A 43,965-nucleotide genomic window follows, 5' to 3' on the forward strand; every position below is an offset into this window, starting at 1 on the left:
CCTCCCCTGACCGCCCCCTCGCCCTGACAGTCCACCCAGGCCGGGGTCGGGGCGCGCGGCGGTATGGTCCCGGTCGTGACGCCTTCACTGGATCGGCGCCGTTTCGCCGCCGTCGCAGACGTGGTCGCCGGCGAGGTCGGCACGGAGACCGTCTTCACGTACCACGAGCACGACGGCGTCGTGTGGGCCGACTACACGGGTGGGTCCATCCGGCGCGGGCACCTCGTCGGCACCCGGGACGGTGACCGGCTGGACTTCCGGTACGTGCAGCTCAACAACGACGGACGGACGTCCTCGGGGCACTGCGTCTCGGAGATCTCCGTGCTGCCCGACGGCCGGCTCCGGCTGCACGAGACCTGGTCGTGGGAGTCGCGGCCGGGCAGTGGCGTCAGCGTCGTCGAGGAACTGCCCGGCGTCACCGACCCCGGGTACGGGTCACGGTGACGCCGGGGACTGACCTGTCATCCGGAGGCGGTGGGCATCAGCTGCCGCAGCAGCCGTCGGAGTCGGCGGGGCTGCTGGCGCAGACGCCGGTCTCGGGCAGGTCGAGTCGGACCTCACGGGCCGCCTCCCAGTCGCCGGCAAGCGCCGCGACCACGGAGCGGACCTGCTCGTAGCCGGTGGCCATGAGGAAGGTCGGGGCACGTCCGTAGCTCTTCACGCCGACGGCGTGGTAGCCGGCCTCGGGGTGGGTGAGCTCGTCGACGCCGTGCGGCGGGACGGTGCCGCAGGAGTGCTCGTTGGGGTCGATCAGCGGGGCGAGGGCGCGGGTGGCACCCATGACCGGGTCGAGGTCCAGGCGCAGCTCGGCGGTGATGGAGTGGTCGGGGCGGAAACCGGTCGCCCCGACGACCCGGTCCACCTCGACCTGCTCGTGGGCGCCGTCGTCGTCGCCGACGGTCACCGCGATTCGGCCGCCGGTCGGGGCGAGGGCGGACACGGAGCAGCCGGTGAGCAGTCGGATGCGGCCGGCGTCGACGTGTTCGCGCAGCCGGGAGCCGAGGGCACCGCGTGCCGGGAGGGCGTCGGCGTCGCCGCCGCCGTAGGCGCGGGCCGGGCTCGCGCCGCGGATCGCCCAGGTCGCCCGCGTGCCAGGGGCGTCGGCGGCGAGTTCGGCCAGGGAGAGCAGGGTGTTGGCGGCGGAGTGTCCGGCGCCGACGACCAGGGTGTGCCGTCCGGCGAAGCGGTCCCGGTCGGCACCGAGGACGTCCGGCAGCGCCCGCTCCAGGAACGGGCCGGCTGTGCGCTCGCCGTGGGCGGGCAGGCCGGAGGCGCCGAGCACGTTCGGGGTACGCCAGGTGCCGGAGGCGTCGATGACGGCGCGGGCGAGAATCTCCTCGCCGCCGTCGAGGCGGATCAGGAACGGGGTCCGCTCCCGACCGGCGGTGCGCAGCCGGTCCAGGTTGAGGCGGCTCATCGCCTCCACCCACACCCCGTAGCGCAGGTGTGGCTTGAGCGCGGGCAGGTCCGCGAGCGGTTGGAGGTAGCCGGCCACGAGGTCGGTGCCGGTGGGCAGGGCGTCGAGGTCGGGGGCGACCCAGCCCGCGTCGTCCAGCAGGCGGCGGGCTGCCGGGTCGATGTCGTACCGCCACGGGGAGAACAGCCGGACGTGGCCCCATTCGCGGATGGCGGCACCGGCGGTGTCACCGGCTTCCAGGACGACGAAGGGCAGGCCACGCTCGTGCAGGTGGGCGGCGGCGGCCAGGCCGACCGGGCCGGCGCCGATCACGGCGACGGGCAGCTCGTTCGGAACGCTCATCAGGTGACTCCTGGGTAGAGGTCTGTCGAGTCGGAGGGCGGTGGTGCCGCCGGCAGGCGGAACCGACGCGGTCAGACGACGAGCCGGCTGCGGCGTTCCAGGAGGACGACGTCGCGCCAGCGGCCGTGGTGGCGGCCGACGCGTTCGCGGGTGCCGACGACCCGGAAGCCGGCCCGCTGGTGCAGGACGAGGCTGGCGACGTTCTCGGGGAAGACGCCCGACTGGACGGTCCAGATGCCGGCGGCCTCGGTCGAGGCGATCAGCGCGTCCAGCAGCAGCCCGCCGGCACCGCGGCCCTGGGCGGCGGGGTCGACGTAGACGGAGTGCTCGACCACCCCGGCGTAGACCGCCCGGGTGGAGGTCGGTGACACGGCGATCCAGGCGACGACGTTCCCGTCGCCGTCGACCGCGACGAATCGGTGGTCGGGCAGCCGGGTGGCGTCGAACGCCGCCCAGGTGGGAGCGGTCGTCTCGAAGCTGGCCTGCCCGCCGTCGAGCCCGGCCTGGTAGATGGCCAGGACCCGGTCGGCGTCGTCGGCCGTCATCGGTCGGACGGCGAGGTCGGTCATCAGCAACTCCTCCGGGTAGGTCGGCCATGACGGCGGCGGGAAGGCCACCGACGCGGGCACCGTCGGTGCGGTCGTGACACCGCCTGCCTCGACGCCCGTCGAAGCAAACAGTTGCACGCTGATTAGAGGAATGTCAACCTAGATGCATGTCGAATCAACCCGCCCCACCGTCGGTGCTCGATCTGAACACCGACACGCCGTGCTGCCCACCGCTGACCCGACGGCGGGTGTCGGCCGAGACCGCCGCGATCCTCGCGCCCGCACTCAAGGCCCTCGGGGATCCGGTACGGCTGCAACTGATGTCGATGATCGCTTCCGCCGAGGGCGGCGAAGCCTGCGTCTGCGACCTGACCCCCGCGTTCGACCTGACCGGTCCGACCATCTCGCACCACCTCAGGACGCTGCGCGAGGCGGGCCTGGTGGATGCCGAGCGACGCGGCACCTGGGTCTACTACCGGGCACGCCCGGGCACCCTGCGCCACCTGGCGGCCCTGCTCGCCGTCGAGTCCGGCGGCGGAGCGTGGCGCGACGACCAGCGCCCCGTCCGCTCACCGCACCCGCCGCGACCAGCCCCGCGCCCGCTCCGCGGTTGACAAGCGCAAGGAACCTCAACAATCATTGAGTCAATGGACGCTGAGAATGTCTCCCTCGCCGGACGGGCACGGATCCACGCCGCCCTCGGCGACCCGGCCCGTCTGGCGATCGTGGACGCGCTCACTCTCGGCGACGCCTCCCCCGGCGAGATCGCCCGCGCCCTCGACATGCCGACCAATCTGGTCGCCCACCACGTCAAGGTGCTCACCGACGCCGGCCTGGTGACGAAGGGCCGCTCCGAGGGGGACCGGCGGCGCACCTACCTGCGACTGCGGCCGGCCGCCCTGGTCGCCCTCACGCCCCCGCCCCTGGCCGGGGTCGACCGGGTGGTCTTCGTCTGCACCCACAACTCCGCCCGGTCGCCGCTGGCCGCCGCGCTCTGGAAGCGGCGTACCCACGGTGCCGCCGCCTCGGCCGGGACGAAGCCGGCGGCCCGGGTGCACCCCCGCGCGGTGGCCGTCGCCCGCCGGCACGACCTCGACCTCGACCCGACAGGAACCGCGCACGTCGATGACGTCGTACGGGCCGACGACCTCGTGGTCGCCGTCTGCGACAACGCCCACGAGGACCTGACCGGGCCGGCCCGCCCCCACCTGCACTGGTCGGTCCCCGACCCGGCCCGGATCGACACCGACGAGGCGTTCGAGGCCACCTACGCCGAACTCGCCGACCGGGTCGACCGTCTCGCTCCCACCGTCGCGCCAGGAGGCACCCGATGACCACCGCACTCCCGCGGCGCCTCCTGGCCGAGTTCGCCGGCACCGCCCTGCTGGTCACCGCCGTGGTGGGCTCCGGCATCATGGCCGCCACCCTCTCCCCCGGCGACGTCGGGCTTCAGCTGATGCAGAACTCGGTGGCCACCGCGTTCGCCCTGGGCGCACTCATCCTGATCTTCGGTCCGGTCTCGGGGGCGCATCTCAATCCGGTGGTGTCCGCCGCGGACTGGTTCCTCGGCCGCCGGGCCGGCACCGGCCTCACCGGCCGCGACCTCGCGGGCTACACCGCCGCCCAGGTTCTCGGCGCGATCGGCGGGTCGGTCCTGGCCAATCTCATGTTCGACCTCGCCGCCGTCGACTTCTCCGGCCGGCAACGGTCCGCGGGCAACCTCTGGCTCGGGGAGGTCGTCGCCACCGCCGGCCTGATCCTGCTGGTCTTCGCGCTGGCCCGTTCGGGCCGCGCTCCGGTGGCCCCGGCGGCCGTCGGGGCGTACATCGGGGCCGCCTACTGGTTCACCTCGTCGACCTCGTTCGCCAACCCAGCGGTGACGATCGGCCGGGCGTTCACCGACACCTTCGCCGGCATCGCTCCCGCCTCCGTACCGGGCTTCGTCCTCGCCCAACTCGTCGGCCTCACCGTCGGCGCCGGGCTGCTGCTGGCGCTCTACCCCGACGCCGGGCAGGCCGCCGACCAGGTCGTCGTACCCCCCGACGACGCCACCGTCGCACACGCCCATGACCGGCGACCGCGAACGTCCCGCCAGAAAGGCTCGTGATGCCTGACCGACCCAGCGTCCTGTTCGTCTGCGTGCACAACGCCGGCCGCTCCCAGATGGCCGCGGGCTGGCTGCGTCACCTCGCCGGTGACACCGTCGAGGTCCGCTCCGCCGGCTCCGCCCCCGCCGAGACCGTCAATCCCGCCGCCGTCGAGGCCATGCGCGAGGTCGGCATCGACATCACCGACCAGACCCCCACGCTCCTCGACCACGCCACCGCCGAGTCCTCCGACGTCATCGTCACCATGGGCTGCGGCGACGCCTGCCCCGTCTTCCCCGGCAAGCGCTACGAGGACTGGCAGCTCGCCGATCCGGCCGGCAGGGGCGTCGAGGCCGTCCGCCCGATCCGCGACGAGATCCGCACCCGGGTCGAGCGGCTCCTCAACGAGCTGCGGCCCGGGGCATCCGCCGGTTCCGGGCGGTGACCGCGGCCGCTCACCCGTGCGGCCCACCGGCTCAGGCGACGAAGAGACAGAACGGATGGCCGGCCGGGTCGGCGTACACCCGAAGCGGCTCCTCGGGGTCGTCGATGCGGTCGCGCAGCAGCCGGCCGCCGAGGCGCAGGACGCGTTCGTGCTGCACGCGCAACTCCTCGACCGACGCCACGGTCAGGTCCAGGTGCAGTTGCTGCGGCACCGGACCCTGCGGCCACGTCGCCGCCGGCAGCTGGTCGACCTGCTGGAAGGCGAGTTGACGGAGGCCGTCCGGGGTCCTCAGCACCAGCCAGTCGCGGCCACGCTCGTCCACCGCGCCCGCTTCCGGCGGCTCGTCACCGGGCCGGTAGACCAGGCCCAGCAGCGACCGGTAGAACTCCGCCAGGGATCGGGCGTCGGTGCAGTCCAGCACCACCTGACACCACCTGGGCACGCTTTCCCCGTCGACCACGTCGATCACCTCCGGGAGACATTCTGCGCCGACCGCGCGACGCACGCAGGGCGGCGGAACCCACCATCATCGCCCAATGGCGCTATCATCGCCGCATGGCGATTGATTGTTCTCCCGGCCTGCATCCGGCCGTGGCACTGTTCCGGTCCCTCGGCGATCCGGCCCGGTTGGCGATCCTGCGGCGACTGGCGTCCGGTGCGGCGCGGGTGGTGGACCTGACCGGCGAGCTGGGACTGGCGCAGTCGACCGTGTCGAAGCACCTGGCGTGCCTGCGTGACTGCGGGCTGGTCGACTTCCGGGTCGAGGGTCGCCAGTCGTTCTACGCGCTCACCCGGCCGGAGTTGCTGGACCTGCTGCGCTCGGCGGAGCAGGTCCTCGCCGCCACGGGCGAGGCGGTCGCCCTGTGCCCGGTCTACGGGAACCCGGTCGGGTCCACGGTGGAGGTGGGCGGATGAGCCCGACGCCGCAGCGGCGCGAGGTGTTGTCCCGACGCAGTTTGTGGTTGGCGTACGCCACCGCCGGCTACAACCTGCTGGAAGGTCTGGTCGCGATCGCCGCGGGCGCGGCGGCCTCCTCCACTGCGCTGATCGGCTTCGGCCTGGACTCGTTCGTCGAGGTGTCCAGCGCCGCCGTGCTGATCTGGCAGTTCCGCTCCCGGGTGCCCGAGGAGCGGGAGCGGCGGGCACTGCGCCTGATCGGCGTCTCCTTCTTCGCCCTCGCCGCCTGGGTGACCGTTGACGCCGGGCGTTCCCTGCTGGCGGGCGGGGACGCCGACTCCAGCCCGGTCGGCATCGGCCTGGCTGTCGCGTCGCTGATCGTGATGCCACTGCTCGTCCGGGCCAAGCGGCGCACCGGCCGGGAACTCGGCTCGGCGACCGTCATGGCCGACTCGACCCAGACCATGCTGTGCACCTACCTGTCCGCGGTGCTCCTCGTCGGCCTGGTCCTCAACGCCACCTGGGGATGGTCGTGGGCGGACCCGCTCGCCGCGCTCGTCATCGCCGGGGTCGCGGTCAGGGAGGGCCTGTCGGCCTGGCGTGGCGAGCACTGCGACGACTGCGCGCCCGTCCCGCTGGACGGCGCCGCCGTCGGCGCCGTCCCGGGCTGCGCGGACGGCTGCTGCGCCGACCGGGGCGCGTGACCGGGGCGAGGCCCGCGTCGACCTCCACCCGCCACTCGTCACCGGCGAGGCCACCGCGACCACCGGTGTTGCCGCGCCACTCCCACCTATGTAACCTCTAGGTATCATCCAGATACCTCGGCAACCCGTCATGGGGTGCTGAGGTTACCTCGAGGGGGTTGTGATGCCCGGTTCCGCAGCGCGGACAACCCGGTCGGGTCGGTCGTTCGTACGGCTACTCGACGCGGTGACGTTTCTCTGGGGGGTGGCCGGAGCGACCGCTCTGGTGTTCAAGGGAGCGCACGACGCGGGCGGGCAGGGCAGCTGGCCGCGCTGGTGGGAGCTGACCTACGTGACCGCTGTCGCGCTGGCGTTGGCGGCCCTGGCTGTCGCGGGATGGGCGAAGTGGCGGGCCCGCCGGGCCGGCGCGGTGCTGGGCGACGAGCGGACCGTCGCGACGCACCTGCGGGCGACGGCCGCCGCGTTGATCGTGGTGCTGGCCGCGCAGGTGCCGTACTTCTTCCGGGTCGACGTGCCGTCGATCGCTCAGGCGCAGTTCACCGTCGCGGCGGCGCTGGCGGCGTACGGGGCGGCACGGCTGTGGTGCAACCGGGACACGTGATGGGCCAACCGGAGAGCAGCCATCCGCTGCGCAACCACCTCAGGGTCGAGCGGGCCCGTCACCAGCTGACCCAGCAGCAGCTCGCCGACCTGGTCGGGGTCACCCGCAAGACCATCACCACGGTGGAGACCGGACGGTTCATCCCGTCGACGGTGCTCGCCCTCAAGCTCGCCAAGGCTCTGCGCACCCGGGTCGACGAGCTGTTCTACCTGGCCGACGAGCACTGACCGACAGAGAAGGGGCAGCATGGGCTCTCCACCATCGCGGGCCGGCGTCGCCGTGGCCGTCACGGCCACGCTGACCGCGGGCCTGCTGACCATCGGCGCGACGCCCGGCCGGGCCCAGCCCTCGAGCGGGCCGTTGGCTTGGGGCTCCTGTCCGGCGGGCGTGTCCGATCATCCGGCGCTGCGGTGCGCCACCCTGTCCGTGCCGCTGGACTACCGTCACCCGCAGGGCCGGCACATCACCGTCACCGTCTCCCGGATCCCCGCCGGTGACCCGGCCCGAAGGCTGGGCACCCTGGTGCTGAGCCCCGGTGGTCCCGGGATCGGCGGCCTGCAGATGCCCGCCCAGCTACACGGCCCCGGGCAGCCGCCACAGCTGCGGCAACGCTACGACCTGGTCGGCTTCGACGCTCGCGGGGTACGCCACAGCAGCCCGGTCAGCTGCGCGCTGCCGGTGGCCGACCGCGCCGTGCGCTACCCGACCCCCGACGGGTCCATCGCGCACAGCGTCGCGTACGCCCGGACCACCGCCGAGGCCTGCCAGCGCGCGGCCGCCGACGTGCTGCCGCACATCACCACCGCGAACACCGCCCGCGACCTCGACCGGCTCCGCGCGACGCTGGGCGAGGAACGGATCTCGTTCTTCGGGCTGTCCTACGGCACCTACCTCGGGGCCGTCTACGCCACCCGCCACCCGCACCGCACCGACCGGGTCGTGCTCGACAGCGCCCTGGACCCGAACCGGATCTGGTACGACCTGGTCCGCCTCGGTGGGCTCGGCCTGACCCAACGGCTGCCCGACCTCACCGGCTGGATCGCCGGCCGGGACCACACGTACCACCTCGGACGCACCGCCGACGACGTCCATCGCCGTTACCGCGCCCTGGTCAGTCACCTCGACCGCCACCCGGTCACCTACCCAGGCCTCGTCGTCGACGGCAACTGGCTACGCGACTTCACCCGCGACAACCTCGAACAACCCGACGCCAGCCAGTTCCCCCTGGTCGCCGCCGTCTGGCAGGAACTGGCCGCCGCCGGCCCGGAGCCGACCCGCACCGCCGCGACCGTCTCCACCCCCTCGGTCCCGGTCACACCGGTCCCGGGCGACAACGCCCAGACCGTCGGCTACGCGGTGCGGTGCGGCGACGCCGCCTGGCCCCGCCAACCCCAGCGCTACGCCACCGCCGTACACCTGCACCGGGCCCTGTTCCCCGACGACGCCGGCCGGTCCGCCAACATCACCCCGTGCGCCTTCTGGCCCGCCCCGGTCGAAGCACCACCCCGGGTAGGCGGGCACGGACCGCGCAACATCCTGATCCTGCACAACCGCCGCGACCCGACGACCCCGTGGCGCAGTGGTCACGGCATGCACCGGGCGCTGCGGCACCGGTCCACCCTGGTCACCGCCGACACCGGGGGGCACGGCGTCATCGGCGCCAACGACTGCGCCACCGCACTCGCGCTGCGCTACCTCACCGACGACCGGCCGCACCTGCCCGCCAGCCGAACCTGCCCCGGCGACGGATAGGACGACCGTGACCGGCGCGTGATCCGCCCCGTCCCGGCTGCGGAGCCGGGACGGGGCGGACCGCTGCGCGGCGGATCGGCGGTCACGAGACCCCGGCGGTGCCCGGCCGTGGGACCGGAACCGGCCGGGCGAGGCCCGTGTCCGTCACCCCACGGGGATCGGCGGGGTCAGACGTAGAGGGTGTTGGGTTCGAGACCGCAGAGCACCCGGCCGTAGAGCTCGGCGTTCGTGTCCGGATGCATGAGGGCGTGCATGTTCACGGCCTGCACGTCGCGGGCGATGCGCTGGATCGGCACGTCGGAGTAGATGGACGAACCGCCGCTGGCCCGGGCGTAGATGTCCACCGCCTCCCGGGCCAGCCGGCACACCTCGCCGAGGTCGGCGCGGGCCTGCGCCCGCTCCAGCAGCGTCCATGGCGTACCGTCGACGCACTTGCCGTCGACCAGGCCGGCGAGCCGGTGGGCGTGGAAGTCCGCCTGGTCGGCCCGCAGGGCCGCCTCGGCCACCTTGAGGTGGGTCACCGGCGCCTCGCGCTGGCTGTCGTACCCGGTGTAGGTGATCTTGCGGTGGGGCAACCGCTCGAAGAAGGTCTCCCGGGCCGCACGCGCCAGGCCGAGCACCGTCCCCACCGACGAGGCCGAGGCCACCGGCAGCAGCGGCGCCCGGTACATGGTGACGTCGGCGCCGGCGGCGCCGGACAGGACCACGGGCAACGGGAGCACCCGCTCGGCGGGGACGAAGACGTCCTCGGCGATCGTGGTGACGCTGCCCGTGCCGCGCATCCCGGAGGTGTGCCAGTCGTCGACGAGGTGCAGGTCCGACAACGGGACCAGGGCCACGACCGGGATCGGCTGGCCGTCCGGGCCGGGCTGGATGGCAATGATCTCCTGCCAGTGGCTGTGGTGGGCGCCCGTGATGAACCGCCACCTGCCGTTGACCCGGACGCCGCCGTCAACCGGCGACGCGGTGCCGCCCGGGCTCAGGGTGCCGCACACCCGTACGTCGGGGGTGTCGAACACCTCCTGCTGCACCGGCTCCGGGAACAGGCCCACCATCCAGGACGGGATCCAGTACACCGAGGCCGTCCAAGCCAGCGAACCATCGGCCCGGGCCAGCTCGGCGGCCACGTCCACCAGGGTCGTCGTGTCCGCCTCGTACCCGCCGTGACGGGCCGGGATCCTCAGCCGGAACACGCCCGCCGCTGCCAGCGCCTCGATCTGCTCGTTGTGCAGCCGGCGGTGCTCCTCCGCCCAGCCGGCGTGCCTGCCCAGCGTTGGCACCAGGTCGGCTACCCGCCGGACAACGTCCTGGCGGGCGGGTACGTCCGCAGTCAACACCACTTGCCTCCCGTAACGACACTCGGAGTTCGTCTGGTCAGACCGTCGCGCCCGGGTCCGGTCGGCGCATCGCCCAGACTGTCGTGTTCGGACCCTGGACCTGGCCGCCACGCTGGCGGGGGTCGGCGCACCGGCGACGCTGCCGGATCGGTCATTGTCGCAGGCTGCGGGCGAAAGCGCGCACGTCTGCGGTGAACAGGTCCGGCTCCTCCAGCGCGGCGAAGTGACCGCCCCGGTCGAAGTCGGTCCAGCGCACGATGTCGGCCAGGTAGTGGTGGGCCAGGCGGCGCAGCGGCTGGAAGGGATCATGCGGGAACACCGCCACGGCGGCGGGCACCCGCACCGGGTCGGGCCGCAGGCCGACGGCCGCGGCGCGCATGCCGGCGGCGCCCTCGTAGTAGAGCGCGGCGGAACTGCCGGCCGTCGCGGTGAACCAGTAGATGGACACGATCGTCAGCAGCCGGTCCCGGTCGACGGCGTCCTCCGGCGCCTTCTCGGCGTCCGTCCACTCCTTGAAGCGCTCCACGATCCAGGCCAGCTGGCCGACGGGTGAGTCGGTGAGCGCGTACGCCAGTGTCTGCGGCCGGGTGGCCTGGAGTTTCATGTAGCCGGACAGTTCGGCCTCGAACCTGCCCATGAGCGCCAGCCGGGACCGGTCCGTCTCGCTCAGGTCGGCCAGTTCGGCGGGATCGCCCGAGGGGAACGTCATGAGCATGTTGACGTGCACCCCGGCGACGTGGTCCGGGGCGATGCGGGCCAGTTCCTGCGAGATGACCGCGCCGGCGTCGCCGCCCTGCGCGAGGTAACGGTCGTAGCCCAACCGGCGCATCAACTCCGCCCAGGCCGGGGCGATCCGCCCGGCGTGCCAACCGGGGCCGGCCGGCCCCGAGAAGCCGAACCCGGGCGGGCTGGGAATGACCAGGTGGAAGGCGTCGGCCGGGTCGCCGCCGTGCGCCCTCGGGTCGGTCAGCGGCCCGATCACGTCGAGGAACTCGGCGACCGCGCCCGGCCACCCGTGCGTGACGATCATCGGTTGGGCGTCCGGCTCCGGCGAGCGGACGTGCAGGAAGTGCACGGTGGCGCCGTCGATCTCCGTGACGAACTGGGGATGACGGTTCAGTTCCGCCTCGGCGGCCCGCCAGTCGTACCCGGTGCGCCAGTACTCGGCCAGGTCACGCAGGTAGCCCACGGGCACCCCACGGTCCCAGCCGCCCTCGCCCAGCGGCGCCGGCCACCGCGTGTTCGCCAGCCGGCGCGTCAGGTCGTCGAGATCGGCCTGCGGGATGTCGATCGAGTACGGTCGCATGGTTGGCCTCCCTGCACAGCTCGGATCGGGTCAGATCGACGCGGTGACGCGACCGGTGGGCGCCCCGGTGGCACGCCTCGACCTCATGTCCCGCGACAGCCGGAGCACCCGGCGCACCAGGCCCGGACGCAGCAACGTGCCCGGCGGGTCGACCAGACCGGCGACGCGCATGAAGGCGGCCGTGACCGCCGGGTCCCGGGTGGCCGCGTACTGCACCCGGGCCATGTACGCGTTGCCGATCCGGACGCTCGCCGGCCGGTTGCCGGACACCTGCGGGAATTCGAGGTCGCCGCTGGTGGAGATCTGCCAGGGCACGTCGACGATGCGGCCGACGTCGCGCAGGAACCGGCGCGCGTCCGGTGGGGCGCCGCGCAGCAGCAGCCGCCGCAGCGCCATCACCTCCATCGCCGCGACCGTCATGCCCTGGCCGTAGACCGGGTTGAAGCTGCACACGGCGTCGCCGAGGACGAGCAGCCGGTCCGGGAACCGGGTCAGCCGTTCGTAGCGGCGGCGCAGGCTGGCCGGGAAGGTGAAGGTCACCGGGTCGGTGAGGGGTTCGGCGTCACGTACCGCCTGGTAGATCTCGGGCACCGGCAGCGAGCGCACGTAGTCGAGGAAACCGTCCGGGTCGGCCGGCGGCTGGTCGCCGAGGATGCCGGTGAGCGACAGGATGCACTCGTCCGGCCCGACCTGGCCGAAGAACGCGCCACGCGGGTGCGCCGGGGAGGCCACCGGGTTGATGGACTGGGTGCCGCCGAACATCTCCGGCCGCTTGCGGTACAACCTCGTCGTGTACGCCAGGCCGATCTTCATCCGCTCCTCGACCGGCCGGTCGTAGCCGAGCTGTTCCAGCCACACGGGTGTGCGCGAGCCGCGCCCGGTGGCGTCGACGACGAGGTCGGCGTCGAGGACGCTCTCCCGGCCGGTCCGCGCGTCCCGCAGGGCCACTCCGCTGATCCGGTCGGCGGTGGCCCGCAGCCCGGTCAGCTCGGTGCGCTGCCGGTAGCTGACGTTGGGCATCCCGGCGACCCGCGAGCGCAGGTACTCCTCGATTACCGGCCGCTGACCGGTGCTGGACAGCAGACCGGTGCGGGCCGGCTCCAGCCGGCGGGCGTCGAAGTACCAGCGCATCTCACCCAGGTCACCCACGGGCACCCCCCGGGCCTGGAGGTCGGCCCGCAGCCCGGGGAAGAGTTCGGCGAGGATCAGGAAGCCGCGTCCGTGCAGGCCGTGGGCGTGCGCGGTGTGCGGGGCGCCCCGGCGTGGCTGGTCGACCCCGAGCACCTCGTCGCGGTCCACCACGACCACCTCGCGGTAGTGGTCGGCGAGCACCCGGGCGGCGAGCGTGCCGGCGATGCTGCCGCCGAGCACCACCGCCCGTTGCCCGACGGTGGTGGCCGGCGCGGTTGCCGGCACCGTCTCGGCGTCGACCCGGCGCGCGGTCCGCAGCGCGCGGGCGACCAGGCCGGGCTTCATCAGCGCCTGCGGCGGGTCGACCAGCCCGGCAACCCGGAAGAACGCGCGGGTGAACCGTCCGTCGCGCTGCGCCGCCGTGTGCAGCCGGCCGATGAAGGCGGCGCCGAGCTTGTCCTTGGCGGTACGCCGGCCCTCCACGCCGGGCAGCGCCAGGTCCCCGCCGACGGAGGTCTCCCACGGCACGTCGACGATCGGGCGGATGGCCTGGAAGAACTCCCTGGGCCGGACCGATCCCCCGGCGAGGTGCGCGGCCAGGGCGTCGGCCTCCATCGCGGCCACCGTCATGCCCTGGCCGTAGACCGGGTTGAACGCGCACACCCCGTCGCCGACGACCAGCAGCCCCTCGGGGAACCGGGACAGCTTCTCGTAGTGACGGCGCACGCTGACCGGCACCCGGAAGGCGGTGATCGGGGTCAGCGGCACGGCGGTGCGGACCGCCTCGTGGATCTCGGGCGCGTCCAGCGTCCGCGCGTACTCGAGGAACCCCTCCTCGTCGCGCGGCGGGTGGTCACCGAGCATCCCGGTGAGGGAGAGCAGGGCCACCCCGTCGGGGAACCGGCCGAAGAACGCGCCCCGCAGGTTTCCCGGGTGGGGCACCGAGTTGATCGCCAGGTCGGGGCCGAACGGGTCGGTGGTGAGCCGGAAGTACCGCGACACGTACATCAGGTCGATCTTGACTTTCTGCTCCTCGGGCCGCTCGTACCCGAGTTCCTCGAGCCAGGCCGGCAGGCGGCTGCCCCGGCCGGTGGCGTCCACCACCAGGTCCGTGGTGATGGTCTCGGGCTGCGCGCCGTTCCCGTCGCCGACGACACGCACCCCGGTGACACGGCCGCGGTCGGGAGAGGTGACCAGGTCGCGTACCACGGTGCGCTCACGGAACCGCACGGTGGGCAGCGCGGCGACCCGGGACCGCAGGTACGCCTCCAGGGTGGGCCGGTTCGCCGAGACGCTGACCAGGCCCGAGTACGCCTGTTGCAACGCCCGTCCCCGGAAGTACCAGCGCAGGTCTCCCGCCAGGTCGCCGCTGAGCACGCCGTCGGCGGCCAGGTCGGCCTGCATGCCGGGGAAGAGCCGTTCGATGACCTCGTGGCCGCGGGCCAGCAGGGCGTGCGCGTGGTGTCCCTGCGGCACGCCCTGCCGCGGCTCGCCGACGCCGGCGACGGCGTCCCGTTCGACGAGGACGACCTCCGCGTATCGGTCCGCCAGTACCCGGGCCGTCACCAGGCCCGCCATCCCGGCGCCGAGGACGACGGCGCGTGTGCCGAGGTTGCCACGCATGGGGGTACCTCCGTTGGGGCGTAGCGGCGTACGTCCGGCGGCTGGCGCGGCGGGACGTCGGTGAGGAAGGAACGTGGTCGGATCCTGACGGGGGACGTCGGATCACCGTGCAGTCATCGTCGGCGAGAGCGGTCACCCGGCGCACCTTCGGACGTGCGCTGCCCGGACCACTGTGGACATTCTTGGCGAGGCCGCGCCCGGCCTCGTCGTCGGTCACCCGACACCGGCGGCGACCGCCGGCTCGGGTACCGGGACACGGTCCCGGATCAGATCGGCGGCCCGTTCCGCGACGGCGACGGTCGGCGCGTTGGTGTTGCCGCGCGGCACCAGAGGCATCACCGACGCGTCCACCACCCGCAGGCCGGCCACGCCGTGCACACGCAACCGCGGGTCGACCACGGCGCCGATCGCGCACGTGCCGGCCGGGTGGAAGATGGACTGGGTGTGGGCCCGGACGAAGGCGCGCAGGTCGGCGTCGTCGCCGGAGGCCGGGTGGGCCCACGCTCGCCGGGTGTACGGGGCCAGGGGTGCCTGCCGGGCGATGTCCAGCGCGATGCGGACACCCGCCACCATGGTCTCCAGGTCCGCCGGGTCCGCGTAGTACCGGTGGCGGATCCGTGGCTTCGCGGTGGGGTCGTCGGAGGCGAGGGTGACGTCGCCACGGCTGGCGGGACGCAGCACGCAGGGACCGAACGAGATGCCGTGCTCGGTGGGCACGCCGAGCGCGCAGTCGACGAACATCACCGGCAGGACGTGGAACTGCACGTCCGGCGCGGGCAGGCCGTCGCGGGTACGGACGAAGCCGCCGGCCTCCGGCACGTTGGACGACAGAGGGCCGCTGCCGTCGCTCTCGAACTGGCGCACGTGCCGTTCCTCGCCGGCGCTGAGCAGGCTGACCGGCTCGTCGTGGGTGAAGACGAGGTACGTCGAGGGATGGTCCTGGAGGTTCCGCCCCACCTCGGGCAGGTCGGCCACCACCGGGATACCCAGCGCGGTGAGCTGGTCGGCGGGGCCGATACCGGAGAGCATCAGCAGCTGCGGGCTGTTGTACGCCCCGGCGGACAGGATCACCTCCCGCCGGGCACGCACGTCAACGATCTCGTCGAGGCGCTGACAGCGCACTCCCCGGGCCGTGCCGCCCTCGACGAGGATCCGGTGCGCCTGCAGGTGCGTCCACACGCGCAGGTTCGGCCGGTCGGCCACCGGGTGCAGGTACGCCGCCGCGGCGCTGCACCGCCGCCCGTCACGCTGGTTGACCTGGTATTGGCCGAAGCCGTCCTGCCGGGGGCCGTTGAAGTCGTCGTTGGCGGGGTGGCCGGCGGCGAGCGCGGCCCGGACGAACGCGGCGGCCATCGGGTTGCGGGAGCGTCCCTCCGCCACCGGCAGTGGGCCGCCGACCCCGTGGTGGCGCGACGCCCCGCGTTCGTTGTCCTCGCTGCGCAGGAAGTACGGCAGCATCGTCTCGTACGTCCACCCGGGCTGCCGCCACTCGTCGAAGTCGACGGGGTTGCCGCGGATGTGCACCATGCCGTTCATCGCGCTGGTGCCGCCGAGGACTCGGCCCCGGGGCAGGTAGAGCCGCCGCCCGCCGAGGTTCGGCTCGTCGTGGCTGTCGTAGTCCCAGTCGTACCGGGTGCGGCACAGCTTGCCACCGGCGGCGGGGATACGGATGTTGTCCGTGTCGTCGGTCGGGCCCGCCTCGATCAGGCACACGGTCACGTCGGGGTCCTCGCTGAGCCGGGCGGCGAGCACGCAGCCCGCCGTCCCGGCACCGACGATCACGTAGTCGTAGACCGGCGCGTTCGGGTGGTCCATCGCTGCTCACTCCCGTCCGGGTGTGCCGGCGGCGCGGGCCGGGTGGTGCCGGAAGCACTCGCGCACGTCGGCCACCAGCACCTCGGGCTGTTCCATGGCCGCGAAGTGCCCACCGTGCTCGTACTCGTTCCAGTGCTGGATGTGCGGGAAGTCGCGGTCGGCGAAGCGGCGCACCGGCAGCACGACGTCGCGGCCGAACACCGCGACGCCCAGCGGCACAAGGTTGGCCTTGGGTCTCGCGCCGACCCCGTTGACCGGCAGCGTCGCCGCCACCTCGCGGTAGAGCTGGGCGGAGGATCCGGCGGTGGCGGTGAACCAGTAGATGCTGACGTTGGTCAGCATCTGGTCGCGGTCGACGGCGTCCTCGGGGGCGTCGGTCGAGTCGGTCCACTCCTTGAACCGCTCCACGATCCACGCGAGCTGGCCCACCGGCGAGTCGGTCAGCCCGTAGGCCAGCGTCCGCGGCCGGGTGATCTGGACCTTCTGGTAGCCGCCCAGTTCGTCGTTGAAGCGTTGCACCCGCGCCATCCGCGCCTGGTCCCGCTCGTCCAGCTCAGCCAGTTCCGCCGGGTCGGCCGGCCCGGTCATCAGCATGTTGATGTGCACGCCGACGACGTGGTCGGGGTCGACCACACCGAGGTCGAGCGCCACGGCCGAGCCGAAGTCACCGCCCTGCGCGGCGTACCGGTGGTAGCCGAGCCGACGCATCAGTTCGGCGAAGGCACGGGCCATCCGGGTGGTGTCCCAGCCGGTTTCGCGCAGCGGGCTGGAGAAGCCGTACCCGGGCAGCGACGGGACGACCAGGTGGAAGGCGTCGCTCGGGTCGCCGCCATGTGCCCTCGGGTCGGAGAGCGGACCGATGATCCTGAGGAATTCGGCGACCGAGCCGGGCCAGCCGTGGTGGAGCAGCAGCGGCAGCGCGTCCGGCTCGGGTGATCGGACGTGCAGGAAGTGCACGGTCGCGCCGTCGATGTCGGTGGTGAACTGGGGGTACCGGTTCAGTTCGGCCTCCGCCGCGCGCCAGTCGTAACCGGTGGCCCAGTAGTCGGCCAGCTCGCGCAGGTACGCTCCCGGCACCCCGCGGCTCCAGCCGCCGCCGTAGGGCTCCGCCGGCCAGCGGGTCGCCCTGATCCGGCGCCGCAGGTCGTCGAGGGCCGCCTGGGGGATGTCGATGCGGAACGGCCTGACGCCGGTGTCGGTGGTCGACGTCGTCATCGCCGGCCCCCGGTGAGCGCACCGTCGCCGCCCAGCCGCGAGACCACCTCGGCCAGCGCGTCCGCCGCCCGCCCGACCTGCTCCCGGGAGATCACCAGCGGCGGCGCCATCACCAGGGTGTTGCCGTAGTCGCGGGCGATCACCCGGTGCGCCTGGCGCAGCTCACGGGTCACCGCGCCGGCCATCAGCGGCTCGCGGGTGCCACGGTCGACGACCAGCTCGACGCCGACGGTGGCCCCGGCGACGCGTACCTCACCGACCCGGGGCAGGTCGGCCAGCGGCGCCAGGGCTTCGCGGAACCACTCCCCCACCGTGGCCGAGCGGCTCACGAGCTGCTCCTGCTCCAGCAGGTCGAGGTTGGCCAGCGCGACCGCACACGCGGTGGCGTGGCCGGAGTAGGTGTGGCCGTGGAACAGGTAGGCGTCGCCGCCGGCGACCGTCTCGGCGATCTCGTCGCTCACCAGCACCGCGCCCAGCGGGGCGTACCCGCTGGTCAGCCCCTTGGCCAACACGACCATGTCGGCGCGCATGCCGCGCACGGCCGAGTCGAACCAGGCGCCGGTGCGGCCGAAGCCGGTCACCACCTCGTCGGCGATCAGCAGGATGCCGTGGCGGGTCAACAGCTCGCGTACCCGGGGCCAGTAGTCCGCCGGTGGCACCAGGATCCCCGCGCCGCCCATCACCGGCTCACCGATCATCGCGGCGATGTTGCCGGCCCCGATCCGCTCGATGGTCTCCGCCAGCTCCGCCAGCAGGACGTCGGTGAGGTCACGGTCGTCGGCGGCGCGGTACGGGTGCGGCGCGGCGACCCGCACCACGTGCGGCAGCTCCGGCCCGATGCCGTGGTGCATGCCGTCGAACCCGGTGGCGGTGCCGCTGCCGTAGGTGCAGCCGTGGTAGGCGAAGTTCCGCGAGACGATCCACGTGCGGTCGGGCTCGCCACGGTGGTGGTGGTAGAGCCGGGCGAACTTGATGGCCGTCTCCACGCCCTCGGAGCCGCCGTTGGTGAAGAACACCCGCGCCAACTCGTCGGGGGCCAGCGCGACGAGCCGCTCGGCCAGCGCCAGGGACCGGTCGTTGGCGAAGATGTCGAACCCGGTGAAGTACTCGAGGGTGCTCATCTGCCGCGCCGCCGCCTCGGCCAGCTCGACCCGGCCGTGCCCCACCTGCGCCACCCAGTTGCCGCCGCCCATCACGTCGAGCAGCTCGACACCGTGGGCGTCCCACACGGAGCACCCGGAGCCGCGGAGGATGGTGCTGCGGTCCCGCCGGGCCCCGCTCTGGTGCGGGTGCAGCAGGACCCGCCGGTCGAGCTCGGCCAGGTCGGCGGCGGACCGGGTCGGGGCCGGCACCTCGTTGACGATGGACATGCTTCCTCCTCTGCGTGGCTGGCTGTCGGCGCTCGCGGGTCAGGACCCCAGCGGGATGGGCGTCACGTCGCGGTCGGCGAGGAAGCTCGGGCGCGGGGCGTCCACCGGCCGGGGCGCGTTGCGGACGCCGTTGTAGACCAGCAGCAGCACCGCCCGGTCGAACGGGGACATGTTCGGCGACGAGGCGTGCAGCAGGTTGGGGTGGAACATCAGCACCGACCCGGCCGGGCCCGTCGCGCTGAACAGCCCGCTCTCGCGCGCCAGCCGCCGGATGACGGCCCGGTCGAGCTGGAACTTCTCCGTGGCGGTGAGGGTCGCCATCCATCCGGGCGCGTCCTCGTAGCCGGCCGGCATGTCGTCGGTGTAGCTGCCGTCGAGCAGGCCGTGCCGGTGCGAGCCGGGAATGAACGTCAGCGGCCCGTTGAAGTCGTTCACCTCGTCGAGGAAGACCGTGACGTTGACCAGATCGGGGCTGGGTATGCCGTCGCGGTCCCGCCAGTTGATGTAGTCCTGGTGCCACTCCCACTGGTCACCGGCGAACGCGGCCTTCAGGTTGATCTTCGACTGGTGCACGTACACCTCGTCGCCGAGCAGCTGCCCCGCCGCCCCGGCAAGCGAGGCGGACCGGCTCACCTCCGCCACCACCGGGTCGCTGCGGTGCGGGCCGTACACCGAGCGCACCGTGACGCCGTCGCGCTCCAGCACCCGCTGCGGCCCGTCCTGGGCGAGCACACCCGGGGCCGCCGCCCTCAACCGGTCGAGCACGCCCACCGGCAGGTAGTCGGCGGGCAGGAGCAGGAATCCGTTGCGGTGGTAGTCGGCCAGCATCTCGGCGCTCAGCGGCGCGACATCGATCGCGGTCATCTGGGTCCATCCTCTTCTGCGAACTCCGACGCGCCGTCCGGCGGCGGACGCCGAGGGCGAACCGGGCCGGGCCAGGGCGGTCCTGCCATCGACGTCAGTGAAACCGTCGCGCCCCGGCGGCGTCTGCCTCCCTCTGTGACCTGCCCGGCTGGGCAGGTCCACCAAGCGCTCGTTGTGGCATTCCGACCCGCGCCGCGCGCGCGGATCGTGGCACTCACCGGCCCTGACGCCCCCGGAGAGATGAGTGGCGATGAGCAGCAACGAGTACGCAGACGCGGCGCCGCCGACGGTCACGCTGACCACCGAGGAAGCCACCCGGGTACGCGCGGTGTGCGCCGAGGTCGCCGATGTCCTGGGCGAGATCGACCTCGGCACGGAACCGGCGATGGACATCGTGTCGCTGGCGGCCTGCCGGCTGCCCGAGCGGCTGGTCGCGGCGCTGACGGCGTTCCGCCGCATCGGACACCCGGCCGGCGCGCTCGTGGTCCGCAACGTCCCGGTGGACGACCCGCTGCCGCCCACCCCCGGCGACGGCTACCTGCCCGACTGGCGGACGGCGCGGATCGCGACGGCGGCCCAACTCCTGGCGATGTCGCAGCTGGGCGAGATCATCGGCTACGCCGACGAGAAGCGCGGCCGGATCGTCCAGGACATCGCGCCGATCATCGGCGCGGAACGGCGGCAGGAGAACAGCGGCTCGGCCTACCTCGAACTGCACACGGAGAACGGCTTCCACCCGTTCAAGCCCGACATGCTCAGCCTGTTGTGCCTGCGCCCCGACCACGACCGGGTCGGTCGTACGCTGACCGGCGCCGTCGCCGGACTGCTGCCGAAGCTGTCCCGGGTGTGCCTGGAGGAACTGCGCCGGCCGTTGTTCCGCATCCGGTTCAGCAGCTCGTTCGCGCAGATGGGGTCCGTCGGATACTCGGCGCCGGTCGCGGTGCTGTCGGGTCCGCCGGAGGACCCGGAACTCGTCGCCGACTTCCACGCGATGGAGCCGTTGACCCGGGAGGCCCGCTGGGCGCTGGAGGAGTTGGAGACCGTGCTGGCCGAGGCGCTGACGCCGGTGGCGCTGGATACGGGCACCCTGCTCGTGGTGGACAACCGGCACGCGGTGCACGGCCGCACCCCGTTCACCCCCCGGTACGACGGCGGCGACCGCTGGCTGCGCCGCTGCTTCGCGGTGGCGGACCTGCGCCGCTCGCGTGGCGCCCGTCCCCCCGGCTCGCGGGTCTGCCGCCCGTTGGCCGGCATCCTCGGCCCGCCGCGTCCGGACCCGCCGGGACAGACCGTCGGCGGCACCGTCACCGCCCGGGTGTGAGGGCCGGCGATGCGGCGTTTCATCACCACCCTCGACGAACTGGTGGCCTGCCCACCCCGGCACCTCGTGCTGCTGTACTCCGGCGGCCTGGACGGCACCTACCTGCTGCATCTGCTGCGGGAGGCATCGGTCACCACGACCGCCCTGAGTGTCCGGGTCGGCGACGGGGCGACCTCCGAGCGGGCCGGCGCGCTCGCCGCCCGGTTCGGCGCGGCGTACCGCGAGGTGGACGCGACGGAGGAGTTCTTCGCCGAGGCGGTGCCGGCGGCCATCCACGCCGACGCCTGGTACCAGGGGCAGTTCCCGGTCGGCTCCACGCTGACCCGGCCGCTGATGGCCCGGCACGCGGTGCGCGCGGCCGAGGAGCTCGGCGCCGACGCGGTCGGGCACACGGCGACGTACATGCAGAACAGCGCGGCCAGGCTGGGCCGGTCGATGGCGGTGCTCCACCCGGACCTGCACGTCGTGGCGCCGTTCCTGGGTTCGAACGTCACCCGGGAGCAGAAGCGGGAGGCGCTGGCCCGCGCGGGCGTGGACCTGCCGGAGAGCGTGCACAGCGTCGACGTCAACCCGTGGGCCCGGGTGATCGAGAACGGCAGCCTGGAGTCACCGGAGAACCGGCTGGACGAGTCGGTCTTCTCCCTCACCCGGGACTCGGCGCGCTGCCCGACGCAGCCGGCGGAGCTGGCCCTGACCTTCGCCGCCGGCCTGCCGGTACGCCTCGACGGGCGTCCGCTGCCGTTGCGCGAGCTGGTTCCCACGCTCAACACCCTGGCCGGAGCGCACGGGGTGGGTCGTTTCTCCGGGCTGGAGGACACCCCGTTCGGCGTCAAGAACCACGAGGTACGCGAGTCACCGGCCGCCGCCGTCATCACCGCCGCGCACCGGGCCCTGGCCAACGCCGTGTTCGACGACCGCGAGCACGCCGTGCGGGCGCAGCTGGCCACGGAATGGACCTCGACGGTGGTGCAGGGCGGCTGGTTCGCCCACCTGGGACAGACACTCAGCCGGTGCCTGGCCGAGCTGGACCGGCCGCTGGACGGCACGGTGGAGCTGCGCCTGCACCGGGGCACGATGACGGTGCTGCGGCTGGAGACGCCGCACGGGCTGCACTACACCCGGCTCGGCGCGGACTTCCACCGGTGGATGGACGCCTACCGGTACGAGTCCTGGCACCGGCTGGTCACGCTCGCCGACACCACCCGGGCCAGGTCGGCCGGGCAGCGCGAGGAACCCGAGGGGTCGGCACAGCGATGAGCAGTCCGGTCGAACTCCCGCACCAGGTGCGGCACGGCACGGACGCCCGGTAACCCGGCTGCGCCTGCGGGGCCGGCCCGGCTCAACCGGGCCGGCCCCGCAGGCGTTACTGGTACGCCCTGGCCTGGAGCGCGTACAGCTCGGCGTACTGACCGCCGGCACGGATCAGGTGGGCGTGGTCGCCCACCTCGGCGATCCGCCCGTCCCGCACCACGATGATCTGGTCGGCCATCCGGACGGTGGAGAACCGGTGGGAGACCAGCACGGTGATCGCGCCGGTCGTCTCGCCGACCCGGCGGGCCTGTTCGGCGTACCGCTCGAACAGGGCGTGCTCCGCCTCCGGGTCCAACGCCGAGGTGGGTTCGTCCAGCACCAGCAGCAGTGGCGTCTGGCGCATCAGCGCCCGGCCGAGCGCCAACTTCTGCCACTGGCCGCCGGACAGCTCCGCGCCGTCGGCCCAGCTCTTGCCGAGCTGGGTCTCCAGGTCGTCGGGGAGGTGGGTGAGCACGTCGGCGGCGCGGGCGCGTTCCAGCGCCGCCCGCACGGCCACGGCGTCGTCGATGCGGGCCAGGTCACCCACGCCCACCGCCTGCCGGGCGAGCAACTCGTAGCGGACGAAGTCCTGGAACCCGGCGGCGATCCGCTGCCGCCACGCCTCGATCGGCAGGTCGCGCAGGTCGACGCCGTCGACGACGAGCCGACCCCGGGTCGGCTGGTAGAACCCGCAGAGCAGCTTGACCAGGGTGGTCTTGCCGGCCCCGTTCTCCCCGACGATCGCGACGATGGAGCCGGCCGGCAGGGTGAGGTCGACGTCGCGCAACGCGGCGGTGTCGCTGCCCGGGTAGGCGAACTCGACCCCCTCGAAGGCGATGCCCTCGCGCAGCCGCTCCGGCGGCGGGGAGCCGGCGGACGCCGTGCCGGGCGCGGTGACCTCCGCCCTGATGTGGTCCATCCGGCGGTAGGCGCTGGCCATCCGGTGCAGGTCCTGCATCAGCGCGACCGCCATCGTGACCTGCTGGTTGACCTGGGCGGCGAGGGCGACGGCGAGTACCACGGCGCCGACGCTGTGCCGGCCGGTGGCGGCGTCGCGCAGGATCAGCAGGACGCCGCCCACGTACGCGGCGGCGAACACCAGTTGGCCCGCCACCCGGATGACCGCCGCGGCGGTCTGCGCCCGGTGCAGACCACGGGTGGTGCTCGTCCACAGCTCGGCACGCCGGCGGCGTAGCTGGTCCTCCAGCCGGAAGACCCGCACCTCGCCGGCGTACCGGGAGGAGGTGGCCAGGCCGAACAGGTTGAGCGACAGGCGGAGCGGTTCGGCGGTGGCGGTCTTCGCCGCGTCGAGACGCCGCTCGGCCAGCCGTCCGGTGTACAGCGGGGGGATCGCCGCCAGCGGCAGCAGCAGGAGCAGCGGGTGGAGCCGGGCCAGCAGCACGGCGGTGACCATCATGGCCAGTGCCAGGCCCATCCCGTTGAGCAGGGCCTCCAGCCCGGTGCGGAACCGGCGGCTCTCGTGCTGGAGGACGGTCAGCGAGTCGGCCTGCTCCGCCCGCTCGTGGTGGGCGATGCCGACCGTCGCGTTGGAGAGGTCGATCAGCTTCTTGTCGAAGTCGATCTCGGCGAGCTCGGACAGCTCGAAGTAGAGCACGTGGGCGAAGTGGCTGAAGGTCAACGTGATGATCGCCAGGACGGCAACGAGGACGCCGCTCCACGCGGCCTCGCGCCAGCTCCCGTCCACCACGGCGTCGGTCATCTCGCCGAGACCGACGGCGAGCAGGGGCGCGGCGACGGCGCCGCAGACCATGAGGACGACCGAGCCGATCGTCCGGGCACGGTCCATCCGCCAGGCGGTGCGCAGCAACTGCCGGCAACCGGCGAGCACGTTGATCACCTGGCCACCTCCTCGGGCTGCGCGACGTCGGTGAACCTGTCCGCCTGCAACCGGAACAGGCGCGCGTACCGGCCGTCGAGGGTGATCAGTTCGTGGTGACTGCCCTGCTCGACGACCCGGCCGTCTTCCAGCACGACGATGTGGTCGGCCTGCCGCACGGTGGAGAAGCGGTGCGAGATCAGCAGCGTGGTGGCGCCCTGGGTCAGCTCGGCGAACTCGTCGAAGAACCGGGCCTCGGCGCGGACGTCGAGGCTCGCCGTGGGTTCGTCGAGAACCACGACGGGTGAGCCGTGGCGCAGGGCGAACAGGGCCCGGGCCAGGGCGACCCGCTGCCACTGCCCGCCGGACAGGTCGGTGCCGCCGGCGACCTGTTTGGTCAGCGGCGTGTCCAGCCTGCGGGGCAGCCGCTCCAACTCGTCGGCGATGCCCGCCGACCGGGCCGCCATGACGATGCCCTCGTGGTCGTCGGCGGCGTCGATCGCGCCGTAGCCGATGTTCGCCGCCGCGGAGATCTCGTACTTCGCGAAGTCCTGGAAGATGACGCCGAGCTTGCGGCGCCACCCGACGACCGGGTAGGTGCGGATGTCGACCCCGTCGACCCGGATCGCGCCGCTGGTCGGCTCGTAGAGCCGGGCGAGCAGCTTGACCAGGGTGGTCTTGCCGGCCCCGTTGAGGCCCACGATGGCCGTGCACCGCCCCACCGGGATCGTCAGGTCGATGGAGTCGAACACCAGGCGGTCCTGCCGGGGATAGGAGAAGGACACCCGGTCGAAGTGGATCGTGGAGACGGGATCCGGTACGGCGGTCTCGGTGACCACCCCGTCGTGGACCGGCGCGCCGTCGCGCACCTCGGCCGGGTACGCGTCGACCCGCGCCGCGAACCGCTGCACGGCCTCGTACGCGGTCATGCCCACGGCGATCTGGTTGTCAGCCTCGGGATAGAACTCCGACAGCCGCAGCGCGCCGAGGCTGGCCTGCATGACCAGGGCGAACCCGGTGAGGGTGAGCTGGTCGGCCGCGGCCATCCCGGTGAAGGCGAAGACCATGCCGGCGAGGGCCAGCCCGACCAGCGCGTACCAGAGGAAGGGCCACAGGTAGAGCCGTCGGCGGGCCACCCACAGCGGGGCCAGCCAGGCGCGGTACGCCTGTTCCAGGGTCGAGGCCAGCCAGCCGGCGAGCCCGAAGATCCGGATCTCCTTGCCGGCCGGTGGCTGGATGCCGAGGTCACGCAGATAGTCGATCTTGCGTTCGGGGCCGTCCAGGGCGTAGCGCAGGCGGGAGTACCTGCGGATGCCGTTGCGCTGGCCGTAGCGGAACAGCAGGACCACCACGACCAGGGCCAGGGCCGCCCACCAGGCGAACGCCACCGCGATGACCACCGCGTAGCCGACCAGCTGCACGTACCGGGCGCCGAGCGCGAGCAGGCCGGCGCAGGCCTGGCCGGGACTCTGGAAGCCGTACTGCACCTCGTCGACCGCCGCCCGCAGGTCCTGCAACGCCTGCTGGTCCTCCAGCGGGGCGATGCCCCGCGACCGCAGGGCGGCGGCCATCAGCTCGTCGAACATCTGCCCGTCGATCCGGCGGGCCACCAGCTCGCCGAGCGAGACCTGGAACGGCGCGACGATCTGCTGGCCGACGAAGGCCGCCGCGGCCACCGCGAACAGGGCGAGCATCGACCGCCAGGCCGGCGAGCCGGAGCCGCCGCCGACCGCCTCGGGCACCCGGCCGAGGACCGCGCTCGTGGCCACCACGAAGACCACCGGCAGAGCGCCCAGCAGCACGTTGATCACGGCCAGGCCGGCGACCGAACCGGTGCCGGCGCGCGGCAGGATCCGGACGATGCTCCACCTGCTGGCGAGCTCGGCCAACGCGGTGTTCCACCAGGTCATGAGACGACCTGCTTCCGGTCCATCCGGGTGGCCCCCGGCGGCAGGTCGAGCACGGGAATGACGTCGTTGATGTTGAACGGGTTGATCGTCGGCATCGCCATCAGCAGCGGCATGACCGGTGACCGGTATTTGTCGATCATGTAACGGTAGTTGACCAGCGCGCCCGTCAGGGCCTGGGAGAAGTCCTTGGGGTGGGGGTAGTGCACGGCGCTGGCCTGGCGACTGAGCACGAACCGGGCGCCGTCGCAGTGCAGCCGGTACGCCAGGTCGATGTCCTCGCCACCCCAGGTGCGGAAGTTCTCGTCGAACATGCCCACCTCGCGCACCTGGCTGGTACGCGCCGAGACGTTGCACGTCCAGTACATGACCCACGGCGCCGGCAGGTCGGCGAAGTCGTCGTCGTACCGGAGGTAGAACTCGTCGCGGACGTCGGGATGGCGCTGCTCGGCGGCGAACCGTCCGATTGTGGTGTCGGCGTCCCACGGGTCGATCGACTGTTCGATTCCGTTCGCTCCGTCGGATTTGAGGTTGAACCCGTAGACGTAGCCGATGACCGCGACCGGCCCGGACGCCGATTCGTGGCTGGCCAGATGCGCGGCCAGGAACCCGGAATGCGCCATGATGCCGGAATCGAGCATGACGCAGATATCGCCGGTGGCACGCCGGATGCCGGCGTTTCGTGCCCGCGCCGCGCCGAACCCGTCGTGCTCGTGGAAGAGGTGCTGGATGGCGAGGCGGTCCCGGTATCGGTCGACCACCGAGGCGGTGTGGTCGGTGGACCCGTCGTCGCCGATCAGGACCTCGAACTCCTCGGCCGGCAGGGTCTGCCGGGTCAACGACTCCAGTGTGTAGGCGAGCAGGTCAGCCCGGTTGTAGGTCGGGATGACCACGCTACAACGCCGCGAGTTGGCCATTTTGTCTCCTGGTGGTCAGCATCTCGGCCGACGCCCGGCCCGGCGGAGCCCACCCCGCCCGCGCGTCTCGGCACGGTCGCCCGGCACCGTTGCCGGACACGGGAATCCACGCGAACGATTTCCACGGCAGCCGGGCGAGGCTATCAGAATTCCGGTGACTATTGTGGACATCGGGCTGCGGGAACCATTCACCTTAGTGGGTCGACATGGCCGTCGGGTTAACCACGGCCGGGTCCACAGCGGCATTGATCTCGGTCATGATGTCACAGACGACCGCCTCGGCCTCGGCCGCGCTGGATCCGGCCGCGACCAGCGCCATCATCGGCTGCGGGAAAGACAATCCCCGCACCGCCGTCGGATATACGCGCACCCCGGCCGCCCAGGCCCGCCGGAAGGCCGGCCGGACCCGGTCGCGGTACGACACCGGGCCCGTTGCCCGCACGCTGCTCAGGTCGTGCGACGACAGGGTCAGCTCCCGCTCCGCCCGCCACGCGGTGAGCAGGCCGATCGCGGGCATGGCGCCGCTGCGACGAGCGTTGATCTCGGTCAGGTAGATGTCGCCGTCCGCGCCGGCGATCAGGTCCACACAGAGCCAGCCCCGGAAACCCAGGGCGCCGGCCGCCTCACCGATGCGCCGGCCGAGGGGGACGATGCGCTCGGCCACCTCGGCCGGCAGCGAGCCCACCCCGACGTTGACGCTCTGGAACAGGTGCCCCTCCACGGTGGTGACCGCGCTGAGCACGAGGTCGGACACGCCGCCGTCGACGACCCGGAAGTCCAGCGCGGGGCAGCCGACACCGGGGGCGTGGGCCACGAACTCCTGGACGACCAGTGGATAGGCGCGGAAGTACGGGTCGTCGTGCATGCGGTCCCAGAAGCGGGCCAGGCTGTCGGTGTCGGCGTCCACCACGGCCGAGCCCTGCCCACCGACCCCGTAGGGACTCTTGACGATGACCCGGGGGTGCCGGCGCAGGAGCGCGGCCAGGGCGCCGCGCAACTCGTCGCGGTCGACCACGGTGATCGAGCGGGCCATCGGGATCTTCAGGTCGCGGGCCAGGTCCAGGCAGCTCAGCTTCGAGTCGAGGTAGCGGCTGGCCCACTGGTTCTCCCGGGTCACGCCGTCGACGTCCACCGACTGCCCCCAGCTGCGGATGGTGTCCACCAGCAGGAACAGCTCCGGGGTCGCGCCCCAGGACAGCAGCCGCACCGGGCGGCCGTCGAGCAGCTTCCGCAGGACGGCCAGTGCGGACGGGTCGTGCATCAGGTCGGCCAGCAGGCGTCCGCTACCCGTCTGCGGCGACACCACCGGCGGCGGCGCCAGCCCGAGCGCGTCGTGCACGTCGGCGAACCACAGCGGGTCGTACCCGTGCGGGAGGAGGAGCACCCGCTCCGCGGTGCTCCAGAAGACGGCCTGGTCGGCCAGGTAGGCACCGAAGTCGAGGTAGTCACGGGTGCCGCGTGGGCCGAGGTCCACGGCCTGGTTGCGGACGTTGAACTCGCCGTTGTTGGGGACGACCAGGTCGATCGGGCGCGGCATGGGTCACCTTTCGGTTGTCTTGAGCGACGGCTGGTCGGCGTCGCCGGATCGGGGCTCGGGGACGACCAGACGCAGCGGCCCACCCTGGTCCTGCTCGGCCGCCGTCCCGGCACCGGGACGGCGGCGGGGGCCGAGCAGGACCAGGGACAGCACCAGGCAGACCACGGAGAGCACCACACCGGCGGTGAACCCGGCGCGGAATCCCTCGGTCAACGTCAGGGCCGTGGTGACCTCGCCGGTGCCGGACGCCGCGATCGTGGCCACCAGCGCCACGCCGAGACCGCCACCGACCATGACCGTGGCGGTGTTGACCCCGGAGGCCAGGCCGGCCTCCCGTTCGTCGACGTCGGTCAGGGCGGCGGCCGAGGCCGCCAGGGTGCCGGCGCCCAGGCCCGCGCCGAGCAGCAGGAGGGCGAAGAAGCTCAGCCCGAAGTAGCTGGAGTCCACCGCCACCCGGGTGAACCACAGCGAACCGGCGCCGAACAGCAACGATCCGGTGACGGCCACCGGACGGAAGCCGACCCGGTGCAGCACGAGCTGGCCCAGGTACGCGGCCACGATGACCGTGACCGGGAACACGGTGCCGCTCAACGCGTACTCCAGCGGTGAGTAGCCGAGGACCTGCTGCGCGTACAGGGCGTACAGGTAGGTCATCGAGAAGGCGATCATGGTGACCACGAAGACCACCAGGTTCCCGCCGACGCGCAGCCGGGAGCGCAGGATGCGCGGCGGCACCAGGGGGGTGGGCGAGCGCGACTCGACGAGGGCGAACAGCGCCAGCGCCGCCGCCGCGAGCGCGGCCGTGCCGAGCGTGCGGGTGCTGGTCCAGCCGGCGGCGGGCGCCTCGGCGACGGCGTACACGACGAGGCCGAGGCCGGCGGTGACGGACAGCGCGCCGGTGACGTCCATCGTGCGCGGCCGGCCGGTGACCCGGTCGTCCGGCAGCAGGACCAGGCACATCACCAGCATCAGCGCGGTGATCGGCACCTGGAGCAGGAAGCCCCAGTGCCAGCCGAACCGGTCGATGACCGCGCCCCCCAGCAGCAGCCCGAGGGTGGACCCGGTGCCACCCATGCCCGCCCAGAAGGCCAGTGCCCGGTTGCGTGGCCGCCCCTCAGAAAACGTGTTCATCAGGATCGACAGGGCCGTGGGGTACATCAGGGCCGCCGAGACGCCGTGCAGCGCCCGCATCGCCACCAGCACCCCACCGTTCCAGGCCAGCCCGGCCAGCAGCGAGGTGGCGAGGAAGAGACCCAGGCCCAGCATGAAGATCCGGCGGCGGCCGAAGTAGTCGGCGGCACGGCCGCCGAGCAGCAGCAGCCCGCCCCAGGCGAGCAGGTTCGCGCTGACGATCCACTGCGTCTCGGTGGCGGCGAGACCGAAGTCGCGCTGGATGGACGGCAGGGCCACCCCGACGATCTCCATGTCGAAGATGGCCAGCAGGTTCGCGGCGCACAGCAGCGCCAGCACCCCACCCGGACGCGGCACGGGCCGGCCGTCGGACGAAACCCTTGATGAGCCGAGTTCCACGTGCGCTCCTCGTCGTGCCGCCGCGCGGCCGGCCCATGCCCGGACCGGGTGGATCGCAGCGTTACAGAGCGGTCACGCAGCGGGCATCTCCCGGAGTGCGGTCGTCACCGCCGCCCCGGTCGGCACGCCCAGGTCAGCAATCTGGGAGATGTGGCGGCCCGTCCCGGTCGACACAATGGTCTCCGGTGACCCAACCTCGAAGGGTGTCCATGTCGACCTCAACGCGGCGCGGCCCGCAACTGTCGGTCATCATCCCGACCTACAACCGCAGCCAGTTGTTGCGGCAGACGCTGGGCAACCTGGCGCGGCAGCGGATGCCGGCGGAGATGTTCGAGGTCGTCGTCGCCGACGACGGTTCGTCGGACGACACCCGCGCCGTGGTGGACGAGGCGGCGGGGACGCTGCGCGTCCGTTACCACTTCCAACCAGACGAGGGTTTCCGTGCCGGCGCCGCGCGCAACGCCGGCGCCCGGCTGGCCACGGCGCCGATCCTGGTGTTCCTGGACACCGGTGTGCTCGTCGGCCCCGACTACCTGGACCGGCACCTCGCCGAACACGCGGGGCGAGAGCACACGGCGGTGGTGGGCTACGCCTACGGCTACGACATCGACGGCGTGATGCCCGGCCTGTCGGGAGCGATCGCCGAGTGGCCGCCCGAGCAGGTCGTCGCGCGGTTCCGCGACGAGGCGGACTTCGCCGACACGCGGCACCGGGAGTTCGCCGCCTGCGACTTCGACCTGCGGCGGCTGGCCGCGCCGTGGGTGCTGTTCTGGACGTTGAACTGCTCGCTACGGGCCGACGACTTCTGGCAGGCGGGCGGCTTCGACGAGGACTTCCGCGGCTGGGGCCTGGAGGACCTGGAGTTCGGCTACCGCATGTTCAAGGCCGGCGTCGGCTTCCGCCTGACCAGGCAGGCGTGGGCGGTGCACGCCCCGCACGAGCGGGACGTGGACGCGATCATGGCGGACTGCATGGTCAACCTGCGCCGGCTGTTGGCGAAGCACCCGGAGCCACCCGTCGAGATCGTCTGGAAGCTGATGCAGCACGGCGGCCCGCTGGATCTGGAGGAGAACTACCAGTTCCTGCTCGCCTGGGCGGACCGCGCGCGCGCCGTCGACGTGACCGCGGAGCTGGCACGGGAACTGCCCCGCCTGGACGGAGCGGGGCGCACGGCCGTGGTCGGCGCGGGTGGCCGTGTACCGGCGGGCCTGTCCCCCGCGGTGCTGCTGGACTTCGACGCCGACCTGCTGGCTGAGGCGACCGCCGCCGGCTCGTACCCGGGGCACCACGCGATCGGCCTGCGTACGCCGCTGGACGACGGCGCGGTGGACACCGTGCTCCTCACCTCGCGGCTGGCCGGGCTCTGGTCCCGCTGGGGCGACGACCTCCTGGCGGAGGCAGTCCGCATCGGCCGGTCGGTACGCCTCACCGAGGCGCTCGCCCGGCAGACCGGCGAGCCGGCGCCGCACTGAACGGCCGCGACGACCTGTGATGCGTGGCGCGACGACGACGCCCCGCATCCGTGCTATAGACGGAACGTCAGATCGCTGAGAACCCTCACGAGGAGGACCGAATGGCACCGCCCCGGCTCGGCAGCATCCTGCTCGGCACCCCTGACCCGGACCGGCTACGCGCCTGGTACGTCGCCGCGTTCTCCCCGACGGTGACGCCGTCGGGGTTTCTCCACTTCGGCGGTGTCGAGGTGCTGGTGGACGGCCGTGACGACGTCGCCGGCAAGAACGCCGAGCCGGGTCGGGTGATCCTCAACTTCGAGGTCGACGACGCGCGCTCCCTCGCCACCCACCTCGACGACATGGGCGTGACCTGGCTGGCCCCCCTGGAGGAGCGCCGGGACGGGTTGTTCGGCACGCTGCTCGACCCGGACGGCAACTACGTCCAGATTATCCAGCTGAACGCGGACTACCTGGCGGCCCAGCGGGCTGGCCGGCGCACGGGAGGGTCGACATTGGCGGACTCTCCCGCGTTCAGCGGCTTCTCGGTCGACGACATCCCGGCCGCGAAGCGGTTCTACGGCGAGACGCTCGGGCTCGACGTGTCCGAGGAACACGGCATGCTCCACCTGCGGCTGGCCGGCGGTCGCGAGGTGCTCGTCTACCCCAAGCCCGAGCACCAGCCGGCCACCTACACGATGCTCAACTTCCCGGTGGACGACATCGAACGCGCGGTGGCGGAGCTGCGCGGCCGGGGCGTGCGGTTCGAGATGTACGACTACGTCGACGCCCAGGGCATCCACCGCGGCGAGGGTCCGCCGATCGCCTGGTTCCGTGACCCGGCCGGCAACATCCTGTCCGTCCTCCAGGAGTGACCCGGCCTCGATCACACCGGCGCGGCGGGCGTCGCGGTGGGTTGGGGGCGGCGCGTCCCTGGTCCATCGTTGTGCCCGCGCGTGCCGCTCAGGTCGTCGTCGCCTCGTCGGACAGTTCCGCCAGCCGCCGGGCGAGATAGCGGCGTTCCGGCTCGGTGGCGGGCAATGCCAGCGCCTCCCGGTAGCTGGCCGCCGCCTCGCCGCGGCGACCGAGGCGGCGTAGCAGGTCGGCCCGGACGGCCGGTAGCAGCCGGTACGTGCCGGCGTCGGCCACCAGTTCGTCCACCAGGCGCAGGCCCGCCGCCGGCCCCTGCGCCATCGCCACCGCGACCGCCCGGTTGACCTGCACCACCGGGGAGGGCACCAGCCCGGCCAGCCGCTGGTAGAGCGCGGCGATCCGGGTCCAGTCGGTGTTCTCGGCCCGGGGCGCGGAGGCGTGGCAGGCGGCGATCGCCGCCTGAAGCTGGTACGGGCCGGGCCGGGCCAGCCGCATCGCCGCGTCGAGCACGGCCAACCCTTCGTTGATCGCGGCCCGGTCCCACCGGGAACGGTCCTGCCGCTCCAGCGTGACCAGATCACCCGCGTGGTCCAGCCGCGCACCACGCCGGGCGTGGTGCAGCAGCATCAACGCGAGCACCCCGAGGACCTCGGGTTCGTCCGGCATGAGCCGGGCGAGGGTACGTGCCAGCCGGATCGCCTCGTCGCACAGTCCCTGGCGGACCAGGTTAGGTCCGGCGCTGGCCGTGTGACCCTCGTTGAACATCAGGTACAGCACACCGAGCACGCCGTGGACGCGTTCGGGCAGCAGGTGGGCGGGCGGCACCCGGTACGGGATGCCCGCGTGACGGATCTTGCGTTTGGCCCGGACCAGGCGCTTGGCCATGGTGGCCTCGCTGACCAGGAAAGCCCGCGCGATCTCGGCGGTGGTGAGCCCGGCGAGGGTGCGTAGGGTCAGTGCGACCCGGGCCTCCAGTGCCAGCGCGGGGTGGCAGCAGGTGAAGATCAGCCGTAGCCGGTCGTCGGCGATGCCGCTGTGGTGCGGGAACGCAGTCCCCCCGGTCCCGGCGTTGCCGGGGTCCGCGCCGTCGTCGGACAACGTCGCCACCTCCTGGAGTCTGGCCGTCTCGACCGCCGAGCGGCGCAACCGGTCCACGGCGCGGTTGCGGGCGGTGGTGGTGAGCCAGGCCGCGGGACGGCGGGGGACACCGTCCCGCGGCCAGCTCTCGAGGGCCAGTGCGAATGCGTCCTGAGCGCACTCCTCGGCCAGATCCCAGTCCCCGGTCAGGCGGATCACGGTCGCGACGATGCGTCCCCACTCCTCGCGGTACGCGTCGCGTACGGCCGCCCGGACCGCTTCGCTGGTGCTCTGTGCCGTCACACCGGGCCTCTGGTCCGTGTCGTCGCACCGGGTCTGTCCGTCACGCCTCCAGCAGCGGCCGCACCTCGATGGTGCCGAAGGCCGCCACCGGGTGCTTGGCCGCCACCTCGATCGCCTCGTCGAGGTTGGCGCAGTCGATGATGTCGAACCCGGCGATCTGTTCCTTGGCCTCGGCGAACGGGCCGTCGGCGAGCAGCACCTCACCGTCGCGTACCTTGATCGTGGTCGCGTCGCTGACCGGCCGCAGGCGGTTGCCCTGCACCCGGACGTTCCGGTCGTTCATCTCCTGGACCCAGGCGTCGATCGCCGCCATCGTGGCCCGGTCCTCCTCCTCGGTGAAGGCGACGGACTCGTCCTCACAGATCAACATCATGTACCGCATCGTGACCCCTCCCAACGTGATGGTGCCACCAGCGGGTCGTTCGTGGCCGGTGACCGGCCGCGACCGCCGGCGCGGGAACCTGGCTCAGCCGCGCCGCGGGTGCCGCCGTCCATGGCCACCCTCCGATCGCGGTCGAACTCGTTCCCACCCGTACGACGAACGGAACCGGCCGAGATGGACACCCGGGCCAGACTTTTTTCGGTGGACGACACGGAGGCGCCCGCCCTCGTCGCGGCACGACGGGACGGGCGCTTCCGGCGGTCAGCGGAACAGGGGCGGGTTGGCCCGCTGCGCCAGTTCCAGGGCGGGGGCGCGGAACCACTGCCCGGAGGGCGGGTCCACTGCGCCCCACAGCGGGTCGAAGGTGGGCTGCTCCCCCGGCGGCACCTGCCAGGGGTTGTAGCGGCTGAAGTCCCAGGCCCGGGCGCCGCCGACGGTGTCGCAGGCACCGTCGGACTCACCGGGGACCTTCACCCACAGGTACGCGTCCAGCAGCGCGACCCCGGTGTGCGCGGTCGGGCGCAGGCCGAGACCCCGGCCGGGTGGGTTGCACCAGTTCCCCTCGGCCAGGGCGTTGACCACGGCGGGCGGCTGGTGGAAAGGCGCGTCGGCGTACCCGCTCATCCAGTTGGGACCGTGGCCGTTGCGGCTGGTGTCGATGACGAACCTCGTCGTCGGCACCGCCCGGCCGAGGTTCTCCGCGTACCACTGGTCGGTGCGCACCCAGGTGCTGAAGTCGGTGTGGTCCGCGGGGCTGTACTGGCTGCCGCACAGGTCGTACCGGCCCAGCCGCCGGCCGCCGTCGTCCGGGTTGTTCGCGTACGCGATGCACTGGGAGATCCACGTGCCGTACTTCAGCTCCCGTTCGGTGAGCTGGAAGTTGGACACGTTGAGGAAGAACCCGCGCGCCCGCTGGACCCCCGCCTTGACCAGGCGGTACGCGGTCTCGTCGACCCCGAGCCAGTCACTGTGCGTGCCATCGAGGTAGAGGCTGACGCCGGGCCGGCGGGTCAGCCGGTCCACCGCGCCGTTGAGTGCGGCGAACCGCTGCGCGGAGGACGCGCCCGGCTGTGGGTTCCCGGCGGCGTCGGCGGGCCGACACCACTCCGTCTCGCCCCAGAGATCGGTGTGGAACGGGATGATGCCCAGGCCGTCCGGCTCCAGCAGGACCACCGCGCGCCGGTCGCCGATGCCTGCGGCGAACGCGTCGATCCACGCCAGGTACTCGGCGGTGTTCAGCGCGCCGCCCGAGGCGTACTGGGCGCAGTCCCGGAAGGGAATGTTGTACGCGACCAGCACGGGGACGGTGTTCTGCCGCGCCGCCGCGGTGACGGTCTGCCGCACCTTGGCCCGTACCTCGGCGGGGGTGCCGCCGAGCGACAGGACGACAGCTGCGGCCGCGACGATGGCGGGCAGGCCGCGGCGGAGCGCGGTACGGACCATTGTCTCTCCTGATGTGACACCGCTGAGGTGAAGGTGGTGGGAACGCATCACCGCCCCCACACGGCTGCGGCACCCGAGGCAGGGCCCGTTGACCGGTTCGGACATCGGTCGCCGCCTCTGGAGCGCACTCACCTTCCCACGCGCCAGCGGCGCCGGTGTTCTTCCGTCGTGCCGGATCGGGTCGGGCACTCGCCGGCGGCGGCAATCCGGCCGGACGGTTCAGGCGGTCCAGGGTCCGCGGATCTCGCCGGACCCGCGCGCGATCAGCCGGGTCGGCACCACGTGGGTGGTGGGCTCCCAGACCTCGCCGTCGAGCCGGCGGAAGAGCAGGGACGCCGCGACGCGGCCCATGGCCGACGGGTCCTGGGCGATCACGGTCACCGCCGGTTCGAGGAGGTCCGCCAGGGGGAAGTCGTCGAACCCGACGAGTGCGACGTCGCGGTGCCGGCCGAGTCGCTGCAGCGCCCGCAGGACGCCGATGGTGACCAGGTTCTGGGAGGCGAACAGGGCGGTGGGGGGCGCGGCACCGGTCAGCAGCCCCTCCACGGCGCGCTGCGTCTCGGCCACCGTGTGCAGGTCGTGCACGACGCTGGAGGGCCGGATGCCGTGGTCGCTGAGCGCCTCCTTGAAGCCCTGGAACCGTAGCCGGGCGGTGGCGATCGTCCGTAGGTCGCCGAGGTAGGCGATGTCGCGGTGCCCGTGTGCGACGAGGTGGTGCACGGCCGCCGCGGCGCCCTCGGCGTTGTCGGCCAGGACGGCGTCGACGTGCAGCCCGACCGGCGGCCGGTCGACGAACACGACCGGGGTGCCGGCGTTGACCTCGTCGCTGAGGTGGCCGTGGCGGTCGCTCGCGGACGCGACCACGAGCGCGTCCGCCTGCCGGATCGTGAACGCGCGCAGCAGCGCCCGTTCCCGTTCCGGGTCCTCGTCCACGCTGCCTGCGAAGATCAGCACGTCGCGGTCCCGAGCCGCGTCCTCCAGCGACCTGAGCAACGCGGCGGAGAACGGGTTGCCGACGTCCTCCAGCACGGCCCCGATCGCCGCGGTCCGCCCGCTGGCGCGGCGCAGGCTGCTGGCGGTGAAGTTGGGCCGGTAGTTGAGCTGGGCGACGGCCCGCTCCACCGCGCTCACCTTGGCGGAGGACACCCCCGGCTCGCCGTTGATCACACGGGACGCGGTCTTCGGGCTCACTCCGGCGAGGAGCGCGACATCGCGCAGTGTCGGTCTGCTCCGGGCCTGCCGTGGCGCGACCGGTGAAACGGCGCCCTGCATGGGTGCTCCTCCGCGGATTCAGGGTTCACGGACCCGGCCGGGACCTACCGCGAGACAACCCCGGCCGGGCCCCCCGGGGCTGTCAGATTACCGGCGACCGGGGCGGCGACCGCTCGGTGAGCGGGCCGTCGTCGCGGCGACGCCCGTGGCCGCGCCGCGCGTCATCGACGGGTGTCATCCGGGATGCCTCCGCCCGGCCGGGACGGCGGCCGGGAACCACCCCGGTGTATCGCCGGATACTGCCGCCCAACTGATATCGATGTCAAGGTTTCGAGCCCGTTACATCAACGTTATGCAGCTCGTCAAACCGCCTCTTGACACCCCTCGGGAGAGCGGACGAGACTCCTCGGACAACGTTGTCAAACACGTTCCGCACCAGCGGCGGTCGATAGAGGAGTGAGCATGTTTCCACGCGTAGGCCGTACCCGCGCCGTGGCGCTGTTGGCGATCGCGGTCGTCGGCAGCACCGTCGTCAGCGCCTGCGGCGGCGGCACCGGTGAGGCGGGCGTGTCCGGCGACAAGGCCGTGTCCGTCGCGCTGATCACCAAGAACTCCACCAACCCGTTCTTCGTCAGCATGCAGGAGGGCGCGAAGAAGGCCGCCCAGGCGGAGAACGTCAAGCTGACCGTCTCCGCCGGCAAGGAGGACGGCGACGAGGCGAGCCAGGTCCAGGCGATCGAGGACGCCATCGCCCGGGGCGACAAGGGCATCCTCATCACCCCGAACGGTCCCGGCGTCAACGCCGCGATCAAGAAGGCCCGCGACGCCGGGCTCTACGTGATCGCGCTGGACACCCCGCCGGACCCGGCCAACACGGTGGACATCACCTTCGCCACCGACAACTTCAAGGCCGGTGAGTTGATCGGCAAGTGGACCGCCACCCAGCTCGGCGGCAAGCCCGCGACCATCGCCCTGCTCGACCTGTTCAACGACAAGATCGTGTCCGTCGACTACAACCGGGACCAGGGCTTCCTGACCGGAATGGGTATCGACACGGCGGACAAGAAGAAGAACGGCGACGAGGCGAAGACCGGCAACTACTCCGGCGGCAGCTACACCATCGCCTGCAACGAGCCCACCAACGGAGCCGAGGACGGCGGCCGGACCGCGATGGAGAACTGCCTCAGCAAGAACCCCAACATCAACGTCGTCTACACCATCAACGAGCCCGCCGCGGTGGGCGCGCACAAGGCCCTGCAGGCGGCCGGCAAGGCCCAGGGTGTCCTGGTGGTCTCCGTCGACGGTGGCTGCGACGGCGTACGTCAGGTCAAGGACGGCGTGATCGGCGCCACCTCCCAGCAGTACCCGCTGAAGATGGCCGAACTCGGCGTCCAGAGCATCGCCAAGATCGCCAGGGGTGGCGAGAAGCCGCAGGTCACCAGCGGACTCGACTTCTTCGACACCGGCGTCACGCTGGTCACCGACAAGCCGGTCGCCGGGATCGACAGCATCGACAGCGCCGCTGGCGCGAAGACCTGCTGGGGCTGATCCCCCACGGTCGGCTCGGACCTCCCACGGGCGCTCTCCGGGAGGTCCGAGCCGGTCAGCCCCTTCCCCTTCACACCCCCGACCTCCGGCAGGGAGCCCGCCGTGACCGCCACCGTGCAACCGCCCACCACCGCCGCGGAGCAGTTCGCGCACCGTCCCCGCTCACCGCTGCAACGCGTCCAGCACCTGCTGCACGCCCACCCCGCGATCAGCCCGTTCCTCGTCCTCCTCCTGGCCTTCGCCGTCTTCTCGACAGTCAACCCCCGCTTCGCCTCGCCCAACTCCCTCTCGCTCGTCCTGCAGCAGGTCGCGGTCGTGGGCGCGCTCGCGATCGGGCAAACGCTGATCATCCTCACCGCCGGCATCGACCTGTCGGTCGGCGCGGTGGCCATCCTGGCGATGATGGTGTCCGCCCAGACCGCCCAGCAGCAGGGCGTGCCGGGCCTTCTCGCGGTCGCGTTGGGCATCGCCGTCGGCACGGCCGCCGGCGCGCTCAACGGGCTGCTCGTGACGAGGCTCAAACTGCCGCCGTTCATCGTCACGCTCGGCACCCTGAGCGTGTTCACCGCCCTCGGGTTGCTCTACTCGGCCGGGCGCAGCGTGCAGGGCACCGACCTGCCGGCCCTGCTGAGCTGGACCGGTGAGTCCTTCCCGGTCGGTCAGTTCCGCATCACCCGGGGTGTCGTCCTCGTGGTGATCCTCTACCTCGTCGTCGGATTCGCACTGGCCAAGACCGCCTGGGGGCGGCACGTGTACGCCGTCGGCGACGACCCGGAGGCGTCCCGCCTCGCCGGGATCCGGGTCAACCGGGTGCTGCTCAGCGTCTACACCGTGGCGGGGCTGATCTACGGCATCACCGCGTGGATCATCATCGGGCGGGCCGGCGCCGCCAGCCCCAACGCCATCACCGACGCCAACCTGGAGAGCATCACCGCCGTCGTCATCGGCGGCACGAGCCTGTTCGGCGGTCGCGGCGCGGTCCTCGGCACCGCCCTCGGCGCGCTCATCGTCGGCTTCTTCCGCAGCGGGCTGTCGTTGGCGGGCGTCGACGACCAGTACCGGGTGCTGGCGATCGGGCTCCTGGTCATCCTCGCCGTGGCCATGGACCAGTGGATCAGGAAGGTGAAGCCGTGACCATCACGACAGCGCAGTCCACGGACTCGTCGACGCCGGGCCGCAACGACCGCACCCCGGTGCTGTCCGCCCGCGGCCTGGTCAAGAGCTTCGGCAAGGTGGTCGGGCTCGACGGCGTCGATCTCGACCTGTACCCGGGCGAGGTCCTCGCCATCATCGGCGACAACGGCGCCGGCAAGTCCACCCTGATCAAGTGCCTCACCGGGGCGCTGGTCCCCGACTCCGGGCAACTCCTCCTCGACGGCCGCCCGGTGCAGTTCAAGCGGCCCCAGGACGCCCGCGACGTCGGCATCGAGACCGTCTACCAGAGCCTGGCCGTCGCGCCGGCGCTGGACATCGCCGGCAACCTCTTCCTCGGCCGCGAACGCCGCCGGCCCGGGGTGCTGGGCTCGGTCTTCCGGATGCTGGACCACAAGGGCATGCGCCGTTCCGCCGCCGAGGCCCTGACCAGTCTCGGCATCGGCACCCTGCAGAACATGTCCCAGGCCGTCGAGACACTCTCCGGTGGTCAACGCCAGGCGGTCGCGGTGGCCCGCGCCGCCGCCTTCGGCAGCAAGGTCATCGTCCTGGACGAGCCGACGGCGGCCCTCGGCGTGAGGGAGTCCAACCAGGTCCTCCGGATGATCAAGGAGGTCCGTTCGCGGGGCCTGCCGGTCATCCTCATCAGCCACAACATGCCGCACGTCTTCGAGGTCGCCGACCGCATCCACATCCAGCGGCTGGGCCGCAGCGCGGGCGTCATCACCCCGGATTCCCACACCATGAACGAGGCGGTCGCCATCATGACCGGCGCGACCACGCTGGCCGAGACACCGGGGTCCGTCGGCGGCCCGGCCGCCACGGCGACACCGGGGCCGGCCGAGCAGGATCCGGCGGGCGACGGGCGCCCGACGCCCCCGCGCCCCGAAGGGCACCCTTCGTGATCATCGTGGTCGGTGAGGCCCTGGTCGACCTGATCGAGGACGGCCCGGGTCGGCCCGTCGCCCACCCGGGCGGCAGCCCGGCGAACGTCGCGGTGGCGCTGGCCCGGCTCGGCCTGCCGACCGGATTGCTCACCCAACTCGGCGACGACCCGCACGGCCAGTTGCTGCGGGCGCACCTGCGCGACAACGGGGTACGGATCGCGCCGGGCTCGCTGCTCGACGGGGCGCCCACCAGCGTGGCCCGGACGACGTTCGACGACGGGCAACCGCGGTACGCGTTCGACGTCACCTGGCGGACCTTCCCGGCCTCGGAGGCGGTGCCGACGGCAGCGCCGGAATGCCTGCACACCGGCTCCCTGGCCAGCGTCCTCGCCCCGGGCGCGGACGACGTGCTGGCGCTGGTGCGCGCCGCCCGCCCGACGACGATGGTCAGTTACGACCCGAACTGCCGGCCCGCCCTGATGGGCGACCGCCGGTTGGCCGCAGGCCGGATCGAGACGCTCGTCGGGCAGAGCGACATCGTCAAGGTCAGCGTCGAGGATCTCGGCTGGCTGTACCCGGGAGACCCGTACCAGCAGGTGGCCCGCCGGTGGACGGATCTCGGCGCCCGCCTGGTCGCGGTCACCCTGGGCGACCAGGGGGCGTGGGCCCGGTCGCACGCCGACGAGGCGCGGGTGGACGGCCTCGCGGTCGAGGTGGTCGACACCGTCGGCGCGGGGGACGCGTTCATGGCCGGCCTGCTCACCGGTCTGCGGGACCGGGGCCTGCTCGGTGTCGGCCACCGCGCGGCGCTCGGCGTCGCCGACGCCCACGTGCTGGGACCGGTACTGGCGCACGCCGCCCGGATCGCCGCACTGACCTGCGGCCGCCGGGGCGCGGACCCACCGACGCGCGCCGAGGTGGCGGCGGCGGACTGGTCGGCTGCCGCGTCGGCGTAGCCGGCGACCCGGGGACGACCGGCCCGGCGAGCCCCGCCTCCGTGCGGGCTGGCCGGTCTCGCCGGCGTCCGTGGACGTCGGCGAGACCGGCGCGTGACCCGATCGAACCGTACGCGTCGCGCTAGATCCGGGCGGCGGCGAAGGTGGCCGCCCGACCCGCGTCGTCGCCGTAACCCAGGTGCGCGAGGACGCTCGTGCCCCACCGGTCGCACACCACGTCACGGTCGGCGCAGATGTCCAGCGTCCGCGCCGCGAACGTGCCCTCGATGCCGCGGCCCAGCTTCCGCAGCGGGTAGCCGAACACCAGCACCGCCGCCACCCGGGGCTGGACGGCCGTGGGGATGGTGGCGACCACCGGACCACCGACAGCCGCGCCGGCCGAGCTGGTACCGAGCGAGTTGCCCACGACGTTGGCGCCCTGGGAGTAGCCGACGAGAACGAAGCGCTGGTCGGGACAGGACTGCGCCTGGCCGGTCACATGGTTGACCAGAGCCCGGTTGCCCTCGGTCGGCGAGGTGGGGCTGGTGTTGGCGGGGTAGTCGACGGCGTGGCTGGTCACCGTGACGCCGGTCAGCCGCCGCTGGAGCGCGGCGAACACCGGGTCGCCCACGATGATGCCCAGCGGGCCCGGTTCGCCGGTGCCGCGCGCGACCACGACGTCGACGTCGGCACACCGCGCGGACGCCGCGGGACTGGTGGCGAACACCGCGCCGCCGGTGATCAGCATCGTGGCGGCGAGCAGGACGCCGGTACGCCGCCGGACACGGGGGATGGGCAAGCGCATCTGAGGTCACCTCCACTGGGGGACTGATGGAGACCCGAAGCTAACCAAGCGTTCAGTCCGGGCGACACTCAGCCGAGTGCTGATATCAACGAAGGAGAATGTCACTGCGGTGAGTGTCCCTGAACCGCGCGGCGGTCGGGGCCGTGTCGGAAGACAGAGTGTCCCGGTGGCGTCGCCGACTACGGGCGGGAGCGCGACATGGCAACGTACGACCCGGCGGCAGTGCGGCGGCCGGCCCCGCAGATCCCGGCGGCGACCGTGGACCTGCTGCGCGCCGACGTTCTCCGCTCCGCCACCGAGCTGGTGCACGAGATCGAGCGCCACGTCCCGGAGTACGCCCCGACCGGCGACGGGTCGCACGCCCGCGCGCTGCGCGGCGGGGTGGAGCTCGCGCTGCGCCGGTACGTGGACCTCCTCGACCAGCACGCCCGCCCGTCGGCGACGACCGGCCCGCAGGACGTCGCCGGCGGCGAGGCCATCGACTGGCGCGAGGTCTACCGCACGGTGGGCGCCAACGAGATGCGCGCGGGACGAAGCCTGGACGGTCTGCACGCGGCCACCCGGACCTGTGCCCGCGTGGCCAACCGGCGGCTGCGCGCGTTCGCCGCGCGACACGCCCTGTCACCGGACGCCGTCGCGTGGCTCGCCGAACGGATCTTCGACAACATCGACGACATCGCCCAGGCGTCGGCCGAGGGGTACGCGCGGGCGCGGGAGGCCGAGGCCGGCGAACTCGACCGGCGCCGCCGCCGTCTCGTCGAGGTGCTCCTGGCCGATCCGCCGCCGTCGGTTCCGGCGCTGGCCGCCGCGGCCGCCACGGCCCGCTGGCGGCTACCGCGCCGCCTGGCGGCCGTCGCCATCGCCGCGCCCGGACCGCTGACCCGTGCGCCGACGCTGGTGCCGGAGATCCTGACCGGGTACGACCGCGAGCAGCCCTGCCTGATCGTGCCGGATCCCGAGGGCCACGCGCAGATGCGGGTGCTCGTCAACGGCCTGGCCGCTCACCACGCGGCGGTGGGGCTGGCGGTGCCCCCGACGGAGGCTGGCGCGTCGCTGCGCTGGGCGCGTCTGGCGCTCGATCTCGCCGCGAACGGCTTCGTTCCCCGGCAGCCCCTCATCTGGTGCGGCGACCACCTGGCCGCGCTCGCGGTCTTCCAGGACCGGGCGCTGATCGACGCGCTCAACGAACGGCAGCTCGCGCCTCTCGCCCGGCTGCGGGACGACAGGCGGGCCCTGCTGGCCGACACCCTGCTCGCCTGGCTGACGTTCAACATGAACGCCAACGAGGTCGCCGCCCATCTGCACGTCCACCCGCAGACCGTGCGCCACCGCCTGCGCCAACTGACCGACCTGTTCGGCGACCGGATCCGCGACCCGCGCCAGCGCCTCGAGCTGGAGATCGCGCTGCGGGCCGAACGCGCCCGCGCCGGTCGGGGACGGCGGCCCCGCGCCCGCCCGCGCCAGCGGACGGTGGGGTGACGACTCACGCGCGGAGCAGCCGCGCGAGGGTCAGGGGCGCAGCCGCCCGGCGGCGAGCGCGGCGGTCACGGGGATCGCGGTGAGGGCCAGCCAGGGCAGTGTCCCGCCGAGCTGGTCGTCCGCGCTGTCCAGAAGCAGGCCGGTGAGGGCGCTGCCGGCCAGCACCAGCGTGCCGGAGATGGTGGACAGCGCGCCGGTGTAGAGGCCGAGGTGCCCGGCTCCGGCGAGGTCCGGCAGGAGGGCCCGGGCTGCCGGTACGACGAGCATCTGACCCATGGTGAGCAGGACGACCAGCCCGGTGGCGGGCAGCAGGCCGGCCGGCCCGGATAGCTCGAAGGGGCGGGCGGCGGCGACCACGGCGAACCCGGCGCTGATGGTCGCCAGCCCGGCCACGAGGCTGGTACGCATGGAGAGGTTACGGGTGACCCACCCGGTGACCGGTAGCTGGGCTGTGATCACCAGCAGCGAGGAGAGGGTGAACATCCAGGCCAGTGCGGTGGCCGAGCCGGTGGCGCGGACGATCTCCTCGGGCAATGCCAGGTAGAGCTGGTTGTAGGAGACCAGGTAGCCGCTGTAGGCCAGGGCGAGCAGCAGGAAGCTACGGTTGCGGCAGAGTGCCCGTACC

The 43,965-nt window shown here is 72.8% G+C and carries 39 protein-coding genes and 2 pseudogenes; 19 read left to right on the forward strand and 22 right to left on the reverse strand.

Going from position 1 to position 43,965, the window contains the following annotated elements:
- Nucleotides 1-75 precede the first annotated feature (75 nt).
- Nucleotides 76-444 (forward strand): hypothetical protein, encoded by a 369-nt coding sequence (locus E1165_RS10780; RefSeq protein ID WP_243704707.1) that lies wholly within the window; start codon nucleotides 76-78, stop codon nucleotides 442-444.
- Between the two features lie 37 nt (nucleotides 445-481).
- Here E1165_RS10780 and E1165_RS10785 read toward each other — a convergent pair whose 3' ends face one another.
- Together E1165_RS10785 and E1165_RS10790 are read right to left on the reverse strand one after the other, a co-directional pair.
- Complete coding sequence (locus E1165_RS10785) at nucleotides 482-1,759, reverse strand: FAD-dependent oxidoreductase (RefSeq protein ID WP_132390327.1); 1,278 nt, start codon at nucleotides 1,757-1,759, stop codon at nucleotides 482-484.
- 71 nt (nucleotides 1,760-1,830) lie between these two features.
- Complete coding sequence (locus E1165_RS10790) at nucleotides 1,831-2,328, reverse strand: GNAT family N-acetyltransferase (protein ID WP_132390329.1); 498 nt, start codon at nucleotides 2,326-2,328, stop codon at nucleotides 1,831-1,833.
- A 146-nt stretch (nucleotides 2,329-2,474) separates the two neighbouring features.
- Here E1165_RS10790 and E1165_RS10795 point away from each other — a divergent pair, with 146 nt between their 5' ends.
- Genes E1165_RS10795 through E1165_RS10810 form a run of 4 tightly spaced genes read left to right on the forward strand, consistent with a single transcriptional unit; the run spans nucleotide 2,475 to nucleotide 4,839 of the window.
- Nucleotides 2,475-2,921: a helix-turn-helix transcriptional regulator gene (locus E1165_RS10795; RefSeq protein WP_132390331.1), complete on the forward strand. Its 447-nt coding sequence runs from the start codon at nucleotides 2,475-2,477 to the stop codon at nucleotides 2,919-2,921.
- Between the two features lie 33 nt (nucleotides 2,922-2,954).
- The gene (locus E1165_RS10800) at nucleotides 2,955-3,641 is read left to right on the forward strand and encodes a helix-turn-helix domain-containing protein (protein ID WP_132390333.1); all 687 of its coding nucleotides are present in this window, start codon (nucleotides 2,955-2,957) and stop codon (nucleotides 3,639-3,641) included.
- On the forward strand, nucleotides 3,638-4,414 hold the full coding sequence (locus tag E1165_RS10805; protein ID WP_132390335.1) for an MIP/aquaporin family protein: 777 nt from the start codon (nucleotides 3,638-3,640) through the stop codon (nucleotides 4,412-4,414). The genes E1165_RS10800 and E1165_RS10805 overlap by 4 nt, the downstream gene beginning before the upstream one ends.
- On the forward strand, nucleotides 4,414-4,839 hold the full coding sequence (locus E1165_RS10810; protein ID WP_132390337.1) for an arsenate reductase ArsC: 426 nt from the start codon (nucleotides 4,414-4,416) through the stop codon (nucleotides 4,837-4,839). The genes E1165_RS10805 and E1165_RS10810 overlap by 1 nt, the downstream gene beginning before the upstream one ends.
- Before the next feature lie 31 nt (nucleotides 4,840-4,870).
- Here E1165_RS10810 and E1165_RS10815 read toward each other — a convergent pair whose 3' ends face one another.
- Nucleotides 4,871-5,299, reverse strand: a complete 429-nt coding sequence (locus E1165_RS10815) for a VOC family protein (protein WP_132390339.1) — start codon at nucleotides 5,297-5,299, stop codon at nucleotides 4,871-4,873.
- Between the two features lie 95 nt (nucleotides 5,300-5,394).
- Here E1165_RS10815 and E1165_RS10820 point away from each other — a divergent pair, with 95 nt between their 5' ends.
- From E1165_RS10820 to E1165_RS10845, 5 genes are all read left to right on the forward strand, one after another.
- Nucleotides 5,395-5,754, forward strand: a complete 360-nt coding sequence (locus E1165_RS10820; RefSeq protein ID WP_132390341.1) for a helix-turn-helix transcriptional regulator — start codon at nucleotides 5,395-5,397, stop codon at nucleotides 5,752-5,754.
- The gene (locus E1165_RS10825) at nucleotides 5,751-6,440 is read left to right on the forward strand and encodes a cation diffusion facilitator family transporter (RefSeq protein WP_371687326.1); all 690 of its coding nucleotides are present in this window, start codon (nucleotides 5,751-5,753) and stop codon (nucleotides 6,438-6,440) included. Before E1165_RS10820 ends, E1165_RS10825 begins: the two co-directional genes overlap by 4 nt.
- A 226-nt stretch (nucleotides 6,441-6,666) precedes the next feature.
- Nucleotides 6,667-7,041: a hypothetical protein gene (locus tag E1165_RS10830; RefSeq protein WP_132390343.1), complete on the forward strand. Its 375-nt coding sequence runs from the start codon at nucleotides 6,667-6,669 to the stop codon at nucleotides 7,039-7,041.
- Complete coding sequence (locus E1165_RS10835) at nucleotides 7,041-7,268, forward strand: helix-turn-helix transcriptional regulator (protein WP_132390345.1); 228 nt, start codon at nucleotides 7,041-7,043, stop codon at nucleotides 7,266-7,268. The genes E1165_RS10830 and E1165_RS10835 overlap by 1 nt, the downstream gene beginning before the upstream one ends.
- Nucleotides 7,269-7,287: 19 nt before the next feature.
- Entirely contained in the window at nucleotides 7,288-8,793 is a 1,506-nt protein-coding gene (locus E1165_RS10845) for an alpha/beta fold hydrolase (protein WP_165945187.1), read from the forward strand.
- A 167-nt stretch (nucleotides 8,794-8,960) separates the two neighbouring features.
- Here the strand turns inward: E1165_RS10845 and E1165_RS10850 are convergent, their stop codons facing one another.
- The 8 genes and pseudogenes from E1165_RS10850 to E1165_RS28900 all read right to left on the reverse strand — a co-directional run bounded on the left by E1165_RS10850 (nucleotide 8,961) and on the right by E1165_RS28900 (nucleotide 19,454).
- Entirely contained in the window at nucleotides 8,961-10,127 is a 1,167-nt protein-coding gene (locus E1165_RS10850; protein WP_207916820.1) for an acyl-CoA dehydrogenase family protein, read from the reverse strand.
- A 154-nt stretch (nucleotides 10,128-10,281) separates the two neighbouring features.
- Nucleotides 10,282-11,436 carry an epoxide hydrolase family protein gene (locus tag E1165_RS10855; protein ID WP_132390353.1) on the reverse strand — a complete coding sequence of 385 codons (1,155 nt, stop codon included), beginning with the start codon at nucleotides 11,434-11,436 and terminating at the stop codon, nucleotides 10,282-10,284.
- A 30-nt stretch (nucleotides 11,437-11,466) separates the two neighbouring features.
- On the reverse strand, nucleotides 11,467-12,852 hold the full coding sequence (locus tag E1165_RS30700; protein WP_371687327.1) for an FAD-dependent oxidoreductase: 1,386 nt from the start codon (nucleotides 12,850-12,852) through the stop codon (nucleotides 11,467-11,469).
- Between the two features lie 309 nt (nucleotides 12,853-13,161).
- Nucleotides 13,162-14,190 (reverse strand): annotated as a pseudogene (locus E1165_RS30705) (NAD(P)/FAD-dependent oxidoreductase); the annotation flags it as partial.
- A 213-nt stretch (nucleotides 14,191-14,403) separates the two neighbouring features.
- The gene (locus E1165_RS10865) at nucleotides 14,404-16,005 is read right to left on the reverse strand and encodes a GMC family oxidoreductase (protein WP_132390357.1); all 1,602 of its coding nucleotides are present in this window, start codon (nucleotides 16,003-16,005) and stop codon (nucleotides 14,404-14,406) included.
- A gap of 6 nt (nucleotides 16,006-16,011) precedes the next feature.
- On the reverse strand, nucleotides 16,012-17,220 hold the full coding sequence (locus tag E1165_RS10870; RefSeq protein WP_132390359.1) for an epoxide hydrolase family protein: 1,209 nt from the start codon (nucleotides 17,218-17,220) through the stop codon (nucleotides 16,012-16,014).
- Nucleotides 17,217-18,590, reverse strand: coding sequence for an aspartate aminotransferase family protein (locus E1165_RS10875; protein ID WP_132390361.1), 1,374 nt, complete (start codon nucleotides 18,588-18,590; stop codon nucleotides 17,217-17,219). Before E1165_RS10875 ends, E1165_RS10870 begins: the two co-directional genes overlap by 4 nt.
- 39 nt (nucleotides 18,591-18,629) lie before the next feature.
- Nucleotides 18,630-19,454, reverse strand: coding sequence for a phytanoyl-CoA dioxygenase family protein (locus tag E1165_RS28900; RefSeq protein WP_165945188.1), 825 nt, complete (start codon nucleotides 19,452-19,454; stop codon nucleotides 18,630-18,632).
- 250 nt (nucleotides 19,455-19,704) lie between these two features.
- Between E1165_RS28900 and E1165_RS10885 the strand changes: the two genes are divergently transcribed.
- Nucleotides 19,705-20,775, forward strand: coding sequence for a TauD/TfdA family dioxygenase (locus tag E1165_RS10885; protein ID WP_132390365.1), 1,071 nt, complete (start codon nucleotides 19,705-19,707; stop codon nucleotides 20,773-20,775).
- Between the two features lie 9 nt (nucleotides 20,776-20,784).
- A complete protein-coding gene (locus E1165_RS10890; RefSeq protein WP_132390367.1) occupies nucleotides 20,785-22,032 on the forward strand; it encodes an argininosuccinate synthase domain-containing protein in 1,248 nt (415 codons plus the stop codon).
- A 106-nt stretch (nucleotides 22,033-22,138) separates the two neighbouring features.
- Here E1165_RS10890 and E1165_RS10895 read toward each other — a convergent pair whose 3' ends face one another.
- The 5 genes from E1165_RS10895 to E1165_RS10915 form a co-directional block, all read right to left on the reverse strand.
- A complete protein-coding gene (locus E1165_RS10895; RefSeq protein WP_132390369.1) occupies nucleotides 22,139-23,923 on the reverse strand; it encodes an ABC transporter ATP-binding protein in 1,785 nt (594 codons plus the stop codon).
- A complete protein-coding gene (locus E1165_RS10900) occupies nucleotides 23,920-25,812 on the reverse strand; it encodes an ABC transporter ATP-binding protein (RefSeq protein WP_132390371.1) in 1,893 nt (630 codons plus the stop codon). The genes E1165_RS10895 and E1165_RS10900 overlap by 4 nt, the downstream gene beginning before the upstream one ends.
- The gene (locus tag E1165_RS10905; RefSeq protein WP_132390373.1) at nucleotides 25,809-26,726 is read right to left on the reverse strand and encodes a glycosyltransferase; all 918 of its coding nucleotides are present in this window, start codon (nucleotides 26,724-26,726) and stop codon (nucleotides 25,809-25,811) included. Before E1165_RS10905 ends, E1165_RS10900 begins: the two co-directional genes overlap by 4 nt.
- Before the next feature lie 193 nt (nucleotides 26,727-26,919).
- Nucleotides 26,920-28,263 (reverse strand): hypothetical protein, encoded by a 1,344-nt coding sequence (locus E1165_RS10910; protein WP_132390375.1) that lies wholly within the window; start codon nucleotides 28,261-28,263, stop codon nucleotides 26,920-26,922.
- A gap of 3 nt (nucleotides 28,264-28,266) precedes the next feature.
- The gene (locus E1165_RS10915) at nucleotides 28,267-29,751 is read right to left on the reverse strand and encodes an MFS transporter (protein WP_243704708.1); all 1,485 of its coding nucleotides are present in this window, start codon (nucleotides 29,749-29,751) and stop codon (nucleotides 28,267-28,269) included.
- Nucleotides 29,752-30,002: 251 nt separating this feature from the next.
- Between E1165_RS10915 and E1165_RS10920 the strand changes: the two genes are divergently transcribed.
- Nucleotides 30,003-31,265 (forward strand): glycosyltransferase, encoded by a 1,263-nt coding sequence (locus E1165_RS10920; RefSeq protein ID WP_132390377.1) that lies wholly within the window; start codon nucleotides 30,003-30,005, stop codon nucleotides 31,263-31,265.
- A 101-nt stretch (nucleotides 31,266-31,366) separates the two neighbouring features.
- The gene (locus E1165_RS10925) at nucleotides 31,367-32,119 is read left to right on the forward strand and encodes a VOC family protein (protein ID WP_132390379.1); all 753 of its coding nucleotides are present in this window, start codon (nucleotides 31,367-31,369) and stop codon (nucleotides 32,117-32,119) included.
- A gap of 88 nt (nucleotides 32,120-32,207) precedes the next feature.
- Here the strand turns inward: E1165_RS10925 and E1165_RS10930 are convergent, their stop codons facing one another.
- From E1165_RS10930 to E1165_RS10945, 4 genes are all read right to left on the reverse strand, one after another.
- Complete coding sequence (locus tag E1165_RS10930; protein WP_132390381.1) at nucleotides 32,208-33,497, reverse strand: RNA polymerase sigma factor; 1,290 nt, start codon at nucleotides 33,495-33,497, stop codon at nucleotides 32,208-32,210.
- Between the two features lie 40 nt (nucleotides 33,498-33,537).
- Nucleotides 33,538-33,879 carry a YciI family protein gene (locus tag E1165_RS10935; RefSeq protein WP_132390383.1) on the reverse strand — a complete coding sequence of 114 codons (342 nt, stop codon included), beginning with the start codon at nucleotides 33,877-33,879 and terminating at the stop codon, nucleotides 33,538-33,540.
- A gap of 261 nt (nucleotides 33,880-34,140) precedes the next feature.
- Entirely contained in the window at nucleotides 34,141-35,322 is a 1,182-nt protein-coding gene (locus tag E1165_RS10940) for a glycoside hydrolase family 6 protein (protein WP_132390385.1), read from the reverse strand.
- Between the two features lie 219 nt (nucleotides 35,323-35,541).
- The gene (locus tag E1165_RS10945) at nucleotides 35,542-36,594 is read right to left on the reverse strand and encodes a LacI family DNA-binding transcriptional regulator (RefSeq protein WP_132390387.1); all 1,053 of its coding nucleotides are present in this window, start codon (nucleotides 36,592-36,594) and stop codon (nucleotides 35,542-35,544) included.
- 402 nt (nucleotides 36,595-36,996) lie between these two features.
- Between E1165_RS10945 and E1165_RS10950 the strand changes: the two genes are divergently transcribed.
- From E1165_RS10950 to E1165_RS10965, 4 genes are all read left to right on the forward strand, one after another.
- On the forward strand, nucleotides 36,997-38,082 hold the full coding sequence (locus E1165_RS10950) for a substrate-binding domain-containing protein (RefSeq protein WP_132390389.1): 1,086 nt from the start codon (nucleotides 36,997-36,999) through the stop codon (nucleotides 38,080-38,082).
- A 102-nt stretch (nucleotides 38,083-38,184) separates the two neighbouring features.
- A complete protein-coding gene (locus tag E1165_RS10955) occupies nucleotides 38,185-39,216 on the forward strand; it encodes an ABC transporter permease (protein ID WP_132390391.1) in 1,032 nt (343 codons plus the stop codon).
- Nucleotides 39,217-39,218: 2 nt separating this feature from the next.
- Entirely contained in the window at nucleotides 39,219-40,139 is a 921-nt protein-coding gene (locus tag E1165_RS10960; protein WP_371687328.1) for an ATP-binding cassette domain-containing protein, read from the forward strand.
- Nucleotides 40,136-41,077 (forward strand): carbohydrate kinase, encoded by a 942-nt coding sequence (locus E1165_RS10965; protein ID WP_132390395.1) that lies wholly within the window; start codon nucleotides 40,136-40,138, stop codon nucleotides 41,075-41,077. The genes E1165_RS10960 and E1165_RS10965 overlap by 4 nt, the downstream gene beginning before the upstream one ends.
- Nucleotides 41,078-41,198: 121 nt before the next feature.
- Here E1165_RS10965 and E1165_RS10970 read toward each other — a convergent pair whose 3' ends face one another.
- Nucleotides 41,199-41,861, reverse strand: a complete 663-nt coding sequence (locus tag E1165_RS10970; protein WP_132390397.1) for a cutinase family protein — start codon at nucleotides 41,859-41,861, stop codon at nucleotides 41,199-41,201.
- Nucleotides 41,862-42,059: 198 nt separating this feature from the next.
- Here E1165_RS10970 and E1165_RS10975 point away from each other — a divergent pair, with 198 nt between their 5' ends.
- Nucleotides 42,060-43,340 carry a CdaR family transcriptional regulator gene (locus tag E1165_RS10975; protein WP_132390399.1) on the forward strand — a complete coding sequence of 427 codons (1,281 nt, stop codon included), beginning with the start codon at nucleotides 42,060-42,062 and terminating at the stop codon, nucleotides 43,338-43,340.
- A 30-nt stretch (nucleotides 43,341-43,370) separates the two neighbouring features.
- Here E1165_RS10975 and E1165_RS28905 read toward each other — a convergent pair.
- Nucleotides 43,371-43,965, reverse strand: a pseudogene (locus E1165_RS28905) (MFS transporter); the annotation flags it as partial.

The organism is Micromonospora sp. KC723 (assembly GCF_004348595.1).
Lineage (GTDB): Bacteria > Actinomycetota > Actinomycetes > Mycobacteriales > Micromonosporaceae > Micromonospora.

What these genes read in the sequence shown, in the direction of transcription:
- E1165_RS10785 (WP_132390327.1), bottom strand. Translation starts at nt 1,759, where the DNA reads ATGAGCGTTCCGAACGAGCTGCCCGTCGCCGTGATCGGCGCCGGCCCG.
- E1165_RS10790 (WP_132390329.1), bottom strand. Translation starts at nt 2,328, where the DNA reads ATGACCGACCTCGCCGTCCGACCGATGACGGCCGACGACGCCGACCGG.
- E1165_RS10795 (WP_132390331.1), top strand. Translation starts at nt 2,475, where the DNA reads ATGTCGAATCAACCCGCCCCACCGTCGGTGCTCGATCTGAACACCGAC.
- E1165_RS10800 (WP_132390333.1), top strand. Translation starts at nt 2,955, where the DNA reads ATGGACGCTGAGAATGTCTCCCTCGCCGGACGGGCACGGATCCACGCC.
- E1165_RS10805 (WP_132390335.1), top strand. Translation starts at nt 3,638, where the DNA reads ATGACCACCGCACTCCCGCGGCGCCTCCTGGCCGAGTTCGCCGGCACC.
- E1165_RS10810 (WP_132390337.1), top strand. Translation starts at nt 4,414, where the DNA reads ATGCCTGACCGACCCAGCGTCCTGTTCGTCTGCGTGCACAACGCCGGC.
- E1165_RS10820 (WP_132390341.1), top strand. Translation starts at nt 5,395, where the DNA reads ATGGCGATTGATTGTTCTCCCGGCCTGCATCCGGCCGTGGCACTGTTC.
- E1165_RS10825 (WP_371687326.1), top strand. Translation starts at nt 5,751, where the DNA reads ATGAGCCCGACGCCGCAGCGGCGCGAGGTGTTGTCCCGACGCAGTTTG.
- E1165_RS10835 (WP_132390345.1), top strand. Translation starts at nt 7,041, where the DNA reads ATGGGCCAACCGGAGAGCAGCCATCCGCTGCGCAACCACCTCAGGGTC.
- E1165_RS10845 (WP_165945187.1), top strand. Translation starts at nt 7,288, where the DNA reads ATGGGCTCTCCACCATCGCGGGCCGGCGTCGCCGTGGCCGTCACGGCC.
- E1165_RS10855 (WP_132390353.1), bottom strand. Translation starts at nt 11,436, where the DNA reads ATGCGACCGTACTCGATCGACATCCCGCAGGCCGATCTCGACGACCTG.
- E1165_RS10865 (WP_132390357.1), bottom strand. Translation starts at nt 16,005, where the DNA reads ATGGACCACCCGAACGCGCCGGTCTACGACTACGTGATCGTCGGTGCC.
- E1165_RS10870 (WP_132390359.1), bottom strand. Translation starts at nt 17,220, where the DNA reads ATGACGACGTCGACCACCGACACCGGCGTCAGGCCGTTCCGCATCGAC.
- E1165_RS10875 (WP_132390361.1), bottom strand. Translation starts at nt 18,590, where the DNA reads ATGTCCATCGTCAACGAGGTGCCGGCCCCGACCCGGTCCGCCGCCGAC.
- E1165_RS28900 (WP_165945188.1), bottom strand. Translation starts at nt 19,454, where the DNA reads ATGACCGCGATCGATGTCGCGCCGCTGAGCGCCGAGATGCTGGCCGAC.
- E1165_RS10885 (WP_132390365.1), top strand. Translation starts at nt 19,705, where the DNA reads ATGAGCAGCAACGAGTACGCAGACGCGGCGCCGCCGACGGTCACGCTG.
- E1165_RS10890 (WP_132390367.1), top strand. Translation starts at nt 20,785, where the DNA reads ATGCGGCGTTTCATCACCACCCTCGACGAACTGGTGGCCTGCCCACCC.
- E1165_RS10900 (WP_132390371.1), bottom strand. Translation starts at nt 25,812, where the DNA reads ATGACCTGGTGGAACACCGCGTTGGCCGAGCTCGCCAGCAGGTGGAGC.
- E1165_RS10905 (WP_132390373.1), bottom strand. Translation starts at nt 26,726, where the DNA reads ATGGCCAACTCGCGGCGTTGTAGCGTGGTCATCCCGACCTACAACCGG.
- E1165_RS10910 (WP_132390375.1), bottom strand. Translation starts at nt 28,263, where the DNA reads ATGCCGCGCCCGATCGACCTGGTCGTCCCCAACAACGGCGAGTTCAAC.
- E1165_RS10920 (WP_132390377.1), top strand. Translation starts at nt 30,003, where the DNA reads ATGTCGACCTCAACGCGGCGCGGCCCGCAACTGTCGGTCATCATCCCG.
- E1165_RS10925 (WP_132390379.1), top strand. Translation starts at nt 31,367, where the DNA reads ATGGCACCGCCCCGGCTCGGCAGCATCCTGCTCGGCACCCCTGACCCG.
- E1165_RS10935 (WP_132390383.1), bottom strand. Translation starts at nt 33,879, where the DNA reads ATGCGGTACATGATGTTGATCTGTGAGGACGAGTCCGTCGCCTTCACC.
- E1165_RS10940 (WP_132390385.1), bottom strand. Translation starts at nt 35,322, where the DNA reads ATGGTCCGTACCGCGCTCCGCCGCGGCCTGCCCGCCATCGTCGCGGCC.
- E1165_RS10945 (WP_132390387.1), bottom strand. Translation starts at nt 36,594, where the DNA reads ATGCAGGGCGCCGTTTCACCGGTCGCGCCACGGCAGGCCCGGAGCAGA.
- E1165_RS10950 (WP_132390389.1), top strand. Translation starts at nt 36,997, where the DNA reads ATGTTTCCACGCGTAGGCCGTACCCGCGCCGTGGCGCTGTTGGCGATC.
- E1165_RS10970 (WP_132390397.1), bottom strand. Translation starts at nt 41,861, where the DNA reads ATGCGCTTGCCCATCCCCCGTGTCCGGCGGCGTACCGGCGTCCTGCTC.
- E1165_RS10975 (WP_132390399.1), top strand. Translation starts at nt 42,060, where the DNA reads ATGGCAACGTACGACCCGGCGGCAGTGCGGCGGCCGGCCCCGCAGATC.